Annotated in this window: 55 protein-coding genes, 13 tRNA genes and 1 pseudogene (1 of these 69 running past the window's edge); 55 read left to right on the top strand and 14 right to left on the bottom strand. The window is 37.7% G+C overall.

Annotated features, from left to right (window positions below; genetic code table 11):
• From FCS21_RS14785 to dmeF, 8 genes and pseudogenes are all read right to left on the bottom strand, one after another.
• Positions 1-60: pseudogene (locus FCS21_RS14785) on the bottom strand (group II intron maturase-specific domain-containing protein) (its annotated part extends 238 nt beyond the left edge of the window); the annotation flags it as partial.
• Between the two features lie 156 nt (positions 61-216).
• Positions 217-1,614 (bottom strand): IS4 family transposase, encoded by a 1,398-nt coding sequence (locus FCS21_RS14780; RefSeq protein ID WP_138624318.1) that lies wholly within the window; start codon positions 1,612-1,614, stop codon positions 217-219.
• A gap of 65 nt (positions 1,615-1,679) precedes the next feature.
• Positions 1,680-1,898, bottom strand: a complete 219-nt coding sequence (locus FCS21_RS14775) for a hypothetical protein (RefSeq protein ID WP_138624317.1) — start codon at positions 1,896-1,898, stop codon at positions 1,680-1,682.
• Positions 1,852-2,403, bottom strand: a complete 552-nt coding sequence (locus FCS21_RS14770; RefSeq protein WP_281279975.1) for a DOMON domain-containing protein — start codon at positions 2,401-2,403, stop codon at positions 1,852-1,854. Before FCS21_RS14770 ends, FCS21_RS14775 begins: the two co-directional genes overlap by 47 nt.
• A gap of 109 nt (positions 2,404-2,512) precedes the next feature.
• Positions 2,513-3,937 (bottom strand): sensor histidine kinase, encoded by a 1,425-nt coding sequence (locus FCS21_RS14765; protein WP_138624315.1) that lies wholly within the window; start codon positions 3,935-3,937, stop codon positions 2,513-2,515.
• Positions 3,937-4,611, bottom strand: coding sequence for a response regulator transcription factor (locus tag FCS21_RS14760; protein ID WP_138624314.1), 675 nt, complete (start codon positions 4,609-4,611; stop codon positions 3,937-3,939). The genes FCS21_RS14765 and FCS21_RS14760 overlap by 1 nt, the downstream gene beginning before the upstream one ends.
• Before the next feature lie 144 nt (positions 4,612-4,755).
• Complete coding sequence (locus tag FCS21_RS14755; protein ID WP_138624313.1) at positions 4,756-5,295, bottom strand: manganese efflux pump MntP; 540 nt, start codon at positions 5,293-5,295, stop codon at positions 4,756-4,758.
• A 34-nt stretch (positions 5,296-5,329) separates the two neighbouring features.
• Positions 5,330-6,253: a CDF family Co(II)/Ni(II) efflux transporter DmeF gene (gene dmeF / locus FCS21_RS14750; RefSeq protein WP_138624312.1), complete on the bottom strand. Its 924-nt coding sequence runs from the start codon at positions 6,251-6,253 to the stop codon at positions 5,330-5,332.
• Between the two features lie 128 nt (positions 6,254-6,381).
• Here dmeF and FCS21_RS14745 point away from each other — a divergent pair, with 128 nt between their 5' ends.
• From FCS21_RS14745 to fliE, 37 genes are all read left to right on the top strand, one after another.
• Positions 6,382-6,657 (top strand): metal/formaldehyde-sensitive transcriptional repressor, encoded by a 276-nt coding sequence (locus tag FCS21_RS14745; protein ID WP_138624311.1) that lies wholly within the window; start codon positions 6,382-6,384, stop codon positions 6,655-6,657.
• 89 nt (positions 6,658-6,746) lie between these two features.
• Entirely contained in the window at positions 6,747-7,136 is a 390-nt protein-coding gene (locus FCS21_RS14740) for a BlaI/MecI/CopY family transcriptional regulator (protein WP_138624310.1), read from the top strand.
• On the top strand, positions 7,133-8,101 hold the full coding sequence (locus tag FCS21_RS14735) for a M56 family metallopeptidase (RefSeq protein ID WP_138624309.1): 969 nt from the start codon (positions 7,133-7,135) through the stop codon (positions 8,099-8,101). Before FCS21_RS14740 ends, FCS21_RS14735 begins: the two co-directional genes overlap by 4 nt.
• A 45-nt stretch (positions 8,102-8,146) precedes the next feature.
• Positions 8,147-9,547, top strand: coding sequence for a TolC family protein (locus tag FCS21_RS14730; RefSeq protein ID WP_138624308.1), 1,401 nt, complete (start codon positions 8,147-8,149; stop codon positions 9,545-9,547).
• A gap of 2 nt (positions 9,548-9,549) precedes the next feature.
• Positions 9,550-10,785, top strand: a complete 1,236-nt coding sequence (locus FCS21_RS14725; RefSeq protein ID WP_138624307.1) for an efflux RND transporter periplasmic adaptor subunit — start codon at positions 9,550-9,552, stop codon at positions 10,783-10,785.
• Positions 10,786-10,885: 100 nt separating this feature from the next.
• The gene (locus FCS21_RS14720) at positions 10,886-14,029 is read left to right on the top strand and encodes an efflux RND transporter permease subunit (protein ID WP_138624306.1); all 3,144 of its coding nucleotides are present in this window, start codon (positions 10,886-10,888) and stop codon (positions 14,027-14,029) included.
• Positions 14,022-14,720 carry a HupE/UreJ family protein gene (locus tag FCS21_RS14715; RefSeq protein ID WP_138624305.1) on the top strand — a complete coding sequence of 233 codons (699 nt, stop codon included), beginning with the start codon at positions 14,022-14,024 and terminating at the stop codon, positions 14,718-14,720. Before FCS21_RS14720 ends, FCS21_RS14715 begins: the two co-directional genes overlap by 8 nt.
• 51 nt (positions 14,721-14,771) lie before the next feature.
• The gene (locus FCS21_RS14710; RefSeq protein ID WP_138624304.1) at positions 14,772-15,323 is read left to right on the top strand and encodes a hypothetical protein; all 552 of its coding nucleotides are present in this window, start codon (positions 14,772-14,774) and stop codon (positions 15,321-15,323) included.
• Between the two features lie 71 nt (positions 15,324-15,394).
• Positions 15,395-15,592, top strand: a complete 198-nt coding sequence (locus FCS21_RS17070) for a DUF6488 family protein (protein WP_246047284.1) — start codon at positions 15,395-15,397, stop codon at positions 15,590-15,592.
• The gene (locus FCS21_RS17065; protein ID WP_246047290.1) at positions 15,549-15,728 is read left to right on the top strand and encodes a DUF6488 family protein; all 180 of its coding nucleotides are present in this window, start codon (positions 15,549-15,551) and stop codon (positions 15,726-15,728) included. The genes FCS21_RS17070 and FCS21_RS17065 overlap by 44 nt, the downstream gene beginning before the upstream one ends.
• A gap of 75 nt (positions 15,729-15,803) precedes the next feature.
• Entirely contained in the window at positions 15,804-16,217 is a 414-nt protein-coding gene (locus FCS21_RS14700) for a hypothetical protein (RefSeq protein ID WP_138624303.1), read from the top strand.
• 182 nt (positions 16,218-16,399) lie between these two features.
• Positions 16,400-16,813, top strand: a complete 414-nt coding sequence (locus FCS21_RS14695) for a hypothetical protein (protein WP_246047283.1) — start codon at positions 16,400-16,402, stop codon at positions 16,811-16,813.
• A 152-nt stretch (positions 16,814-16,965) separates the two neighbouring features.
• Positions 16,966-17,490, top strand: coding sequence for a DUF411 domain-containing protein (locus tag FCS21_RS14690; RefSeq protein ID WP_138624302.1), 525 nt, complete (start codon positions 16,966-16,968; stop codon positions 17,488-17,490).
• On the top strand, positions 17,490-18,959 hold the full coding sequence (locus FCS21_RS14685) for a TolC family protein (RefSeq protein ID WP_138624301.1): 1,470 nt from the start codon (positions 17,490-17,492) through the stop codon (positions 18,957-18,959). Before FCS21_RS14690 ends, FCS21_RS14685 begins: the two co-directional genes overlap by 1 nt.
• A 2-nt stretch (positions 18,960-18,961) precedes the next feature.
• Positions 18,962-20,530 (top strand): efflux RND transporter periplasmic adaptor subunit, encoded by a 1,569-nt coding sequence (locus FCS21_RS14680; protein WP_138624300.1) that lies wholly within the window; start codon positions 18,962-18,964, stop codon positions 20,528-20,530.
• A 2-nt stretch (positions 20,531-20,532) separates the two neighbouring features.
• Entirely contained in the window at positions 20,533-23,670 is a 3,138-nt protein-coding gene (locus tag FCS21_RS14675) for an efflux RND transporter permease subunit (protein WP_138624320.1), read from the top strand.
• A gap of 4 nt (positions 23,671-23,674) precedes the next feature.
• Positions 23,675-24,427, top strand: coding sequence for a PepSY domain-containing protein (locus tag FCS21_RS14670; RefSeq protein WP_246047281.1), 753 nt, complete (start codon positions 23,675-23,677; stop codon positions 24,425-24,427).
• On the top strand, positions 24,414-26,264 hold the full coding sequence (locus tag FCS21_RS14665) for a 2Fe-2S iron-sulfur cluster-binding protein (RefSeq protein WP_138624299.1): 1,851 nt from the start codon (positions 24,414-24,416) through the stop codon (positions 26,262-26,264). The genes FCS21_RS14670 and FCS21_RS14665 overlap by 14 nt, the downstream gene beginning before the upstream one ends.
• Positions 26,265-26,294: 30 nt before the next feature.
• Positions 26,295-26,615: a hypothetical protein gene (locus FCS21_RS14660; protein ID WP_138624298.1), complete on the top strand. Its 321-nt coding sequence runs from the start codon at positions 26,295-26,297 to the stop codon at positions 26,613-26,615.
• A gap of 66 nt (positions 26,616-26,681) precedes the next feature.
• A complete protein-coding gene (locus FCS21_RS14655) occupies positions 26,682-27,215 on the top strand; it encodes a c-type cytochrome (protein ID WP_138624297.1) in 534 nt (177 codons plus the stop codon).
• A gap of 151 nt (positions 27,216-27,366) precedes the next feature.
• Positions 27,367-28,185 (top strand): formyltransferase family protein, encoded by an 819-nt coding sequence (locus FCS21_RS14650; RefSeq protein WP_138624296.1) that lies wholly within the window; start codon positions 27,367-27,369, stop codon positions 28,183-28,185.
• Between the two features lie 382 nt (positions 28,186-28,567).
• Entirely contained in the window at positions 28,568-28,993 is a 426-nt protein-coding gene (locus FCS21_RS14645) for a hypothetical protein (protein WP_138624295.1), read from the top strand.
• Positions 28,994-29,229: 236 nt separating this feature from the next.
• Positions 29,230-29,664, top strand: a complete 435-nt coding sequence (locus FCS21_RS14640) for a MerR family transcriptional regulator (RefSeq protein WP_138624294.1) — start codon at positions 29,230-29,232, stop codon at positions 29,662-29,664.
• Positions 29,657-31,921: a heavy metal translocating P-type ATPase gene (locus FCS21_RS14635; protein ID WP_138624293.1), complete on the top strand. Its 2,265-nt coding sequence runs from the start codon at positions 29,657-29,659 to the stop codon at positions 31,919-31,921. Before FCS21_RS14640 ends, FCS21_RS14635 begins: the two co-directional genes overlap by 8 nt.
• A gap of 24 nt (positions 31,922-31,945) precedes the next feature.
• The gene (locus FCS21_RS14630) at positions 31,946-32,302 is read left to right on the top strand and encodes a cupredoxin domain-containing protein (protein WP_138624292.1); all 357 of its coding nucleotides are present in this window, start codon (positions 31,946-31,948) and stop codon (positions 32,300-32,302) included.
• Positions 32,303-32,317: 15 nt separating this feature from the next.
• Positions 32,318-32,689 (top strand): P-II family nitrogen regulator, encoded by a 372-nt coding sequence (locus FCS21_RS14625; RefSeq protein WP_138624291.1) that lies wholly within the window; start codon positions 32,318-32,320, stop codon positions 32,687-32,689.
• Positions 32,690-32,792: 103 nt separating this feature from the next.
• Positions 32,793-33,164, top strand: a complete 372-nt coding sequence (locus tag FCS21_RS14620) for a cation transporter (RefSeq protein ID WP_138624290.1) — start codon at positions 32,793-32,795, stop codon at positions 33,162-33,164.
• Between the two features lie 34 nt (positions 33,165-33,198).
• A complete protein-coding gene (locus tag FCS21_RS14615) occupies positions 33,199-33,540 on the top strand; it encodes a hypothetical protein (RefSeq protein ID WP_138624289.1) in 342 nt (113 codons plus the stop codon).
• A 74-nt stretch (positions 33,541-33,614) separates the two neighbouring features.
• Positions 33,615-33,923, top strand: a complete 309-nt coding sequence (locus FCS21_RS14610; protein ID WP_138624288.1) for a YHS domain-containing protein — start codon at positions 33,615-33,617, stop codon at positions 33,921-33,923.
• Positions 33,913-34,185, top strand: coding sequence for a DUF5676 family membrane protein (locus FCS21_RS16935; protein ID WP_222927974.1), 273 nt, complete (start codon positions 33,913-33,915; stop codon positions 34,183-34,185). The genes FCS21_RS14610 and FCS21_RS16935 overlap by 11 nt, the downstream gene beginning before the upstream one ends.
• Before the next feature lie 24 nt (positions 34,186-34,209).
• Positions 34,210-34,575, top strand: coding sequence for a cation transporter (locus FCS21_RS14600; protein WP_138624287.1), 366 nt, complete (start codon positions 34,210-34,212; stop codon positions 34,573-34,575).
• Between the two features lie 20 nt (positions 34,576-34,595).
• A complete protein-coding gene (locus tag FCS21_RS14595; protein WP_246047278.1) occupies positions 34,596-35,243 on the top strand; it encodes a methyltransferase family protein in 648 nt (215 codons plus the stop codon).
• 53 nt (positions 35,244-35,296) lie between these two features.
• The gene (locus tag FCS21_RS14590) at positions 35,297-35,755 is read left to right on the top strand and encodes an ATPase (protein ID WP_138624285.1); all 459 of its coding nucleotides are present in this window, start codon (positions 35,297-35,299) and stop codon (positions 35,753-35,755) included.
• Positions 35,756-36,123: 368 nt separating this feature from the next.
• Complete coding sequence (locus FCS21_RS14585; RefSeq protein WP_138624284.1) at positions 36,124-37,446, top strand: APC family permease; 1,323 nt, start codon at positions 36,124-36,126, stop codon at positions 37,444-37,446.
• Between the two features lie 105 nt (positions 37,447-37,551).
• Positions 37,552-39,318, top strand: a complete 1,767-nt coding sequence (locus tag FCS21_RS14580; RefSeq protein WP_138624283.1) for a copper resistance system multicopper oxidase — start codon at positions 37,552-37,554, stop codon at positions 39,316-39,318.
• Positions 39,319-39,327: 9 nt separating this feature from the next.
• Positions 39,328-40,077, top strand: coding sequence for a copper resistance protein B (locus FCS21_RS14575; protein ID WP_138624282.1), 750 nt, complete (start codon positions 39,328-39,330; stop codon positions 40,075-40,077).
• 271 nt (positions 40,078-40,348) lie between these two features.
• The gene (gene fliE / locus FCS21_RS14570) at positions 40,349-40,672 is read left to right on the top strand and encodes a flagellar hook-basal body complex protein FliE (protein WP_138624281.1); all 324 of its coding nucleotides are present in this window, start codon (positions 40,349-40,351) and stop codon (positions 40,670-40,672) included.
• Between the two features lie 1,087 nt (positions 40,673-41,759).
• Here fliE and FCS21_RS14560 read toward each other — a convergent pair.
• The 5 genes from FCS21_RS14560 to FCS21_RS14540 all read right to left on the bottom strand — a co-directional run bounded on the left by FCS21_RS14560 (position 41,760) and on the right by FCS21_RS14540 (position 42,530).
• Positions 41,760-41,836 (bottom strand) — tRNA-Met (locus tag FCS21_RS14560).
• Positions 41,837-41,882: 46 nt separating this feature from the next.
• Positions 41,883-41,959 (bottom strand) — tRNA-Met (locus FCS21_RS14555).
• Between the two features lie 90 nt (positions 41,960-42,049).
• Positions 42,050-42,126, bottom strand: a tRNA-Met gene (locus FCS21_RS14550).
• 135 nt (positions 42,127-42,261) lie between these two features.
• Positions 42,262-42,338: transfer RNA gene (locus FCS21_RS14545), tRNA-Met, on the bottom strand.
• A 115-nt stretch (positions 42,339-42,453) separates the two neighbouring features.
• A tRNA-Met gene (locus FCS21_RS14540) sits at positions 42,454-42,530 on the bottom strand.
• A gap of 491 nt (positions 42,531-43,021) precedes the next feature.
• Between FCS21_RS14540 and rlmKL the strand changes: the two genes are divergently transcribed.
• From rlmKL to FCS21_RS14515, 5 genes are all read left to right on the top strand, one after another.
• Positions 43,022-45,169, top strand: coding sequence for a bifunctional 23S rRNA (guanine(2069)-N(7))-methyltransferase RlmK/23S rRNA (guanine(2445)-N(2))-methyltransferase RlmL (gene rlmKL, locus FCS21_RS14535; protein WP_138624279.1), 2,148 nt, complete (start codon positions 43,022-43,024; stop codon positions 45,167-45,169).
• Between the two features lie 22 nt (positions 45,170-45,191).
• Positions 45,192-45,470, top strand: coding sequence for a glutaredoxin family protein (locus FCS21_RS14530; protein WP_138624278.1), 279 nt, complete (start codon positions 45,192-45,194; stop codon positions 45,468-45,470).
• Positions 45,471-45,491: 21 nt separating this feature from the next.
• Positions 45,492-47,438, top strand: coding sequence for an ATP-binding cassette ATPase Uup (gene uup / locus FCS21_RS14525; RefSeq protein WP_138624277.1), 1,947 nt, complete (start codon positions 45,492-45,494; stop codon positions 47,436-47,438).
• A gap of 145 nt (positions 47,439-47,583) precedes the next feature.
• Positions 47,584-49,443 carry a DUF3466 family protein gene (locus FCS21_RS14520; RefSeq protein ID WP_138624276.1) on the top strand — a complete coding sequence of 620 codons (1,860 nt, stop codon included), beginning with the start codon at positions 47,584-47,586 and terminating at the stop codon, positions 49,441-49,443.
• A gap of 175 nt (positions 49,444-49,618) precedes the next feature.
• Positions 49,619-50,905, top strand: a complete 1,287-nt coding sequence (locus tag FCS21_RS14515) for a purine/pyrimidine permease (protein ID WP_138624275.1) — start codon at positions 49,619-49,621, stop codon at positions 50,903-50,905.
• A 143-nt stretch (positions 50,906-51,048) separates the two neighbouring features.
• Here the strand turns inward: FCS21_RS14515 and fabA are convergent, their stop codons facing one another.
• Complete coding sequence (gene fabA, locus FCS21_RS14510) at positions 51,049-51,564, bottom strand: bifunctional 3-hydroxydecanoyl-ACP dehydratase/trans-2-decenoyl-ACP isomerase (RefSeq protein WP_138624319.1); 516 nt, start codon at positions 51,562-51,564, stop codon at positions 51,049-51,051.
• A 189-nt stretch (positions 51,565-51,753) separates the two neighbouring features.
• Here fabA and FCS21_RS14505 point away from each other — a divergent pair, with 189 nt between their 5' ends.
• The 13 genes from FCS21_RS14505 to FCS21_RS14445 all read left to right on the top strand — a co-directional run bounded on the left by FCS21_RS14505 (position 51,754) and on the right by FCS21_RS14445 (position 57,581).
• The gene (locus FCS21_RS14505; RefSeq protein ID WP_138624274.1) at positions 51,754-52,047 is read left to right on the top strand and encodes a RepB family protein; all 294 of its coding nucleotides are present in this window, start codon (positions 51,754-51,756) and stop codon (positions 52,045-52,047) included.
• 99 nt (positions 52,048-52,146) lie between these two features.
• Positions 52,147-52,791: a UvrY/SirA/GacA family response regulator transcription factor gene (gene uvrY, locus FCS21_RS14500; protein ID WP_138624273.1), complete on the top strand. Its 645-nt coding sequence runs from the start codon at positions 52,147-52,149 to the stop codon at positions 52,789-52,791.
• Between the two features lie 36 nt (positions 52,792-52,827).
• On the top strand, positions 52,828-54,747 hold the full coding sequence (uvrC, locus tag FCS21_RS14495) for an excinuclease ABC subunit UvrC (protein WP_138624272.1): 1,920 nt from the start codon (positions 52,828-52,830) through the stop codon (positions 54,745-54,747).
• Between the two features lie 169 nt (positions 54,748-54,916).
• Positions 54,917-55,495, top strand: a complete 579-nt coding sequence (gene pgsA / locus FCS21_RS14490; protein ID WP_138624271.1) for a CDP-diacylglycerol--glycerol-3-phosphate 3-phosphatidyltransferase — start codon at positions 54,917-54,919, stop codon at positions 55,493-55,495.
• 262 nt (positions 55,496-55,757) lie between these two features.
• Positions 55,758-55,833 (top strand) — tRNA-Gly (locus FCS21_RS14485).
• Between the two features lie 60 nt (positions 55,834-55,893).
• Positions 55,894-55,967, top strand: a tRNA-Cys gene (locus FCS21_RS14480).
• Positions 55,968-55,971: 4 nt separating this feature from the next.
• Positions 55,972-56,057, top strand: a tRNA-Leu gene (locus FCS21_RS14475).
• A gap of 42 nt (positions 56,058-56,099) precedes the next feature.
• Positions 56,100-56,175: transfer RNA gene (locus FCS21_RS14470), tRNA-Gly, on the top strand.
• 68 nt (positions 56,176-56,243) lie between these two features.
• Positions 56,244-56,319 (top strand) — tRNA-Gly (locus FCS21_RS14465).
• 74 nt (positions 56,320-56,393) lie between these two features.
• A tRNA-Leu gene (locus FCS21_RS14460) sits at positions 56,394-56,479 on the top strand.
• 33 nt (positions 56,480-56,512) lie between these two features.
• Positions 56,513-56,588, top strand: a tRNA-Gly gene (locus tag FCS21_RS14455).
• A gap of 129 nt (positions 56,589-56,717) precedes the next feature.
• Positions 56,718-56,803 (top strand) — tRNA-Leu (locus tag FCS21_RS14450).
• A gap of 220 nt (positions 56,804-57,023) precedes the next feature.
• The gene (locus FCS21_RS14445; RefSeq protein WP_306461464.1) at positions 57,024-57,581 is read left to right on the top strand and encodes a transposase; all 558 of its coding nucleotides are present in this window, start codon (positions 57,024-57,026) and stop codon (positions 57,579-57,581) included.
• Positions 57,582-57,671 lie beyond the last annotated feature (90 nt).

Genomic DNA, 57,671 nt, shown 5'->3' with positions numbered 1-57,671 from the left:
ACGCAGCCAATGATCCAATTCAACACATGCTTGATAAGCATTCGCTATGCCATAGTAGTTGTAACCAGTTCAATAGCAGCGCCAATAACAGCAGGGAGTTTTTCGCTTTGAAAGTTGGTTTTTAACTCTGCTTCAATGGCAAAGGTTATATCTCTAATATGTTTAGAGTCAAAGCTGGGGATTTGGTATCCCCCTGTGTCAGGATCTGTCTCTTGATCACATTTTCTCTATCTGCTTTTGCATGAATTTTGCTCCTTCTAAAAATTGATTTAGTGTAAACCAACCATCCCATAGAGCTTCCCAGCCAACAATTCCTGTTCCTTTGCTGTCGTACCAGCGCCCAAGCTTTGCAAGTGCATAATATGCCCAATACATTGAAGGCGGTTTTTTAGGTATGCTGCTGAGTTCTGTCTTTGTCCACATCAACTTCCACTCAAGAGGATTGAAATAATGCTCACAGCTTACTGATTTTGATTCTTTTTTATCGCCAACCAACTCTCTCAGTTGAAGTAGCCTTACGGCTATAAATGCAGTGATAACAATGACCTTTTCTAAGTTTTTTCGTTTTTGCTGCCGAAATGATTCCACTTGAGTGCCGGCTGATTTCCATGCTTTATGGAACTCTTCTACTCTCCATCTTAATTCATAATAACGGACAATTTGTAAAGCATCTGTCGCACAATTTATTGCCTCGTTTGTATACAACTTCCACGATAATGGACTCACACCTTCAGGAGGCGAAATTTCGTTACAACTAATCACTACAAGTGTGGTGCTGCCGATTTTTTTCTGTTTTTTAGGCGGGGAGATAGTGACTAACGCATAACGTACTGCAACATTAGCAATACGTGCTTTTCTGCCGCCCTTTTGTTGTATTTTAACTTCATAAAACAAGGCGCTGGACTGACGCTCTATATAAGGCGTTAGTGTATCTCCTTGGGCGTTGACTATACGCTCATGCTTTGCCCTAACAACAAAACGTTGGTGCTGCGTCATTTTATATGAAATATACTCAAACATATCTGACTCGCGATCGCACACACTAATAATACTGTCCATAACACTGGCGTATCTACGGCTCATTGTCTCAGATGAACGCTGCCATTTATAACTCTCTTTTGTTTCGTATTTTCTCCGTTTTCTATCATTTGCAGTGCCAAAATCTTCATCTTTTCGACACCAACGATACTGCTCTGCTAATCCAATAGTTTGCTCGGTTTCAGCATCAATCATCAATACTGAATGAGCTAATATGCCTTTTGATGAACTCTGCTTGTATGCACCAGTATGGCCCAATTCTTTAGTCACATTATGTCGATAACATAGCGTTGAAGTGTCTTCTAAGGCTAGCATTTTTTTTGAACGTTTCAAATCTGGTAATAGCGATGTGAAAGCCGCATCAGCAATGTCTCCAGCTTCTATTTTATCATTACGAAGAAAGCGATAAGAGCCTTCGATTGAAGCTTGTGAACCTGACGCTTTAACAATTGAACTCCCTGTATTACTTGCCATGAGGTGACTAAGCTTTACAAGTCGTCTTGTACGTCTCTCATCACCTAAATCTGCATTTGCAAATAAGTTATTCGCCCATTCTTCAGTATCTTTTATTAGCATAAGGCATTCACTCAGTTGTTGAATATAATAAAAGATCTGATCAATCGATATAGATAAAGTTCAACTTAAAGAAAATTTATTTGTGTATAAGAGACAGGTGTCAGGATAGTTGTCGCACTTAATTTTTGTCCATCACTTGGTTGCCAAAAAAATTCAGCGCCAATAGAGGCGCTGTTATCATTTTTGGTAATATCTCGATTCAATGAAAAGTAGGGAAAAAAATCGAAACTGTTTTCACTAACAACGGTGGTTGAAAATTGTTGAAAATTTTTGAAAAAAGCCATTCATTTCTTTATTTACGGGCGCTGAAGCATAAGTAGCATTACTGCTCTCATCAAAACGGCTAATATATACGCCTAATTCATTTTTTGCTTCCACACTGAATGTCATTGTGTCCCAAGGAATAAATACTTCGGCAATCCAATTATCGTTATCGATTTTAACTTGATATTCCCATTGAGCACTCCAATCTAAGTCTATTTCTCTTCCTATGTTGTAGTTACCATCAAAATAGTTACCTTGATGGTTTATAACAAAAATATAGCTTTCTTGTTCGTCATTATTGACATCAAGCATGATTTGAAAATGGTCATTAGAAAACACTTTATCGTTTTCTTGAGTACGTATTCGTAATATATTTTCTGTTGTTGCTTTTAAGCCTAAAAAAATGCCTTTTTCTGTAGTAATAACACGATATGAAAAATTATTATGGTGTTTACTTAACGTTCGAGGAAACACCTGATAGTTTGTGGTGAACACTGGCGTTGCATTCCATGCATCATCATCCAGAATACCATCAATAACTATGTCGGTACTTGTGTTATTGCATACGCGTTAGCCATAATAATTAACGTAACAAATAAACAAATTAAGACGTTAATTAGGGAACCACATCTGCTCATAATATGATGGTAAAAGTAATTCTTTGTTCAGCCTCTATGGCTACTGTCAAAGAAGCGCCAATTTTGTCACAATAAGATTGAACAATTGCTAAGCCTAGCCCATACCTTTCTTCAGATGTTCTTGATGAATCTTTCTGCCATAAGGGTTCAAAGAAAAAGCCTAAGTCTTCCTCTGAATACTCAAACTTACTGATGTTAGAAATTTTCACGATAACTTGTTTCGTGTTTAGGTAAGGTGCAACGTCAATCGCTATGGCAGTTAAATCGAGACTATAGTAAAGGGCATTATTGATAAGGTTTGCAAGTACGGTAGTGGCCGCGAATTCATTAGTATAGATAGTTTTACATTGGTCATTAATGTTAACAGTCACGTCTCGGTTCGTTTTATTTTCCAAAGTGATTATTGTGTTTAGCAACGCATCAATATTTACAGCCTTTTTTTCTAACTCAGATGTACTTGTACTTTTTTGAAGTAAAAGTATGCCATTGACTATACTTCTTAAGCGCTCTGTAATCGCAAGTACATCATTTTTATAGTTTTCTGATAACTCCTTTTCATGAGGAAATTTAATTGCTACTTCCGTTAAGTTTAATAACTCTGCAATAGGGGTTTTTAACTCATGAGCAATATCAGAGGTAATTCTTTTCTCTCTTGAATAAAGAATTTTATTTTCAATTATAAAATGATTAATGCCTTCTGCCATAGCAATGAGTTCAACAGGTAGTTTACTTGTTGATATTTTACTTAGTTTTGAATTTAAATTAATCTGTTTTAATTCAGTATTTAGTTCATCTAGTGGTTTTAATCCACGTTCAACGACATTAAAAACAATTATTCTTACTGCGATAACTGCGGAAAGCGATGTAATAATAAAAATAATATCTACAAGCCAAAGAACTTGATTTAAACCTTCGTTGCTTGTCGCATAAGCCAACTCCATAGGATGTTGAGTTTTTGCAAATACTTCTTTAGTTAAACCAAACTCTTCTCTAACCTCGCGATCTATTTGAGGAATGAATTTTGTGAAATACATTCTCCCAGAACGCCCGTCTGGTAAGGTAATATTAGTTATTGATGATTTGTGCAAAGCCACATCTAACTTAGGTAATTCATTAATATCGAAAAGTTTGAGTGTTTCTGATTTTTCAAAAACTTTGTTATCACGCCATAACTGAAAATATTCAGGATCGTTAATACCCGAAAATTCAGGCATAAATTCATCCGCAAATTCAAAATCTACTTTTTCGGGATCTTCGCTAACTAATGTTTCTAGTAAACCAGATTTAGTGATCATAGCTCTATCAAATTCATTACTGATCCAGCTATCAACACTCACATCTGTTATAAAAAAGAGAGTTACCAACAGTAATGATATGGATAAGGATATATATCGACTTAATTTTTTCTTAATAGAGCTCATTAACAACTCTCAACAAAATATCCAAAACCACGCTTAGTTTTGATTGGTAAATCATGCCCTATATCTCTAACCTTTTTCCTAGCTGTTGATAAGTGAGCCTCAATTGAATTTTTTGCTATAGCATTGTATTGACCTGCCAAGTATTCACTCAATTTCTCTGGTGATATAACTTTACCTTGATTGGTGAATAAGCATTCAACTAATTTATATTCATTCGGTGTTAAATTTGCATCAACCCCATTGCACAATAATTGTTTTAAATGAAGATCTAATGAAAATAGTCCAATATTAATTTTACTCTCGTTAATATTTAAACTCCCTCTGCGCATTAGGCAAAGTAGGCGCACATGAAGTTCATCGAATGAAAAGGGTTTTGTTAAATAGTCATCAGCCCCGTTTAATAGACCTTCAATTTTATCTTCGGTGAGATCTCGTGCTGATAGTATCAACACTTTTATATCTTTCTTGGCTTGCCTGATTGCTTTTAATATTGCAGTACCATCAACGGATGGGAGCATCAAATCAAGGATGAGTAGCGAGTAATCCCCCGCTAATACCATGCTTAATCCTTCTGAGCCATCACCTGTATCATCAACAGTAAAACCTAAATTGGTTAGCCCTATTTTTAGGCTCCGTCTAAGGGAAGTAGAGTCTTCAATAATTAATATTTTCAATATTAATCTCAATAATTAAAAAAGTATTTCTTAAGATATCATGTGAAACTTAAGAAATACTGAGTTTTTACTTAAATTATGCTGTGTCTTTTACAATTTGTTTCAAAGTTATCCTTTATTTATCTAACTCCTAAATGACTAAAACTATGTAAACAACATTTTTAACCCGATTAGTATAAGGACTATACCACCTAATAGCTCAGCCTTACTTTCTAGCCAAGTACCACTTTTAGCGCCAATAAACACGCCTATCCAGCTAAAGAATAAAGTTGTAACGCCTATTATTCCACATGCAAAAATAGGATTTACCTCAAGTAGTGTTAAAGAAAACCCTGCTGCCATTGCGTCTATACTGGTTGCTATAGCAAGTACTAGCATTATTTTATGGGTGATCTTAGCGATATCTTCTTCTATTCCAACAGATATGGATTCATAAATCATTTTACTGCCAATTAAGAGTAGCAGCAAAAAAGCAATCCAAGGTGCGTAAGCCGCTACCCAACTAGATAACCCAATACCGCCCAAATAGCCAAATAAAGGCATCACACCTTGAAACAAACCAAAATATACTCCAGCCATAATAGCCAAAGAACCCGTTCGTTTAGTGCCCTTTGATCCTAAACCTATTGATACTGCAAAAGCATCCATACTTAATGCCAATGCGAGAATTATTATGTCGAACATTTTTAAAACCTATCGTCGTAGTGGTCAATTAATTTTAACCGCGATTTACTTCAATCGAAATATGGGAAAGTTGTGGTAACAATTCGCGTAATATATGTTTATATTCATCTGAACTCATGGGTTCAACAGCAGTCACTTTAATAATTGCTGCTTGGTGACTTGTTGCTATTTTCCATACATGTAGATCATTAATAATCGTATTTTTTTTGCGTAATACCTCTGTGATTTTATCGACAGTTGATTGCTTAACTGATTTATCTAACAATATTTCACTCGAATCTTTAATGAGTCCATAAGACCATTTTGAAATGACGAGCGCACCAACAATGCCCATTAAAGGGTCCATCCAGAGTAGGCCAATATATTTCCCTACCAGCAAGGCAACAATAGCTAATAAAGACGTTAAGGTATCAGCTAATACATGGAAATAAGCGGCTTTCATATTATGATCGTGGTGTTCGTGATGATGGTGGCTGTGATCATGGTCATGTTCTCCGTGATGATGATCTTCATGTAAAATAAATACCGAGGCAAAGTTAACAATCAAGCCGATGATGGCTACAATAATGGCTTCATTAAAATGAATTGATTGTGGCGTTAATAACCGTTGAACCGATTCTATTATCATCATTAAAGCAACAATTGCCAAAGCAATTGCACTGGCAAACCCACCTAACGAATTTACCTTGCCTGTGCCAAAACTAAAGTCTTTATTATTGGCATGCTTTTTAGCGTAAGAATAGGCGAATATAGCGATAAGAAATGCAGCTGAATGAGTGCCCATATGCCAACCATCAGCAAGCAGTGCCATAGATCCCGACCAAGTACCTGCTGCTATTTCAAGCACCATAATGACGGTTGTTAACCAAAAAACAATTTTCACTTTGCTTTGATGGTGTTTACTGTCAACCCCAAAATCATGTGAGTGTTCCCACTGAATGCCACTATCATTATTCATTTATTATCCTAAATTATCGTAAAATGCTATTTAGAAATAACACCTTTTAAAAGAGGTGGATATACTATACCCTAGTATTGTATTCTTCAAGTAAGATTTTTAAGTAAAGTTATCAAGTAAGGAAATTTATGTCACATACAATAGCGGGTAAAAAAAAGCTTTTGAGTCGCGTTAGGCGGATAAAAGGGCAATCAATTGCCCTTGAGACGGCACTTGAAGGTGAGCCAAACTGTATGGCTATTTTACAGCAGGTAGCCGCCATTAAAGGCGCTGTCAATGGACTGATGAAAGAGGTATTAGAAGATCATTTAAGAGAGCATTTAGGGGCAGAAAATTTATCAAACGAGCAACGTCTGACTGAAGTTGAAGATGTTATTTCTATTCTGAAAAGTTACTTAAAATAAAAGTTTTAGCCCTAATTAATTAAAAACCGATTGCCGCTCGGTTTTTTGTGTGACATTATCAGCACACTTAACAATAGTGATTGAAATTTATGTTACTCGGTGAATTAGAAAAACAAGTTTTAGAATATTTATGGAAAAACCAGCCTGCCGATGCCAAGCAGGTATATAGCTATTTCGAAAAAAATAGAGGGGGTTCTCTTAATACCATTCAAAGCACATTAGAACGTTTAGTTAAAAAAGATTTATTATCACGAGTAAAGAACGGCCACGCTTATAAATATTTCCCGAAAGTTGCACGCCAAGAACTGATAGGTCAATTAATTAAAAATGTGACTCATGATTTTGTTGCTGAAGATGAAAATAGCATTGTCGCGGCTTTTTCTTCCATTTCATCTGATCTCGATGAGGACCAGTTGGATAAGTTAGAAGCTATGATTGAGGAACAGCGTAATAAATTACAAACAAAGGCTGATAGATGATTTTCGGTGAGTGGGCATTAGCATTAAATATATTTACGATCACAGTGCTAGCTTTTATCATTGCTAATATTTTTGTTTCGATTATTTTTTGGTCTGTAAAAAGCAATATTCAAAATTATACGGTATCTACCCGTAAATCGTTACTTTGGCTATGTGTACTTTTACCTTGGATTACTGCTTTAACCGTAACCCTATTTTTTAGCCCTATTTTTCAATCAGGGGCAATGTTTGTCTGGTTAACAGAGTTAGCTCATTGGCATCATCATGAAGTTTTTTACTTTCTAAGCTGGCATAGTATTAGCTTGATTGTTTTTTTCGGTTTCAGTATTTATATCGCGACTCAAAGCTTAGTCTTAGCTTACAAAAACCACCATCAAATAGGCCTTTTACGTACTTTAGCGACAAAAAAAAGTGAGAACGTATTGGTTATCGATTCATCGATCCCAACAGCGTTCACTGGTGGCTTAATCAAGCCATCATGTTTTGTATCTACAGGATTGATCGAGCAGCTAAACTCAGATGATGTTGAAATAATTATTCAACATGAACTTGCTCATTTGCACTATGCAGATCCACTTAAAAAATGGCTTTTTTCATTTTTTTCTGCTTATTTCACGCCTAACATTAATAAAATGTTGAAATCGCTAATGGCAATTTCCATGGAACAAGCAGCTGACTCTTTCTTTGTAAAAAATCAGCAGCAGGCACAGAATGTTGCCAGTACCTTAGTGAGGTTTACTAAGTTAGCGGCTAAATACTCCGTCCATAAACAATATAAGAATGAATTATTAGTTCATTTTTGTCGTCAATCAATTGAGCAACGAGTTCTTCAATTGCTAAGTAATACTCAGTTTAAACCCTTTCCAATGAAAGTGATTTTACTTGGAATTATACTCTTATCCGTTATATCAACGACATCAGTCGATAGTCTCCACCATGCTATTGAAACGTTATTTAATCATTAATCCTTAATAAAATAATCAATTAAAAGCTCATCAAAGGTAATAATAATGAAGCTACCTGGAAAATCATCCACAAACAAAAAACCGACTACCAATCGGTTTTTATCAAAACGTTATTTAAAGTTTAGCTCCGTATTGTTGATAGCCACTTCAACCATATCAAGTTATGTATACTCAGAAGACAGCCCTCTGAAATCGGTTGACTTATCTACGGCAATATCTCAAACAATGAGTATGCACCCAGACTTGAAAGTTTTCGCCAATCAAGCTGAAATTTATAAGGGGTATGCACAACAAGCCGGTATTCAGGTTAGACCAGAAATTGGACTTACTATTGAGGATGCAATGGGTACGGGTGATCATAGTGGCTTTAAAAGTGCGCAATCCACACTATCAATCTCATGGATTTTAGATAACTCGCTAGTAAAAAATAGAGTCGCTAACGCTAAGATTCAGGGATCAACCGTTGCATTCGCGCGAGAAATTAAAGCACTAGATTTAGCCGCACAAACAGCAAAATATTTTATCCAAGTATTGGTCAATGAAGAGCGATTAAAACTGTCAAAAATGAGCTTAAAGCAAGCGGTTCAATCATTTGAAGCAGTGACTAAACGTGTTAATGCAGGAAAGTCTTCTTTAGTGGATAAACTAAAATCACAAGCGGAAGTCGCTAAACGAGAATTAGTTGTTGAAGATTTAACCCATGAAGTAGATGCCAGTAAATATCAGTTATTGGCCCAGTGGCAAGGACAGGGGCAAAGCGAGCAACATAAAGAAACTAACATCATTGGCTCATTATTATCGTTACCTCATTTACCTTTAAGTAATAGCAGCGATGTTGATTCATTATTTACTCATCTAAAACAACTGCCTTCGGTAAGTCTTTTCGCGACAAAACAGCGAATTGCTCAGTCTGAAATTGAACTTGCTCGTATTGAAACTAAACCCCTATGGAAATTTTCTACTGGATTAAGGCGTTACGAAACAACCGATGATTTTGGTTTAGTCGCTGGGATTTCAATTCCTTTTGGTGATAGCAATCAAAATCAAGGGAAAATAAATGCGTTACGTGCCTCTCAAAGCGAATTAGAAACAGCGTCACAAGCACTCGTTCATCAATTGAATACACAGTTGTATGTGCTTATTGAACAAATGAAACACAGCCAACATGTCATTGATGCTATGACTAAAAACCTGATACCTGTGCTTGAACAAGCTTTTGTTGAGGCTGAAAAAGCTTACAAGATTGGCCGATATAGCTATACCGAGTGGACTAACACTCAAAAAGAATTATTAGATGCGCAGTCAGACTTGATTGCTGCTTATCAAAATGCCCATTTAAACAATATTGAAATAGAGCGGTTAACGGGTACATCCCTATTTGCCATTAATAAAAACGCTAATGCACCTTTTAACGCTCATTCTATTGAAAAAAATAACGAGAAATAATCATGAAATCAACATTTAAAATATTAACACTAATAAGCACACTGTGCTTTGTTAGCTTAAGTACAAGTTTCTCTAGCTTTGCCGTTTCAGAGCAAAAGGTAGAAGAAGTCGAGCCAGAAAAAGGGCCGAATCGGGGACGCATGTTGAAAAAAGATAATTTTGCCATTGAACTATCCATTTTTGAAAGGGGAGTTCCTCCTGAGTTTCGTGTGTGGGCAACGATGGATGGAAAAGTTATCGACCCTGCGAAAGTAGAACTAAATGTAAAATTGACCCGATTGGGTGATGGTGTCGATGATATTAATTTTTTTCAAGAAGGCCAGTATCTTCGTGGTGATATGGTTATCTACGAACCTCACTCATTTATTGTCTCTTTAACTGCTAAATATCAGGGAAAAAATTACAGTTGGCAATATGACAATTTTGAAGGACGAACAAGTATTGATGAAAAAATTGCAGAGGCAATGGAAATTACTACTGACGTTGTCGGGCCATCAACATTCCATCAAAGCATTGAAGTGTTTGGCAAGTTAACCTTACCAGCCGATGCTACCAGTAATGTTTATGCGCGATTTGATGGCTTGGTTAAAAAAGTTCACGTTAAGCTAGGTGATGCAATTAAGAAAGGGCAATTGTTACTCACGCTGGAAAGTAATGAAAGTTTACAATCTTATCAAGTGACATCAGCTAAAAACGGCATTGTCAGTGCGGTTAATGTGACTTCTGGTGAGCAATCTAAAGGCCGAATATTACTTGCGGTGACTAATGATGAAACCTTAGTTGCTGAGCTAGCTGTTTTTCCTTTGGATTTAGCCAAAGTTAATATTGGCGCAAAAACAACACTTAACATTAATGGTGTTGAAGAGCAGTACACAAGTAAAATTGATAGCCGAGTATTAAAAGTTAGGAATGATCAGGCGAAGCTATTTCGTGTCTTAGTAAACAATAGTGATTCCTTATTATCTGAAGGCTCTTTTGTGAGTGCAAAAATTGAAATTGGCTCATTTGATGTAGACATGGCGGTAAAGCGCAATGCATTGCAGAGCTTTCGTGATTTCACCGTGGTTTATGCCAAGGTTGGCAATGAATATGAAGTAAGGATGCTTGAATTAGGCCGCATAGTGGGTGATGAAATTGAAGTGTTAGGTGGTATATCCGTAGGCACTGAATATGTCACTGAGAATAGTTATATCCTCAAAGCAGATGTTGAAAAATCTGGCGCATCACACGATCACTAAGGGGTTCCCTTTTAATTAGCATGCTTAGCAAAAGGTTTACGGCTTAAAGACTTACTTTTAAAGCCTTACTCCTTAAAGACTTATCTTTAAAGGAAATATAATGCTCGAATATTTACTCAGATTTTCTATTCGTAGAAACTCAATTATTATGTTGGCGGTACTCGCCTTCGCTGGATTGGGCCTTTGGAACTTTACCAAGTTACCTATTGATGCTGTCCCTGATATCACCAACATTCAGGTGATGATCAACACCGAAGCCCCAGGATACACACCGCTTGAAGTAGAACAACGGGTTACTTACCCATTAGAAACTGCATTGGCAGGACTACCAGATTTAGTCAGTACACGCTCTGTTTCACGTTATGGTTTATCGCAAGTCACTGCCATTTTTAGTGATGATACGGATATTTACTTTGCCAGACAATTAGTGAATGAACGCTTAGTCTCAACAAAGTCAGATTTACCTTTTGGATTAGAGCCAGAGCTTGGACCCATAGCAACAGGGTTAGGTGAAATATTCATGTTTACCGTGGATGCTGAGCCTAATGCACGTAATGCTGAAGGGAAGTTAATAACCCCGACAGATTTAAGAACGGTTCATGACTGGATTATTCGTCCTCAGTTAATGCAAGTGGAGGGTGTGGTTGAAGTTAATCCTATTGGTGGTTTCAAACGTGAAATTCTTGTAGCCTTTGAGCCTAAAAAACTACTGGAATTTGGCCTTAATCAACAAGATATTATTCAAGCCATCGAAAATAATAATGACAATAAAGGTGCTGGGTTTATAGAAAAAAATGGCGCTCAATGGTTATTACGTATTCCCGGACAAGTAGAAAGTTTAGAGGCTATCGCTAATATTCCTGTTAGGACGACTGAAGGTAGTGTAATTCGAATTTCTGATGTCGCTAAAGTACAAGAAGGAAAAGAATTAAGAACAGGTGCAGCAACTCAAAATGGTAGAGAAGTTGTGATGAGCACGGTCTTTATGCTCATCGGGGAAAACAGTCGAAATGTTGCAAAAGCCGTTGGCTTAAGGCTAGAAGAAGTTAAAGCGAGTTTACCCATCGGTATTACCGTTACCGCTGTGTATGACCGTACTACCTTAGTTGAAAAGACACTCGATACCGTAAAGATGAACCTCTTTGAAGGTGCGCTATTAGTTATTGTCGTGTTGTTTTTATTACTAGGCAATATGAGAGCGGCATTGCTGACTGCTGCGGTTATCCCATTTGCGATGTTAATGACCGTAACGGGCATGGTACAAGTAGGTGTTAGTGCCAATTTGATGAGTTTAGGGGCGTTAGATTTTGGATTACTGGTTGATGGTGCAATTATCATCGTTGAAAACTGCTTGAGAAAGCTTAGCTCAGCTTCTGCGAATGGTCGCACCATGCCAGTTAATGAACGATTAGCACTGGTATATGAAGCGACCAAAGAAGTCATCCGTCCGGCATTATTTGGCGTATTTATTATAACTGCCGTATATTTACCTATTTTTTCGCTTACGGGTGTCGAAGGTAAAATGTTTCACCCAATGGCAATAACCGTTGTTATAGCCCTATGTTGTGCGATGTTTTTATCAGTAACTTTTGTGCCCGCAGCTATTGCTATTTTGTTCAAAGGGCCGGTTAAAGAAAAAGAAAATATCATTATAAAATCATCTTTAGCGCTTTATCGTCCTTCTTTAATGTTTGCGCTTAAAGTTCGCTGGTTTGTTGTCGTTTTCGCTGTTGGACTTGTCGGCTTAGCGGGATTTTCTGCCAATAAACTCGGTAGCGAATTTGTGCCAAACCTTGATGAAGGTGATATCGCCATGCATGCCTTGCGTATTCCTGGCACGTCATTGTCGCAAGCTGTCGCCTTACAAAAAACCTTAGAAGAAAAAATCACTCAAATGCCAGAGGTTGAACGTGTCTTTGCAAAAATTGGTACAGCCGATGTTGCAACAGATGCCGTACCACCAAGTGTTGCCGATAATTTTATTATTTTAAAACCTCGTAGCGAATGGCCAAATCCTAATAAACCTAAAGCGCAATTTGTAGAAGAATTAGCAACCGTAGTAGAGCCTATACCGGGTAATCGATATGAATTCTTACAACCAATACAAATGCGCTTTAATGAGTTGTTATCAGGGGTTCGTGCAGAGTTGGCTATCAAAGTGTTTGGCGATGACTTTGAGACGTTAAGTGCGTTAGGGAAGAGCATAAACACAGCTATTATTAATGTTGAGGGAATTGCTGATATTCAAGTAGAAAGAACGACTGGTTTACCTCTAATGACGATTAATCCAAAACTTGCCCAGCTAGCAAAATATGGAATAAGCGTGAAGCAACTACAAGATCAACTTTCAACTGCGCTAGGCGGTACGATTGCTGGCAAGTTTTATCAAGGTGATCAACGGGCAGACATTGTAGTGCGTCTTCCAGAGGAGCTAAGAACGGATGTTGATGCCTTGGCTTACTTACCCATACAGATGTTCGATAATAGTTATGTTCCATTGCAAGAAGTTGCTGAATTGGTATTGGTTGAAGGTGCAAACCAAGTTAATAGAGAAAATGGCAAACGTAGAATGGTTGTTACCGCTAACGTTCGAGGCAGAGACTTAGGCTCATTTGTTCAGGATATTCAAGCATCCATTGATAAGTCTGTTGAAATACCTGCGGGTTACTGGATTGAATATGGCGGCACCTACCAAAAGTTACAATCAGCAGCAGAGCGCCTAGCTATCGTGGTTCCTATTACGTTAGTGATGATTATTGGTCTGCTGTTCTTAGCTTTAGGCTCATTTAAAGATTCTATGATCATCTTTACTGGCGTGCCATTAGCCTTAACAGGGGGCATTTTTGCTTTACTGTTAAGAGATATACCTTTTTCAATATCAGCCGCTGTTGGCTTTATCGCTTTATCAGGCATCGCTATTTTAAATGGTTTGGTCATGGTCTCGTTTATACGTGATCTTCGACGTGACGGAGGTTCTTTAGATACGGCAATTATTGAAGGTGCATTGACAAGGTTTCGCCCCGTACTTACCACAGCGTTCGTTGCTTCATTAGGTTTTGTACCTATGGCATTGAATACGGGCATTGGCTCTGAGGTTCAACGCCCATTAGCAACAGTGGTGATCGGTGGGGTAATTTCCTCAACACTATTGACGCTATTCGTGCTACCTGCTTTATATCGTTTGCTACATCGCGAAGAAACCTCTACTGAAACAACTCATCCAAAGGAAACAGTTAATGTCTAATATCTTGCAACGTTATGGCTTGTTGAGTGTTATCGCTTTACTTGCCATATGGTTACCGATTGAAGCCTTTGCTCATGGTGTCGATGAAAGCACACGAGCATTTTTACTACAAAATATTGGCGTACAAATCATCCCATTTTTGTATATCGGTGCTAAGCATATGGTGACGGGGTACGATCATTTATTGTTCTTAGTGGGTGTGCTGTTCTTTTTATATAGAAGTCGTGATGTTTTATTGTATGTCAGCATGTTTACCTTAGGACACAGCTTAACCTTATTGTTTGGCGTGATCAGTGACATACAAGTTAATGCTTATTTAATTGATGCCATTATTGGACTATCGGTGGTTTATAAGGGCTTTGATAATTTAGGTGGTTTTAAACGACTCTTTGGAAAATCACCCAATGCTAAACTGGCTGTATTGATATTTGGACTGTTTCATGGCTTTGGTTTAGCAACCAAGTTACAAGAATTTCAACTACCAGATGATGGATTAATCGCCAATCTAATCGCTTTTAATATAGGGGTTGAATTAGGACAGTTTACTGCCTTGGCCTTTATTCTTTTAGTCATTAATTTTTGGCGTAAACACAGCAGCTTTAATCGCTTTGCGACCAATACAAATTGTTTATTGATGAGTGCCGGATTTATGTTAGTTGGCTTTCAACTAACGGGCTATTTCATTAATTAATTTATTAACTCCCTTTTTATTTTAAAAGCTAAAACTTTAAGAGCTAAAACTATGCAACAAGAAAAAGAAACATCACCACAAGCTATTACGTTAACGAATACAGCGCTGATCAAATATACGCTATTTAGTTTAGTCTTCGCAGCCGTAACGTTGTTCACCATTATATTACCTGCTGAATACAACATCGATCCATCAGGCATTGGAAATAAACTTGGCCTAACCGTTTTTCATGACGTAAAAGCAGAAACGCCTGTTTTGCAGGAAACATCAAAAAATTCAAAAAGTACAGTAGAAACAATTGAAATAATTGTGCCTGCTGGACGCGGAGTTGAATACAAATTTGTCATGGCGCAATACCAAAAGCTTGAATACGAATGGATAACGGACAGTTCAGCATTGTATTTTGATTTACATGGTGAACCCGAAGGCGACACTACGGGCTATTTTGAAAGTTATGCCATAGCAACATTAGGTGAAATGAAAGGCAGTTTTACGGCACCATTTGCTGGTTCTCATGGTTGGTATTGGAAAAACACCTCTGACTCCCCAGTCACTGTTCAACTTATTGTAAAAGGTGAATACACCAAGCATGGCCTTAAATAATTGCCATAAAAATCAGTGAATAAAGTAAAAGTACATTTGAAATTAAATTTATATAATACTTGGAGTTTATAATGAAAAAATTAATCGTAAGCTTATTTATTACACTAATGTTTAGCACTAGCTCAGCACTTGCACATGGCGAACATGGTAAAATCAGTCCTAAGGCCGCTATTCAAATTGCAATGAAAGCGACTCAACAGTTAACTTTTAAAGATTTAGGTTTTACTGTGGGGAAAGTTAAATGCAAATTGGAAAGAGCTAACCGTTGATGATTACAAATTATTTGCAGTCGAAGCTAATCGTTATGTTATCAGCGCAACTAATAAGACCAGTGCAGAAACAATTTATTTGTTAATGTCTATGTCAGGTGAAGTACTCAAGGTCAATTCGGAAGCTAAATTCTAAGCTAAATAGGGGGAACGGTATGCTCCCATATACCTATCTATCGGACCAATTCGTTATTATAGCGAGAATATAATCATGAAATGTTTTTTACCCTTTATAATAGGAGCTTCCATTGTAATATCTGGCTGCGCAGGGATTCCAATTGATATTAAAATTGTAAATCAAAATAGTTATAGGTGGCAAATTTCTGATGTGACGGCATTTAATAAAAATGGCGTTGTTAAGGTTAGTGGTCATATGAAACCATCAAAAAGTTTCGCAGCTCGAAAAGGATATATTGATATTTCAGTATTCAATTTTGAGGGTGAAGTCATTATGACGACTACTGCAACTCTGGGTCGTCGAGTAATGCGTCGAGGCGGTAATTATTTCACAGTTGATCTGCCAGAAGAACTGCCGAAAGATGCTTTAATTAAAGTGTCATTTCATAACCAATATGATGAAAAGATAACACATACCTCGTTTAAACTTGAGAAACATCCAAGCTAATGAGTATTATCATTGCACGGTAATCATCTTACATTGAGGATTGTTTAATTGACGTTATAGGCGTGGCCTAATATTTTTTGTATAAATGGCTTTGTCGTATTTCAATTATAATTTTTATTTATTGAATAAAAAAATTAATTATGTAATTATTTGAAGTAAGTATAATATTTTGTAGGTTACTCGTGGCTTTTAACTTGTCTAAAGCATTCTCTAAAGCATTAATAGTATTGCTAATATGTGTGGCCTTCATTGGTCAGACAGTGGCGTCTACTATTATGCCTTATCATATGATGAGTATGATGGAAATGAATGGTCAAGAGCAATCACAAAATATGTCAATGATGGCTCACCACAATCATAATATGGCTCCTGAGGTTTTTGCTGATTCATATAGCTCAGAAAAATCAATGGAAGATTGTTGTTCTAAAACATGTAATAGCTGCTTTACTGGTGGTTGCTCAAATATTGCTGTGTTCATGAAGGACGCCGTTGGTAGCGAACCCATCGCAGATTTATCATCTAAAATACTTTCCTGTTCTAGTTTGGCCTTAAGCCAACAACCTACCTCTTTATACCGACCTCCAATACTAAGCTAAATACAGAATAAATGTGTCCAAAATTTGGTTCATTTATATAACTATTTTCTGTATTAGGCTTTTTTGATCTCGTTTTTAAAAAATACTTTCTAACCTCATCAAAAATGACCTAATTAATTATAAAATTAATTGATATCCCTATTGGGGGGGTTATGTTTTCAAATAAACTTACTTTAAAAGTTCTATTTACTGTTGTTTTAGTACTCACACTTGCTAGTTGCTCTGACGACGAAGCAATTTCTAATGCTACTCAATCAAAAAATACTACATTGCAATCTATTGTCCTCGATGTCTATAAAAGTCCTACCTGTGGTTGTTGTAAAAAGTGGATCAGCCACATCAATGATAATGGGTTTGAATCAAAAATACATAGTTATCAAAGTTTTGCTGCTATTAAAGATAAAAAGGGCATAGCGCCTAGATATCGCTCATGCCATACCGCAATATCAAAAGATGGTTATGCTTTTGAAGGTCATGTGCCGGCAAAATTTATCCAAAAATTTATGAAAGAGAAACACGCTGAAGATGTTATCGGTTTGTCCGTACCAGCTATGCCAGTAGGTACGCCGGGGATGGAAGTTGGTGACAAGTTTCAACCATACAAAGTTCTACTTTTAAAGTCAGATGGCACGTATGAAATCTATGCCAATGTTGATTCTTATGAGGAACAGTTCTAATGAATAAGCTAAATAATAATAGCAAATTTCGCATGAAATTCGGCGCAGGAATTCTAGCTTTTACTATTTTTTCTGTTGGTGCTTCTCAGCCTCCAGCGATAAATGCCAACACTGCTTTATCTTTTGCAGAGGCGGTCAAGACAGCTCAAAAAAATGATCCTTGGTTAACGGGTAATGTTAATAAACAAAGAGCGATTGAATCAATGAGTTCTGCGGTAAATACATTACCAGATCCGAAAATGTCTATTGGTATTGCAAGTTTACCGACGAATGGTTTTGATTTTGCTCAGGAAGGGATGACACAGGCTAAGATAGGTATTTCACAAATGTTTCCTCGCGGAGATACCTTAAGTATTAAAAGCCAACAGCTCAAAATTCAAAGTGAAGCGTACCCTTATCAAAGAAGAGATAGGGAATCACAAGTAGCTGTTACTGTAGGAAGTCTGTGGTTGGATGCCTATAGAGTACAGCAAAGTATTGCATTAATTGAAAGTAATAGGTCTCTGTTTGAGCAGTTAGCGGATGTAGCTGAAGCAAGCTATTCATCAGCTTTAGGTAAAACACGTCAACAAGATATTGTTCGAGCACAACTAGAGTTGACACGTTTAGAAGATCGGTTAGATCAATTGGAACAGCAGAGAAATCGTTTTGAAGGAATGCTTTCCCAATGGTTAACAAAATTTTCTACAGGCCAATTTTCTAAGGGAAGTAGCTCTGTAGTTGAAGCGTCATTAGTTACTGACTTTTCTTTACACAATATAGTGCTTAGCCAAGAACTACCTGAAATAGACTTACTTAATCGTGATTTAGTCTCCAAAGAAAATTGGCTTCAGCCAGGAGCATTAATTGAATACTTTGCAAATCACCCCTCTGTTATCGCTGTAGAAAAAAAAGTAAATGCGATTAAAACAGGGATCAGGCTGGCGGAGCAAAAGTACAAACCTGAGTGGGGTATAAACGCAAGTTATGGCTATCGTGGGGATGATCCTATGGGCAGAAGTCGAGCGGATTTACTCTCTATTGGTGTCACGTTCGATTTACCACTTTTTACGGCAAATAGACAAGATAAAGAGGTTCAATCAGCGGTATATGAAACAGAAGCGATTAAAACAGAAAAATTATTATTACTTAGACAATTGTTAGGCTCTTACTCTAGCGCAAAAGGAAGGTTGCTTCGTTTAAAAGACAGACAAAATTTGTACAAATCAAGGTTGTTACCACAAATACATGATCAAGCTGAAGCCTCTTTAACCGCTTATACCAATGATGATGGCGATTTTTCTGAAGTAGTACGTTCTCGAATTGCGGTATTAAATGCCGAAATAGATGATCTGACTTTAAACGTAGAAGAGCAGAAAATATTGCTAGAACTTAATTACCTTTTTATCGGCAGTCTTAATTCTGCAGTCTCACATAACCAACAATATTTAGAAAATAGCAAGCAACATACTGCTATTTTGGGAGAATAATAATGAGCAAAAACCCCCTAGGAAAGCAGATTAAACCAATAGTAATAGCCATGATTATCGGCGGTATTATCACTTTTGGTGCAACTAATTTAATCGCTCCCTCCGGTAGTGATCAAGTAAATAGTATTGCATCTGATGAGAAAAAACCACTTTATTGGGTAGCGCCAATGGATGCAAACTATAAGAGAGACAAGCCGGGTAAATCGCCGATGGGGATGGATTTAGTGCCTGTTTATGATGATGGTGGCAAAGGGCCTGATGAAGGACCAGGTACAATCCGCATCTCACCCGATGTTGTCAATAACTTAGGAGTACGTACAACTATAGCAAGTTACAAGCCATTACATACCGAAATAAACACAGTGGGTTATGTTACTTACAATGAAGATAAGCTTATTCATATTCACCCGCGAGTTCAAGGGTGGATTGAGAAGCTATATGTTAAGGCTGTTGGAGATCCAGTTAAAAAGAACCAACCTTTATACGATATCTATTCTCCTGAGTTAGTCAATGCGCAAGAAGAGTTGTTGTTGGCATTAGATCGAAATAATAGTCGATTAATCACTGCCGCGGAAAATAGATTGTCAGCTCTACAGTTACCTAAATCTGCCATTGTAACACTTAAAAAAACGAGAAAAGTTGAACAGAGAATAACATTCTATTCACCACAGAATGGTGTTGTTGAAAACCTTAACATACGTGAAGGTTTTTTCGTTAAACCTGGCTCTACGTTGATGTCAATTGGAGACTTATCAGAAGTGTGGGTTGAAGCTGAGGTTTTTGAAAGGCAAGCAAACCAAGTAAAAACAGATACACAAGTCACGATGACACTTGATTATTTACCCGGTAAAACTTGGCAAGGTAAAGTGGATTATATCTATCCAACACTTGATGCTAAAACACGTACGGTGAAAGTACGTTTGCGCTTCAATAATGAAGACGGTGATTTTAAGCCTAATATGTTTGCACAAATTGCTATTCATACAACGGGGGATGAACAAGCGCTACTTATTCCAAAAGAAGCACTGATCAGAACAGGCAATCAAGACAGGGTTGTGCTTGCTCTTGGTGAAGGTAGCTTCAAATCTGTTGAGGTTGCTGTGGGTCGTTATGACAGTGAAAGTGTCGAAATACTTAAAGGGCTTAGCACTGGGGAGAAAGTTGTCAGTTCGGCACAATTTTTACTTGATTCTGAATCAAGTAAATCATCTGATTTTAAGCGTATGAATCATGGGGTTGCTCAAGAAGAAGAGTCAATGGATATGAGTAATAATACAAGCGTTTCTTCTGACACAATTTCCTCGGCCACAGTGAACGGGACAGTTGTTTCGGCAATGGTGGATCATAGAATGGTCACCATTGATCGTGAAGCCATTATAGAATGGGGACGTGCAGCTGATAGAGTTGATTTTATTGTTGATAATAATGTTGATATGACTTTATTTTATAATGATGCTTATGTGATGTTCACTTTTGAAATTCGAGATAATAATTTTATTATTGTCAGTGCGATGGCAATGACTTCACCTGATTCAGCAATGAAAAATGCTGCTAGCGATGAAGGAGAATAATGATGATAACGTCTATCATTCGTTGGTCTGTCACCAATCGGTTTTTTGTCTTACTGGCAACATTTTTACTTGTCGCTGCTGGGCTTTATTCAGTCAGTAAAACACCTATTGATGCCTTGCCTGATCTCTCCGATGTGCAAGTGATAATAAAAACCAGCTATCCAGGTCAAGCACCACAAGTGGTTGAAGATCAGGTGACTTATCCAATGACCACTGCAATGCTGTCTGTACCAGGTGCTGTTACGGTGCGAGGTTATTCATTTTTTGGCGACTCTTATGTTTATGTCATTTTTGATGAAGATACTGACCTTTATTGGGCACGTTCAAGGGTACTTGAGTATTTAAGTCAAGTTGCTCCTAATTTACCTAGCGATGCTAGACCTCAATTGGGTCCCGATGCAACAGGCGTTGGTTGGATATATTTGTACGCCCTTACCGATAAAACAGGTCAACATGATTTAAGCCAATTACGTAGTTTACAAGATTGGTTCTTAAAGTTTGAGTTACAAACAGTACCCGGCGTATCAGAAGTTTCTGCGCTTGGCGGTATGGTTAAGCAATATCAAGTGAGGGTTGATCCTGATAAGTTACGAGCCTTTGGTATTCCACTTTCACTTATTCAAACCGCTATTAAACAGGGTAATCAGGAAATAGGTGCCTCAGTGGTTGAAATGGCCGAAGCTGAATACATGGTGAGGGCTACTGGATACATCAAAAGTGTAGAGGACTTAGAAAATATTCCATTAGGGGTTAACCAGAATGGCACACCATTACTACTAAAGGATGTTGCCGATATTGGTACTGGGCCACAAATGCGTCGTGGTATTGCTGAGCTTAACGGTGAAGGTGAAACCGTTGGCGGCATCGTTGTGATGCGTTTTGGTGAAAACGCTCAAGAAGTCATAAAAAATGTAAAAGAAAAACTTGAACAGCTTAAAAAAGGACTGCCAGAAGGCGTTGAAATAGTACCTGTTTATGATCGTTCTGCATTGATAGAAAGAGCAGTTGATAACTTGGCGTATAAGCTTTTAGAAGAGTTTGGTGTGGTCGCGTTAGTTTGTATTATCTTCCTCTTTCATGTCCGTTCTTCTTTAGTGGCGATTGTCAGTTTACCGGTAGGCATTTTGACCGCTTTTATTATTATGCATATGCAAGGGCTTAACGCTAATATCATGTCATTAGGCGGTATTGCAATAGCCATTGGCGCGATGATTGATGGTGCTATCGTCATGATTGAAAACATGCATAAGCATATGGAAAAAACACCTCTAACCAATGAAAATCGTTGGCAAATTGTTACTGAGTCGGCTTCGGAAGTTGGGCCGGCATTATTCTTTAGTTTATTAATTATTACGGTTAGTTTTATTCCTGTATTTACGCTAGAAGCGCAAGAAGGAAAAATGTTTGCGCCGCTAGCATTTACCAAAACCTATGCCATGGCTGCTTCTGCTGCATTGGCAATTACCTTAGTACCTGTACTGATGGGCTACTTTATTCGAGGTAAAGTATTACCTGAGCATAAAAACCCGGTAAATAGATTCTTGACCTTTATCTACGTACCAGCTTTAAAAACGGTTTTACGTTTTCCAAAAATGACCTTAGTAGCGGCATTAGCTGTGCTTGCTATTGGGATATATCCTCTGGATAAAATTGGTAGTGAGTTCATTCCTCCGCTTGATGAAGGTGATTTGATGTATATGCCTACTACCTATCCGGGTATTTCTATTGGTCAAGCACGTCAACTTTTACAGCAAACAGACAAACTGATCAAAACGGTTCCAGAAGTAAAAACCGTGTTTGGTAAAGTAGGTCGAGCTGAAACCGCGACAGACCCTGCGCCGCTTACTATGATTGAAACGTTCATCCAACTTAAACCGCACGACCAGTGGCGAGAAGGGGTAACTACAGAAAGTTTGAAAAAAGAACTAGATGCCTTAGTGAAACTACCAGGTGTTACTAACGCTTGGGTTATGCCAATTAAGACACGTATTGATATGTTAGCAACAGGAATTAAAACACCAGTAGGAATAAAAATTGCGGGACCTAAACTAGATGTTATCCAAGACATAGGTAAGCAAATAGAGGTCCTTTTAGCCGATGTACCTGGCACCGCATCGGTTTATTCAGAACGTGTTGCTGGAGGTCGATATATAAAGGTTGATATTCAGCGAGCCAAAGCCGCTCGTTATGGGTTAAATATTGCTGAAATACAGCAAGTGGTCGCTACTGCTATTGGTGGGATGAATGTTACTCAAACGGTTGAAGGTTTAGAGCGTTACCCAGTGAGTCTGCGCTATCCTCAAGATTATCGTGACTCACCTGAACAGTTATCTTTACTACCAATAGTTACCCCTAATGGACAACGAATTTCATTAGGAGATGTTGCTAATATTGTTGTAGAAGATGGCCCACCAGGTATTAAATCTGAAAATGCACGTTTAAATGGCTGGGCTTTTGTTGATATTGAAGGCGTTGATGTCGGGACTTATGTTGAAGCTGCCCAGCAAGTGGTAACTGATAAATTAGTGCTACCTGCTGGTTACTCAATATCTTGGGCTGGACAATATGAATATATGCAACGAGCTAAAGCTAAGCTGACTTACGTAATTCCATTAACCTTATTTATTATCGTTATTTTACTTTATCTTAACTTTCGAAATGTAATTGAAGTCGCGATGATTATGGGTACTTTACCGTTAGCAATGGTTGGTAGTATATGGTTAATGTATTTAGAAGGGTATAACTTCTCTGTGGCGGTTGGTGTTGGTTTTATCGCGTTAGCGGGGGTTGCTGTAGAGATAGGCGTTATTATGCTGGTTTACTTAAATCAAGCTTACCAAAAAATGCTCAGTGAGCACCACTTAAAAAATATTGCCACGACAAAAGAAGATGTTTTACAGGCAGTTCTACATGGTGCTGGTATGCGCGTTCGCCCCGTTATGATGACAGCCGCCGCTATCATTGTGGGTTTGCTACCTATTTTATACGGTACAGGTACAGGCTCAGAAGTGATGAGCCGCATTGCGGCACCAATGGTTGGCGGTATGTTAAGTGCGGTTATTTTGACGTTACTTGTGTTACCTGTATTATTTTATTTATGGCGTTCATCATCAATAAAAAGTATAGAGTCAAAGGCATAATTCTATGAATTTATTGAAAACTAGCCGAAAATTTCACAAATGGTTAATGTTATTTTTAGGTATACAGTTTTTGATTTGGTCGATATCAGGTGCTTATATGGTGATTCTTGATATTGACTATATTCATGGAGATAGCTTGGTGATTAATCACCAAGCTAAAATTAATGCTAATAAAATTACTTATCCTTTATCAGCATTACGGAAACGGTTTCCTCATTTAGAAAATATAGAAGTAGGACTTTTCGTTGGTCAAGAAGTTTACCGTTTTACTCTGCTTGATGAGAAATATGTCATTAATGCCAGTAACGGTCATGAAATATCACCAATAAATTCTAATGATGCTATTAAAGCTGCAAAGTACTATTACAGTGGGAATGGTGATGTTACGGATGCTTATTTGCTCACTGAGAACCCGCCAATAGAATTAAGTCGTAGGGCTTTACCTGCTTGGCGAATTAACTTCAATGACTTTGGTAATCCATCGATTTATGTTTCTGCTCAAACAGGAACATTAGTCAGTAAACGTCATGAGTTTTGGCGCATTTTTGATTTGATGTTTAGCTTACATGTTATGGATTACGAAGAAGAGGACCCAAGTAATAAACTCTTATTTTTGTTTACTATATTTTCAATTATGGCATCAATATTTGGTGCTATCTTAAGTTATTTTGTGATTTTTAAAAAAACTAAAGTAACTAAATTCAAACCTTTAAATGCTAGCAGTAATGAGGAAGGAATTAATCATGTTTCTCCTTAAAAAAATACATAAGTGGCTTTCAATTTTGGTTGGTTTACAACTTTTAATTTGGCTAAGCACTGGTTTGTTTTTTAATTTGATGGATCACCAAAAGACTTCTGGAGAGAAATTTAGCCAACGTCCTGCTATTGCTGAAGTAAATGAAAATAACCTCGTTGAGCCACAAAGTGTTTTACTTAAATCAAAACCCACGGTGTCACTTACACAGATATCGTTATTGGAACATCCATACTATTTACTGACGCATGATAGAAGTTTGTATAGTCATTTTAATAATAACTATTCCTTAGTCGATGCATATTCGGGTAGGGAAGTGATTATTGATGAAGTAATGGCAAGCGAGCTTGCTCAGGCTTCTTATAAAGGAAAAGCAGGAATTAGTAGTGTCATTAAAATGTCTCCACCTTATGACGATATTCCTCGTGAACAAAATAATGTTTGGCAAATTAATTATGCTGATGAGGTGAATACCAGTGTTTATATTGATGCAGGATCAGGTCGAGTAGTTAAGCATAGCAATGATGATAAACGGTTTGCGGACATATTTTTTATGTTGCACTTTATGGATTATGGCGTAGAAGGAAGCTTTAACAATATTCAAATTATTATCTTTGCTATTTTTACATTCTTCTTTGCCCTAACAGGTTTTATTTGGACGATTGAACTAGGCATTAATGGTCAATATAAAGTTAATTTTGGAATAAAAAAACGTAAATTACTACTTTTTGATATGAATCAGCAACCGATGGGCGAGTTTGAAGTAACTACAAAATCAAGTTTACTTGATGAGCTCATTGAGCATGATATTGCTTTATCTTCAACATGTGGCGGAGGTGGTTCTTGTGGGCAGTGCAAAATACGGTGTGATAAAAAGACTAAAATCACCTCAACAGAGCATGTTCATTTTACGGATGAACAATTACAACAAGGTTACCGCTTAGCTTGTCAACATGATGCAACTGAAATTGAAAAACTAACGTTAGTTGATGTAACTCAAGCAAAAAAACATACACTGGAATTAACAAATAGTGAGTTTATTAGTCCGTATATTAAAGAGCTTAGATTCAAAATTATTGGTGGCTATAACTTAACCTTTAAAGCGGGGGCGCATATACGCTTCTATATTCCACCAGCGAAAGGAGTTTCTATTCCCATGCGTCTTCCTGACGCATTCAAACGTCATTGGCATGATACAGAACATTTGGAATATGAGCATAAAGCTTGTAGCCGAAGCTACTCTTTGGCAAATGGTAATGGCCAAATTGAAGGTGGAGCGAATGAATTAATATTTACAATAAAAATTCAGAATTCCCCCAATAAGAGTGTACTTCCGGGGGTCGGCTCTAATTACCTATGCAACTTAGGATTAGGGCAAACAATAGAAGCAGTAGGACCATTTGAACGCTTTTACGCAAAACCACCGAGTAACAAAACTATGATGTTAATTGGTGCGGGTTCAGGTATAGCTCCTTTAAGATCTTTGATAGAAGAACAACTTAATCAGACGGATAAAGGTAGGCATACCAATAGAGATATTTATTTTTTTTATGGTGCTAGGTCAGAGACTGATTTGTTATATAAAGATGAGTTTTTCAAGTTATCAAAACGCCATCCGCACTTCCATTACTACCCTGTATTATCCAGACCACCTAATGGCTGGTCTGGAGCTAAAGGGTATGTTCAAGACTTACTGAAATTACATATCAACAGTATTTACCAAATTGAAAATGTAGAATTTTACCTATGTGGGCCTAATAACATGATGTCTGCAACCATTAATTTGTTAAAAACAAATAATGTTAATGCAAAGAACATTGCATTTGATGAATTTACCTAAAAACCTTAATGACTAACGTAGGAGTAAACCATGAAAACAGCATTACTTAAAAAAGCCAGTAAAGTCGCATTGGTATTAATACCAACCATTACTTTATCAATGGCAGCTACAGCACATGACCCCAGTATGCATGTGAAAAAGGCTGAAAAAGCTGATTGTAGCAAAATGGATCATAGCAAGATGGATATGACAGATCCTGTTGCTATCGCCATGATGAAAAAATGTATGAAACAAGCTGAAAAATCAAACGACAAGATGGACCATAGTAAGATGAGCAAAGAAATGGACCACAGCAAAATGAAAAAAATGACGGATAAAAATGAGAAAAAAGATGACCACGACGAACATTAATAAATGTTGAGAAAACACTTAGCGCAAATTATGCGCTAAGTGACTTATAACGACTAAGGAAAAGCGATGAAAATGCTTAAATTATTACTGCTATTTGTTATTTTAGGGTTAGGAGTCGTGACAACAGTCATGTATTCAGGAATTGTCGATGTAGCTGCTGATGAACCACACAGTGATTTTGTTTATTGGATTTTAGAAGAAACCAGAGAAAATTCGATAAAAAAGGCCGCTGAAAATATTGAAGTACCTGATTTAGACGTTCCTGACTTGTTATTAACAGGTGGTTCTGACTATGAATTTATGTGCTCAAGTTGTCATTTAGCTCCAGGACAAACAGAAAGTGATATGAGCTTAGGTTTATATCCAGCACCACCTAATTTAACTATTGCTGCTGAGAGTCATAAAGGTCACGAGCATGGCGATGGGGCACAAAATGATCGTAAAAATTTTTGGGTGATTAAACATGGTATTAAAGCGTCTGGAATGCCTGCTTGGGGTAAAACTCACGATGATCAACGTATTTGGGCAATGGTCGCATTTATAAAAAGATTACCAACATTAACACCTGAACAATATCAGGTGCTTACGGCAGTAGATTAATATTTTTTTATATAAAAGCTAGCCCAATTTAAAGGGAGTTGTAACCAAGTAAAAAATGAAGACGATGACTGGAGTGATATCGAATAAAGGCGAGGCACTAGGCTTTACTGCTTTTTTCTTTGAAAATATAAAAAAACAATAAGAGTAGTGTATGAAAATTGTTTACTTAGGAAATAATTTATTTTCCTCGTGCTTAAAATATTTACTGGCAGAAGGTCATCAAATACTAAGGGTATATAAAAATAACTCACCACATGACTCATCTATTATAGATAGGTTGTGTGAGAATAATTGTATTCCTTTGCATAATCATAAGCCTAATCTGAGTGAATTAAATCAATTAATTTCACTAGGAGCAGAGATGTTTATTATTGCTGAGTATTCTTATTTAGTTCCTGTTACAAAGGTCAAGTATGCAATCAATATACATCCAACATTATTACCTGAGGGAAGAGGACCTACTCCTTTACCTTATTTAATCAAATTACCAGAGTTTTCTGGTGTAACGATACACAAAATACGTGATAGTTTTGACTCTGGAGATATTGTCTTACAGTCCAAAATACCACAATCAATAGATGAAAGTTTAACTACATTAATGATAAAGGTACACCTTGAATCTGTAAAATTATTGAAGGTTTTTTTTCAAGATATTGATTATTATTATCAATTAGCTTATCCACAAAAAGGTCATAGTTACTGGGCAAAAATCAATGGCTCGGAGAGAGTTTTAGATTGGAATTCACCGATAAAGGATATTCAAAAACAAATGAGATGCTTTGGTCATATAGGTTTAATTGTAAAGTTAGAACAAGAGTTATGGGCAACATCTCATCTAGAGATAATAGATTATAAACATAGCTTAAAGCCTGGGCATGTCGTGTTTGAAGATGACAGTTTACTGGCTATTAATGCTCTCGATGGAATTGTTTGTGTGCATAAAAATTCTATGTCGCTGGTGACCATGTGATGCCTATAACCTTAGGCTAGATGAGATTATAGTAATATTACGGAAAAGCAGGTCAAGTAACGGTATTCATAGTATCTTGTCTGATACGTTACTGATGATAATCCGAAAGTTCCGGCTAAAAACGTCTTATTCTTTGTTGAGTAGTATTTGTCTAGAATGACTAGGCTACATACTACTCGTCGCGACTAAAACGCTTAACAAAACAGAACGTTATTAGATAGGTTTTAGCGACAATATGCGTAGTGTTATGTATGCTTTCGCTATTTATCTATCTGATATTTATATTGAATATTACTTATTAAAATTAAACTTAGGTTTGACACGTTTCTTTGATCTAAAGCATGACAAATAATAAGAAATAAACTATTATTAAGCGTGTAAAATGGTTACTTTATGGGTAAGTATGTTATCTCATTTTAAATGTTCTATCGTGATTATTATTACTTTGTTGTTTACACAACAAAGTTTTGCTGCGTATGCACCAATGAAATGCGATAACATGGACAGCGAAACTGCTGTCACGTCAGATAAAGATTCTCACTTAACCTCAAGATTGAACATGCATAAACATGGCTCAATTTCAAAAAATAAAATTTCTTCCCATAAAAAATGTGATGATTGCAGCTCTGGTGATTGTTTATGTGGTGACATGGGAAGTTGCTTCAGCTCTACTGCCTCTATTTCGGCACAAACTACAGAACAGAAATATATGCTATTCACTAATCAAGGGAATAGATTTTCAATTCAAAAAAAATACCCAAATTCAGGTGTTCACCTGAACTTATTTAGACCTCCTATACATATTTAGTCCTAGGATCAGTGCGTCTTTAGCACGCACATCGATCTAACCCTTTTAAGCTGTTAAGTCTAACTATGGTAGTTAATTCCCCCATTTTTGGCTATTAATCCGTGGGCTTAACAGTTTTTTTCAAAAAAATAAATTTACTAATGGTCACTTGACCCATGCCTTAGGCACAGGTGTAAGCTAATCATAGGTTATTAAATGAACACTTATTTTGTATGTTATGACAAAGGATTCTTGTGATGAGAGTAACTGAATTAGCGAACGCTATGGATACAACACCAGATACGGTGAGGTATTACACCAGAATTGGACTTATTGTGCCGATTAAAAGTCCTAATAATGGTTATAAAACCTATGGTAAAAAAACTCAACAAAGACTTAAATTTATTCTCAGTGCTAGACAATTAGATTTTTCAGTAGAAGAAATCAAAGGTATTTTATCTGAATCGGATAAGGGAAATACTGCTTGCCCATTGGTTAGAGAAATTGTGGAGCATCGCCTTGCAGAAACGGAAAAACAGTTTCAAGCAACATTGATATTAAGAAAGAGATTAAAAAAAGCCATGGATGATTGGCAGAGCAAACCCAATAAAGCCCCCACAGGGGACATGATTTGTCACCTCATTGAAGGTGAGAGTGAAGGTGATGCGCATCAAAGAGGTAATAATGGATAAATTAACGGGCAATACAAGTAGTAAAAATACTCAAGAATTGATTATTGAGGGAGCTGGATGTGCCAGTTGCGTCGGTAAGATTGAAATGGCTTTAAACCAGATTAATGGCGTAGATAGCGCAGAAATGAATTTTGCACTACGAACAGTAACTATAAGTGGAGACGTTGAATCTACAGTTCTTATTAAGGCTATTGAAACGATAGGTTACAACGCTAGCAGTGCTAATGATATTAGCGATGATGATTTATTGGATGAAAAAGAACTTGCCGACGAAAAATACTACACAAGCTTAATGAGGCAGGTGTGGATTGCTCTTGGACTAGGTGTACCACTGATGATTTATAGCGTTTTTGGTGGCCCTATGACCGTTGAAACATCGCTAGAGCGAGGTGTGTGGTTATTTATAGGTATCTTATGCGCAGCTATTATGTATTTTGCCGGTAAACATTTTTATATTGGTGCTTGGAAGTCATTTATAAATCACAACGCTAACATGGATACCTTAATAGCGATAGGTACGGGCACTGCATGGGTCTATTCCATGGTTGTTGTGCTCTTTCCTATGGCATTACCAGAGATGGCCCGACATGTTTACTTTGAAGCGACAGCCATGATCATTGGGTTAATCAACTTAGGATTAGCACTTGAAGTAAAAGCAAGAGGAAGAACAAGTGAAGCAATAAAGCGCTTAATTGGTTTGCAAGCAAAAACTGCCCGTGTAGTACGTGATGAGAAAGAAATTGATATCGCTATCGAACAGGTCTTACTCAATGACATTGTGCGAGTAAGACCGGGAGAAAAAATTCCAGTCGATGGTGTTGTAACACAGGGACGTACCTCAATCGATGAGTCGATGTTAACTGGGGAGCCCATGCCTGTTGAAAAAGTTGAAGAGGATGAAATCGTTGCAGGTACGTTAAATAAAACAGGATCCATTCTATTTAAAGCAACCAGGGTTGGTAAAGATACGGCATTAGCGCAAATTATTAATATGGTTAAAAGGGCGCAGAACTCAAAACCACCTATTGGTCGTCTAGCTGATATCATTTCGGCTTATTTTGTCCCTGTTGTGATGATTATTGCCATTGTTAGCGCATTAGTATGGCTTAACTTTGGTCCTGAGCCGACCTTAGCTTTTGCTGTAATCTCAGCAACAACGGTTTTGATTATCGCTTGTCCTTGTGCGCTTGGCTTAGCAACCCCTATGTCAGTAATGGTTGGCGTTGGTAAAGCTGCGGAAGCAGGGGTGTTGATCCGTAATGGTGAAGCATTGCAAACAGCGTCAAAAATTACCGCTATGATTTTAGATAAAACAGGAACAATTACCGAAGGCGCTCCTAAAGTAACTGATTTTATTATCTCAGACGAACAATATACAGAAGCATATATTTTGACCGTTGCCGCCAGTATAGAAAGTGGCTCTGAGCACCCTCTAGCACAAGCAATAGTCGATTCTGCTATTGAAAAAGGTATTGAGCCTAAGAGTGTTAACGAATTTCAAGCAATTACTGGGCATGGTGTTGAAGCGCAATTAAATGGTCAAAAAATACTTTTTGGTAATCAAAAGTTAATGTTAAAAAATGATGTTGTGTTAAATGACTTTGTTAATAAAGCACAAAAGCTTGCCGATGAAGCTAAAACGCCAATGTATTTGGCCATAGATAATAAACTCGCTGCAATAATTGCAGTATCTGATCCCATTAAGAAAGACTCAACCGATGCTATAAAAAGACTTCAAGCGAATGGAATTCGCGTCATTATGCTGACAGGAGATAATAGCGCGACCGCCAATGCAGTGGCCAAAAAAGTCGGTATTACAGAAGTTTTTGCTGAGGTATTACCCGAAGAAAAATCAAATAAAGTTGCTGAGTTGCAAGCGCAAGGCGAAATAGTAGGTATGACCGGAGATGGAATTAATGATGCCCCTGCATTGGCCTTAGCTAATGTTGGCTTTGCTATTGGTACAGGAACTGATGTCGCTATTGAGAGTGCAGATATTACTTTAATGCGCGGTTCGTTACATGGTCTTGCTGACGCAATAGCGGTAAGTAAAGCAACGTTGCGCAATATTAAGCAAAATCTTTTTGGTGCATTTATTTATAACATTGCAGGCGTTCCCTTTGCCGCTGGATTACTCTATCCATTTTTTGGTCTTATGCTAAATCCCGTTATTGCAGGCGCTGCAATGGCATTCTCTTCTTTGACCGTAGTAAGTAATGCTAATCGCTTGAGATTTTTTAAGCCTAAAGAACACTAACATGATGAACAAGGAGTAAATAAAATGATGATAATTAATTTATTAGGGTTAGTGCTTATAGGGCTAATTATTTGGTGGTTTTGGTTATATAAACCAGCAAAGGCCGTTGACTCAAGGTCAGAAAACATAACGATAATTGTGAATAACGGCGTTTATCAACCATCAAGAATAAAAGTTGCAGCGGGAAAGAAAACATCACTACAGTTTCTCCGTAAAGATGGCAGTCCTTGTGCAGCAACAGTGTTATTTCCTGAATTTGAAATAAGTGAAGAATTGCCGTTGGATGTAAGTAGGAATATTGATTTGCCCTCGATGTCGCCGGGCGAGTATTTATTTCATTGCCCAATGAAAATGTATACCGGCACTTTAGTCGTTGAATAGGTAAAGGTGAAAGAGATGAAGCTTAAAAAAATAACAGCGATTATAAATGAAATCCAGTTAGACAATGTGGCAAAAGCCCTCAATGCGCACGGGGTAAAAGGCTTTACTATCCATCCGGTGAGCGGTAGAGGAAATTATTGTAATACATACTCTAAAGATGGCCTAGTGACACATAAACAAATAGAAGTTTATACCGTTGACATACATGCACAGAAGGTTGCGGGTTTAATCATGGAAATAGCTGATGTTGGCTTAGATAGTGAAGGACTTGTCGCTATTACCAGTGTCGACGAATTGTTATGGGTTTATGAAAAAACACCTGCTCAAAGTAGTGATTTTAACTTCATTGATCCTTTGAGTGATAGTCCCTTAGGAAAAAATGAGTAACAAGCAACCCTCATTTAGGTCAATACCAAAAGACTAGGCAGTATTAGATTTTAAACGTAATGAGCAACAAAAATAGAATATAGAAACATTAAAGGAGAAATTTATGACTGATTTAGAGCATAGAGTTGGCGTTAGAGAAAATAACTTAGTTATTAGAAACCTCAGGCTATCAAAGGCAACCGAGCAGAATATAGATCCATTAATTGAAGAAATAGACAAGATGTTTGGTTTAGACGAGGTTTCATTTAATCGAAAGGACGAATCTATTCATTTAGCTTACGATGCCGTTAATTTGAATCTTGATGGTATTGAAGATGTTATCAGAAAACATGGTGTAGATATCCATGATGACTGGTGGACTCACACCAAAGAAGGTTATTACAAGTTTTGTGATCAAAATATAAAAGATAATTCCGAACATGAACCCTGGAGCTGTCATAGAACACCCCCAAGTTCGATTAAAAGAAAACGTTAAATTCAATCAAACACTTTAATAATAGGAATTAATTATGCTAGCTAAAATAATAGCTCTTGTCGTTTTTGCGGTAGTACTCACAGGTTGTGCAAACAGCGACTTTTCACATAACTATTTAATGCGTGGTCAAGTCGTTTCAGACTTACCTAATAATATTGTCGTATGTGTTGGTTTAGATGATGGAGCAAAAGTTGGTCAAATTCTTAATACATATCGGTTTATTATGAATAACAACTATGGAAGAGGCACGAGAACTTTTACAAAAGTGGAAAAAGGACAAGTTATAATTGAAGAAATTATAGATCAACACTTTGCTAAAGTGTCAGTTTTAAAAGGGACTGTTAATAAAAGTGATATGGTGCAATTAAATAAATAAAGGGTTCTCTCTTGCGTGGTAGGGATTAGGTATCACGCTTTTTTCACCTAACATAATCTAATAGGAGATCAATTATGGAAGGTTTATTGTCATTATTGTTTTACGCCATATTTTTTTATTTTCTGATGCGCTTTGGCTGCGGCTCACATATGGTACATGGCCATCATAGTGAAGCAGATAAAAAATCAAATGATGCAGTTTTTATGGACCCCGTTTGCGGAAAAGTTGTAGCAGACAACGAAGGTTATGGCGAATTAGTTGATGGTAAATTGTTTCGCTTTTGTTCTAAATCTTGTTTAGATGAGTTTGATCATAATATTGAACAGTTAAGCCAAAAACCTAATAAATTTGCCGTTAAAAAGGAACATAAAAATGAAGCATAAAATGTCCCTTTTTGCCTTTGGCAATGCCACTAGTTTGTTTTTGCTAATGAGTTTTACAATCTGTGTGATATTCGATCTCACTCTGCCAGAACACGCGATGTACACCGTGTGGTTAAAATTGTTACCAGGTTTTACGTGGATATCATGGCAAAGCTTTTTCTTAGGTGCTGCTGAGAGCTATGCCTACGGGTGGTACATCGCGTTAATTTGGGTGCCATTATATAACTATTTTGGCCATAAAGTTAAATGTTCAAAAGAGTAAACAACATAAAACGGAGATTTTACTATGACTAACATAAAACACCGCGTTGGCGTTAATGAGCTGAACTTAGTGAGTAGGCATCTAAAGCTTGATCATATTACTGATGATAATAAATCAGCATTGTTAGCTGAAATTGATCTTATTCACGGTATAGATACCGTTTCGTATAATGATAAAGAGCAAGTATTTAGTGTTGCTTATGACGCAACGCATACTAACTTGGAAGAAATAGAGCAAATTATCACCCGTTATGGTGCTTATATTGCTGATGGTTGGTGGAATCACTTTAAAGAAAATTATTATAAATTTGTCGACCAAAATATAAAAGATAATGCTGAGCACGTATCGAGTTGTTGTCATAAACCACCTACTGGTTTACATAAAAAATAACGAATAATTAAGGATTGATTATGGAATTTTCACATTCAGGAGTTTGGGCCATGTCGGCTATCATGATAGTGATTGCTTCATGGGTTTTATACCGTTACTTAGCCCCTAAAAATTGGCGCGAGTGGGCTGGTGCAGGTGTTGTACAAGCTTTTATCATTGCGTTATATGCAGAAATGTATGGTTTTCCTCTCACTATTTATTTACTCGCACGCTTTGGTGGACTAGATGGCACAGAGTTAAATTCCAACCTGTGGTCTTCTTTACTAGGTATGGGCGAAACAGGCATGTTTATAGCAATGATCTTAGGTTATTTTTTGTTGTTTTTTGGTATTGGTTTGTTTTTTCAAGGCTGGCGACAAGTCTACAAGGCGCGCGAGAAAAAAACATTAGTTACTACGGGACTTTATGCATTAGCTCGTCATCCACAGTACACCGGGCTTTTTATTGCACTGTTTGGTGAGGGAGTTATACATTGGCCTACTTTATTCTCAGTAGGTTTGTTTCCGGTTATTATATTTATTTATTATCGACTGGCACTGAGAGAAGAAAAAACAGTTATCGCCGAATTTGGTCAAGAATATACTGAATATAAAGCTAAAACGCCGATGTTCATACCAATGAAGACCCAATGGAGAGCATTTTGGCAACAATCACAAGTTAGTAAATGATTTTGAACTAATTCAGTAAATTAATCGTTATATAAAATATTAAGGAATTAATCATGAAAATAGAAACATTAAAAGACTTACTTGAGTGGACGAAAGCAACACACCGAAACTTATCTGAGTGTATGGTTCATTGTTCAGAGCATCATGAGAGTGAACGTGGAGTGATGTTGTTGAGTTACCTATCTGGACATGAAAATGTACTGGCCACAGTTATTCAAGGTTTTGTTGATACGTCTAGAGCAAGCGTATTAAATACTTGGTGTTTAGAATATTTAGACCGAAAACCCATTCAAATACATGATTATTGTGATGGATACTTTGTAGAGATGGATTTAAGTAAAATAATTGAAACCGTAGTGTCTCAGCATTATCAGATAATATCATTGTATAAGCATTTGTATGCAAAAGCTGATACTCCTCCTATGGAAGAGTTATTAAAGCAGTTAATAGAGTTTGAAGAAAGCCATGTTATGCAAATGGTTCAAGGTGCTAATCGTTTGGAAGACATATAAATTAATTGAAATAAAGAAAGTAGTTAGAGGGTTTATAAGTTATTGATATTAGATTATCTGAAATATCGTTGTTCCATTATAAGTCGCAGCAACGATGAAGTAATTTTTCTCAAGCGCTTCTTTGATGGGTTTAAAATCACTTTATACTGCGTTAGATAATCAAAACATAGAATGACTATGCTTACATTATTTTACTTGCCTAAAATGGTTTTAATTGCCACTGAAACCCTGCACTTTGATTGGTGATGGGTATATAGGTAGTTTAGTTGTCCATATCCGCTTGGTCACAGGCAATTCAAAGCCTTCATAGTTAGGTTAAGTCTGCGAATAGAAGTATGAATTATGAATAAGGATTATCGGAGAATTGTATGAATAAACATGATGATTATGAAAAAGGAAGTTTAAGTTTAACAGGGGCGGTTTCAATGGGAACCGGGGTGATGATTGGCGCAGGTATTTTTGCGCTGACCGGACAAATTGCCGACCTAGCAGGCACGTGGTTTCCCTTGGCATTTTTTGTGGCGGCCATCGTTGCAAGCTTCAGTGCCTACTCTTATGTAAAACTCGCTAACGCTTATCCTTCGGCTGGCGGCATTGCCATGTTCCTGAAGAAAGCTTATGGCCGTTCTTTGATGACAGGTGCACTCGCACTACTAATGTATTTTTCTATGATTATCAATCAGAGTCTAGTAGCCCGAACATTTGGTACCTACACCATGCAATTGTTTGATACAAAAAACATGCAGTGGATGATACCCGCACTTGGTGTTGGGCTGTTGATTTTTGCTTTTTTCATTAATGCATTGAGTAATAAGTTCATCCAATCGCTCTCTTTTGTGACCGCATTTATTAAGATTACAGGTCTAGCCATGCTAGCGATTGGTGGCCTTTGGGCGTCTGGACTAAGCTTCGAAAGCATTTCCTCTACACCTCAAGCAACTGGATTAAGTAGCTTTCTCGGCGCGGTCGCCTTAGGTATTCTAGGCTATAAGGGCTTTACCACAATCACCAACAGTGGTGGCGAGATAAAGGATCCTCATAAAAATGTTGGTCGAGCTATAATTATCTCGATCTTAATTTGCACAATGCTTTACGTGTTGATATCGCTTGCGGTAGGTGCCAATCTTTCGATCGACGAGATCGTCAAAGCAAAAGATTATTCTCTAGCCGAAGCATCACGTCCTGCCTTCGGCCAATATGGACTCTGGTTTACCGTTGGCTTTGCTATCGTCGCAACGGTGTCTGGAGTGATTGCCAGTGTATTCGCAGTTTCACGCATGTTAGCTATGTTAACTAAAATGCAACTAGTACCTCACCGTCACTTTAAGCTACCTGGTGAGATACAAATGCATACGCTGATCTACACTGTGGTGATTGCTATTTTGCTCACCATCTTTTTTGATCTGAGCCGCATCGCTTCACTCGGTGCTATTTTCTATATCATTATGGATATCGGTATTCACTGGGGAGTTCTTAAATATTTACGTAAAGATGTCGAAGCTAATGCGGTAATACTTATTACTGCTATCGTGCTTGATTTGATCGTGCTAGGTGCGTTTCTTTGGGTGAAAGTACAGTCTGACACGCTGGTGATCTGGGCTTCGTTAATTGGTCTCACCGCCATTTTTATAGGCGAAAAATTTTTTCTCAAACTGCATAAAAATGATGACGATGATCCGAATTATAATTAGACTTATTTCGGTAACTTATCGTTTTACATATAGCTAACCAAAACTGCTTATAGACGTATTTTTTGGTTGACCATCTATTTATTCAAAACATGATTGGGGTTCAATATGAACAACAAGAAGACAAATGAAAGACGTAGATTTATCAAAAAAATGACGTATTCTGGCAGTGCCTTAGCGTTTACAAACTCAATGTCTGCGAGTTGGGCTAATCCCATTGGGAGAACCAAGGCTACAGCCGATGCTGCGGATCTAACAACTAATTATGGTGATGGCGTGGTAAGTGGCAACACCATTGATTTAACGGTTGCTCAACAGTCAAAGAGAATTGCAGGTGGAATATCTAATCCCATAACAGTGAATGGTTTATCTCCAGGCCCACTTATTAGACTTAGAGAGGGGCAATCAGTTAACATAAATGTCACTAATCACCTTAAAGACAGTACGTCAATTCACTGGCATGGTTTTATTTTGCCCTTCAATATGGACGGTGTTCCTGGTATTGCGTTTCCTGGAATTGAGCCAAACGCTACCTTTAGTTACCAGTTTGACGTTAAACAAAATGGCACTTACTGGTATCACAGCCACTCAGGTCTCCAAGAGCAACTTGGGCATTTAGGGCCTATTATTATTGACCCCAGTGATGGGGACATAGGTGCTGATAGAGAGCATGTTATTTTACTAAGCGACTGGACATTTGAAGACCCTCATACCGTTTTCAGACATCTGAAAGTAGCTGAAGGCTATTATAATTACCAACAAAGGACGATTAAAGACACGGTCGCGGAGATCAAGAAGCAGGGACTTATGAATGCGCTAAAAGAACGAGCCATGTGGGCAGAAATGCGCATGAACCCCAGAGATATATTAGATGTTACAGGGTCAACCTATACCTATTTAATGAATGGACGTGACGCATCAACGAACTGGACTGCTCTGTATAAACCTAATGAAAGTGTAAGACTGAGGTTAATTAATGGCTCGGCTATGACTTATTTTGACTTTAGGATCCCAGGATTAGAGATGATGGTTGTCGCCGCTGATGGACAACCCATTAAACCTGTTACTGTTGATGAAATCAGGATAGCAGTTGCAGAAACTTATGATGTTATTGTTAAACCAAAAGGCGCAACGGCTTATACGCTTTATGCACAAAGTATGGATAGAAGTGGCTATGTGCGAGGTACATTATCGACAGAATTAGGCGCTCAAGTTAAGATTCCTGCGTTGCGAGCGATGCCTGAACGAGGAATGGCTGCTATGGGAATGGGAAGCATGTCGTCTATGGATGGCATGGCTCACTCTGCCACTATGGACATGAGCACAAATAAGAAAATAGTACCTGTTGAAAATATCGCCATAGAACATAATGACAATGGACACGGTGTTGGCGCATCTATGATAGCGAGCAACCCGACTAGTCGTCTCGATGAGCCTGGGATAGGGCTGGAAGATGTTGAGCATAGGGTTCTGTTATACAGCGATTTAGTTGGCGCGAACCCATGGCCAGATGAGCGTGAGCCTTCGCAAACCATTGAACTACATTTAACGGGTAATATGGAACGTTACATGTGGTCATTTGATGGATTGAAGTTCAGTGAAGTTAAAGGTCCAGTTAACTTTAAATACGGTGAAAGAATTCGACTTATATTAGTTAATGATTCCATGATGGATCATCCTATCCACTTACATGGAATGTGGATGGAATTAGAAAACGGCAACTATCCAGCACCGAGAAAGCACACGATTAGCCTAAAACCAAGTGAAAAAGTTTCGTTGTTAATTAGCGCAGACGCCCCAGGTAATTGGGCATTTCATTGTCACCTGCTTTACCATATGGAAGCCGGTATGTTTAGAATTGTGTCAGTGTCTTAGGAGATTATCATGAAAATAATAAATACAATTGCTGCCTGGTCTATTGTCGTCGTTTGCTCAACCGCTGTAGCGCAAGAAATACCCTCTGACTGGCCGCAACCTATTAAAGAGTCTTATACTGGTCGCGTATTGTTTGATCGAGTTGAATATACACGTACAGATGATGAAGAGAATGTTGGCGTATGGGATATGGTCGGCTGGTATGGCGGTGATACTTATCGCCTTTATTTTAAAAGTGAAGGTGAAAACAAACAAGATGATGGTGAGCCAACAGATATAGAGCGAGCAGAATTGTTAGTCAGTAAATTAATTATGCCGTTTTGGGAGTTACAAGCGGGTATTGGCGCAAGGGGAACGTTGTCGAGTGGCACCAATATGGAAAATTATGCAGTGATAAGTTTCTATGGTCTAGCACCTTATCAATTTGAAATGGATAACTCACTGATGATTAATGAAGATGGGGATATTAGCTTTGCAGTGGAAGCTGAATACGAAATTAGAGTAACGCAAACTTCCTACCTCCAGCCTAGATTAGCATTGAGTGGATCATTATCTAAATCTGAACGATTTGAACGTCCTTCTGGATTTAATTCAGTAAGGCTAGGATTGCGTTACAGAGTCGAGTTTTCTCGTAAATTTTCTCCATACGTTGGCATGTACTGGAGTCGAAATTTAGGTAATAGTGCTGATGCTGCTCGTTTGAATGAGGAATCTGTTAGTGAAACTGGCTTTGTATTTGGCGCACGATTTTGGTTTTAATTGATAAATTAAAGCGATATACGAAATGAAAGCATTGATACATTATTAACCATAACTCTCCAGTGTTGAGTTGTTGAGATTAAATGGTTTGCCCTTATAACAGTCTTTTGTTGCTGAATATCGATGGTTGGGCAGTGTAGTTGTTTTCTTTAAAGGTGGGTTTTACTCATACGTTAGTTGTTGTTATTTAAGGATAATATGTTTTTTTTGGCATTGTGTTTGCATATGTATAGTTAACTTATAACAGTTTATTGACGCAAGTGAAATTAATATGACTATCGTAAATAACTCTCTTTTTAATCAAATGCAAAGTATGACTGTTGAGGCTATGGGAAGCCCTAAAAGTAGCACAAATAACGTTAATCAATCCAGTAACTCCTTTGGTGATTTACTAGCGAATGCTTTGGAGTCTGTAACTGATTTACAGAAGGTAGCGGGTAAAAACACAAGCGACTTTATACGTGGTGAAAGCCAATTGACTCTTGCAGAAGTCATGATTTCACGTTCAAAAGCGGGTATTGCGTCTGAAGCGACATTACAAGTCCGCAATAAGGCACTTGAAGGGTATAAAGAGATTATGAGTATGCCTGTATGATCTCTTTTGACTGTTTACTAGATATATACCCGTTACCATTCAAGATGCAGGTTTGAGAGTGCTTGATCAATGTCAATTCAAGGCGCTGTGATAAAATAATGATTGTTCCATTATAAGTCGCAGCAATGATGAAGTGATTTTGCTCAAGTGCTTCTTTGATGGGTTTAAAATCACTTTATATTGCGTTAAATAATCAAACCATAGAATGATGGCTATGCTTAAATTATTTTCCTTGCCTAAAGTGGTTTTAATTCCCACTGAAATCCTGCACTTTGATTGGTATTCATCAAAATAGAATGTCTCATAAAAATAGAATGTCTCATAATTACTTTCATTAAATAACTTATCATTTAGTTCTTTCAGTTTTTTGAAATCATAATTTATCCTTAGGTTTTTTATTTGGGGGTGGTTACCAATATATAAGTTTAACAGATTAGGTTTTAGACAATAGCAAAAATTAGTGAGAAGAATAATGGCGATTTTTGACAACTTTAGTTAACTAAATACAAATATCAATTGAACTTTTAGTGTTGTATCTATGGGCAGGATAAAACATTTGAGAATACATAATGAGAAACCTGGCAACGCGTATCTTCTCATTAATAACGAATAGATTTGTCACAACTTTATTTTAATTGCTTTTTAATAAATCAAAATACCCGAACATTTAAGTTGATGAATTTAAAGTTGAAAAATATTTTTTTGTCGATGTGTTTAATGTGTTTTTATGTCAGTTAAGATCAGTTTTGGTCACAAGTCGTTGTGACGAGACAATTTGATTTTAAGAATTGTGCGAAGGTCAAAAAATGAATATCCATGCGCTTTTACATAAAATTATGCAAAGGCGCCAAAGAGCAAAAGAAGATGAAATGTCTCACTGATGTCACAAATAAATTTCTAGCTGTTGGCGTAGTAAACTTGAATATAAGAAAAATTGAATAGAAAGGTAAAGTAGGGGGTAAATAATTTAAGATATCGATAATTATTACGTGACTAAAATATATGTCTCATAAAATTATATTTAGATATTTATTCAGATAGATTTGATTTTTTCTGTGTAAGGGGTTGGTTTTTATATTAAATCAAGTGGTTGAGGGAGCAGGATTTGAACCTACGACCTTCGGGTTATGAGCCCGACGAGCTACCAAGCTGCTCCATCCCGCGACAGGATATCTTGTACTTTTGGTATAAGAAATATTTACTTGAAAGTTGGTTGCGGGAGCCAGATTTGAACTGACGACCTTCGGGTTATGAGCCCGACGAGCTACCAGGCTGCTCCATCCCGCGTCCGAATGACTTGATAGTGAATATCAAGAAAGCCTATAACTGTTTGATTCTGTTATAAAAGAATTACTGATTTATACTTTGGTAAGAAGTTGGTTGCGGGAGCCAGATTTGAACTGACGACCTTCGGGTTATGAGCCCGACGAGCTACCAGGCTGCTCCATCCCGCGTCCGAATGACCTACTAAAAGTAGGAAAGCCAAGTTGTTTTAATTCAAACTTAAGAATTGGTTTTCGGAGCCCTTATCTAAGGAAGAGGGAACTGACGACCTAATTTTTATACTTATTTATTTATAATAAACAAGTTGGTTGCGGGAGCCAGATTTGAACTGACGACCTTCGGGTTATGAGCCCGACGAGCTACCAGGCTGCTCCATCCCGCGTCCGAATGACTTACTTTAATTAAAAAGTAAGAAGCCAATAATCATTTTAATTCAGATTATTAAAGAATTATTAAAACACATTTATTTATAAATAAATACTTATATTTCAATAAGTTGGTTGCGGGAGCCAGATTTGAACTGACGACCTTCGGGTTATGAGCCCGACGAGCTACCAGGCTGCTCCATCCCGCGTCCGAATGACCTACTAAAAGTAGGAAAGCCAAGTTGTTTTAATTCTAACTTAAGAATTGGTTGCGGAAGCCAGATTTGAGAACAAATATGACGACCTTCGGCTATCTATAAAAAGCAGCCCGACGAGGTTGAACTTTTAGGCTGCTCCATCCCGCGTCCGAATGACCTAATAAATTAGGAAAGCCAAGTTGTTTTGATTCAAACTTAAGAATAATCTTTTACTAACGTTAGTAACACTGATTTAAGTGGCTAGCAGAAAGGTTAGTCCCTGAGAGCGAGGCGTATAGTAAGGATAGCGCTTCGATAAAGCAAGCGTTTTTGTAAAAAAAAAACCGTTAGCCCAAATGTTATTCGTTATGGCTGAAAATCAGCCAGTAATAAGGTGCTTTAGTTCAGTTAACGCTAACTTTTGTTTATGTACCTGGCGTTTGTGTATATAATCGCGCCATAGTTTACTCTGCTGCTTTTGCCGCTTACTCCGGAAATTTCCCATGAAAGAATCCACACAACAATTTTTAGCCTTAACATCTCCAGGTATTGAAGTTTTACTGTTTGATGAAATAAAAAGCCTTGGCGCATTTAACGTTATACAAAAGCCAGAAGGTGTTTATTTTCAAGCGTCTTTAGCCTTAGGATATAAAATATCACTTTGGACCCGTCTTGCTACGCGCGTCATGCTTAAATTAGGTGAAGGTGAAGCGAAAGATAAAGATGAGTTATTTAAAACAGCTAATAGTATTAACTGGCCTGATGTTTTTAATGCGACAACTACTTTTGCTATTGACTTTGTTGGTTACAGTGAAGAGATTCGTAATAGTCAGTTTGGTGGCTTAACCATTAAAGATGCCATTGTTGACCAGTTTAGGGAACAAGGTTTTGAACGCCCTAATGTTGATAAAAAATCACCGCAAATTAGTTTTCAAGCTCGGCTATTAAGAGATACGGTAAGTATTTATCTTGATTTTTCTGGTCGAGGTTTATTCCAACGTGGCTATCGTGAACACAGTGGTGCAGCGCCTTTAAAAGAAAATTTAGCGGCAGCGCTTATTATTCGTTCGGGTTGGTTAAATGATACCAGTAAGCCACTTGTTGATCCTATGTGTGGCTCAGGTACTATTTTGATTGAAGCGGTGTCGATGGCGGCGAAGCAAGCGCCAAGTATTCATCGCCAGTCTTGGGGGTTTGAGTCTTGGTTATCGCACGATGATGCTGTTTGGCAACAACAATTAACGCAAGCAATAACAAACTCTGAAGAGAATATAGCTAACTTTAACGTTAAAGTGTTTGGTATTGATATTGATGAACGCGTGTTAAGAACGGCGCAGCAAAATGCGCGTAATGCTCAAGTACAGCAATATATTGAGTTCACCTGTAAAAACACCAATGACATGGATAATGTTTTTGGTCAGCCAGGTACTATTTTGTTCAACCCGCCTTATGGTGAGCGTATTGGTGAGTTACCCGAGTTAGTTGAAAACTTTGTTTTATTTGGTCAAAAACTTAAAGCACAGTTTAGCGATTGGCGTATTGCTATATTAACGGCAAATATTGACTTGCTCGCTATGTTAAAGTTATCAAGCTTTAAACGTTATAAATTTAAAAATGGTCCGTTAGATTGTCAATTAGCGCTATATAATGTTGATGAAAAACAAAGAGCAAAAGATGCCGTTAACCCGCAATCTGACTTTGCTGAAGAAGATAGTGCTTTTGCTAATCGCTTAAAGAAAAATCGTAAAAACTTAAAAGGCTGGTTAAAGTCTAATGAAATTGAAGCTTATCGTTTATATGATGGGGATATTCCAGAATATAACGTTGCTATTGATATTTACGGTGAGTATTTGGTGATACAAGAATACGCTGCGCCAAAAACCATTGAAGAAGATAAAGCTAAAAAACGTTTACAAGAAGTCATTTATTGGGCGCCTAAGGTGTTAAATGTCCCTACCGATAAAGTGATTTTGAAAACGCGAGAAAAGCAAAAGGGTACTAATCAATATCAACGTTTAGAAAAAACTAAACAGTCGCTTACTATTAATGAGCATGGTGCGCTATTTAAAATAAACTTGTGGGATTACCTTGATACAGGTTTATTTTTAGACCATCGTAAAACCCGCCAAATAGTGGCAAAAAAATCACAAGGTAAGTCATTACTTAACTTATTTGCTTATACGGGATCGGTTTCTGTACAAGCCGCTGTGCAAGGTGCTATTGCAATTACCACGGTTGATATGTCAAATACCTATTTAAATTGGGCAGAAGATAACTTTGCCTTAAATAAGTTGAACGGTCATAAATATCAATTTATTCAAGCAGACTGTTTAGACTGGTTGAAAAAGAATGTTAATAAGTTTGATATTATCTTTATTGATCCACCCACGTTTTCTAATTCAAAACGTATGGAAGATAGTTTTGATGTTCAGCGTGATCATGTTGAGTTAATTACCGATGCATTAAAGTCACTTAATAGAGGCGGTGAAATATTTTTCACTAATAATAAACGTAACTTTAAGATAGATTTTGAAGCGCTAGCTGCACTGGGCTTAACGGCAGAGGCTATGTCTGATGTTACCCGTGATAAAGATTTTGCTCGTAATAAACATATTCATAACAGTTGGTCTATCAAGCGCACTGCGACATAGTTAACGTTAGTTAGGCACAATTATGATTAAATACAATTTATATGGCAGCGAAGGTTGTCATTTATGTGAACAAGCCTTAGCAATTTGCTTAAACGTGTTGTCAACAGAGCAATTAGTGTACATTGACATTATTGAGCAAGAACGTGTTGAGCATGAAACACAAACATTATTTGAGTTATATGGTGTTCATATCCCAGTACTCGAAAAATTAGCACAAAATAGCAATGAAAATACTAAGCTATTTTGGCCATTTACCCAAGCGCAAGTAACGCAATTAGTTAACGATAATTTAATCAGTTAACAGACAAGTATAAGAAGAATTATGGAATTATTAAGAATAGCCAATGGTGAGCTTGCCTTTGGTGAAGATAAAATTTTAAATAAAGCAGATTTAAGCGTACAAACTGGTGAACGTATTTGTTTAGTGGGTCGTAACGGTGCCGGTAAGTCTACCTTAATGAAGATATTAATGGGCTTGCAAGGATTAGATGATGGTCAAATATTGAAATCTAGCACGATGCAAATGGCCATGTTAGAGCAAGATCCACCAGAATCGTCTGATACGACTGTGTTTGATTATGTTGCTGAAGGGGTAAAAGAAAACGCCGAGCTTATTCGTCGCTACCATGCGTTAATTCATTTGATTGGTGAAGACCCAAGTGAGAAAAACCTTAACAAGCTAGCCAACGTGCAAGAAGAACTTGAAAAAGCGAATGCGTGGTTAGATGAACAGCGCATTGAACAAGCGATGACCACGTTATCATTAGATGCTGATGCCAAAATTTGTGATTTGTCGGGTGGTTGGTTGCGTAAAGTGGCGTTAGCTAAAGCGTTAGTGACTAGCCCAGATATTTTATTACTTGATGAGCCAACCAACCATTTAGACATTGAAAGTGTGTTATGGCTAGAGCAGTTTTTAAAAGACTTTGCCGGCACCATTATTTTTATTAGCCATGACCGGGCGTTTATCCGTGGTTTATCTACCCGTATTTTAGATTTAGATCGCGGTAAGCTAAAAAGCTATCCTGGTGATTACGATTTGTATATCGAGCAAAAGCAACATGATCTACAAGTAGAAGAGCAACAAAATGCATTATTTGATAAAAAATTAGCGGAAGAAGAAGTCTGGATACGTCAAGGGGTTAAAGCCCGTCGTACTCGTAATGAAGGCCGTGTTCGTTCACTGGAAAAACTTCGTCTTGAGCGCACCGCTCGCCGTGAAGTGCGTAATCAAAGCACCATGAATATTACTCAAGGTGATCGCTCTGGCAAATTAGTATTTGAAGCAGAAGACGTTAGCGTCGCTTTTGGTGATAAAGTGGTTATTGAAAATCTTAATTTGCTTATTACCCGTAATGACCGGTTAGCCTTAATTGGTGCTAATGGTACGGGTAAGTCAACGTTGATTAAGCTAATTATGGAAAAGCAAGCCGCTACCAGTGGCAAAATGCGCTCAGGTGTTAACTTAGACATAGCTTACTTTGATCAGCATCGCGAAGCGCTTGATTTAAACCAAACCGTACAAGAAATTGTTGGTGAAGGTAAACAAGAAGTTGTCGTTAATGGTCGTCCTCGTCATGTGTTAGGTTATTTACAAGACTTCTTGTTTAGCCCTAAAAGAGCACGTACACCAGTAAGAGCTTTATCGGGTGGTGAAAAAAATAGGTTACTACTGGCGCGATTATTTTTACGCCCAAGTAACTTACTGATTCTCGATGAGCCAACCAATGATCTTGATATTGAAACCTTAGAGCTACTTGAAGAAGTGGTTGCAAATTATGCTGGAACCGTTATTTTAGTGAGTCATGATCGCGACTTTGTTAATAACTGTGTTAATACGTGTTTGTATTTTGATGGTACAGGACAGATAAATCAGATTGTTGGTGGTTACGATGATGTTGATGATTACTTAGCATTAAAAAAGCAACAACGCGATAGTATGGCTCAAAGTGCACAAAAAAGTGCTCAACAAAAAGATAGCCAAGAAAAACAAACTAAAAATAGCGCTAACAACGAACAAAAAAAGCCAGCGACTGACGTTGATAGCAAGAAAAAAAAGCTGACTTTTAAAGAAGCACGTGAGCTTGAAGCCTTACCTGAAAAAATTGACGAACTCGAAAAATTAATTGAGTCGCTGCAAACACAAGTGAATGATGCTAATTTTTTCAGTCAAGATGAAAAAATAACACAAAAAGTGTTGAACCAGTTAGCAGAAACTGAGTCAAACCTTGACGTTGTTTATGCCAGATGGCAAGAGCTCGATGAGTAATAATTACATCACTAAAAGTGAGATAAGTAATCCTTGTTATACTCATCAAGATTAGCATCTAGTTAACTCATTGTTGTGTTCATCTTAGCTTAACGCGCTAAGATGAACGAATTGAAAAGAATAACCTTAAAGAGTAGCAAGTAGTATGAAGCAATTGGTAAAAAAAATAGTAGTTTTAGCAGTAACGAGTGCTTTAAGCCTTAGTTTCTTTAATGTTAGCCACGCTGCTACGTATACAGTAGTGAATAAAAACGCGGCAGAAAATCTGGGTTATACCTACGGCGGTAAGCTTAATAATCAAGGTAATATGGCGGTAATAGGCGCGAATACTTATAATTTTCCGGTGCAATTTAGCCACTTAGACAGTGTGGATTTTAGCCGTATTATTAAGTTAGCACGTGATGATAAAGATTATTATTTTGGTCTTGGTCTGATTGAGGATAGCGCTAATTTTGAAGCACGCGCAAAAGCCGGTAATGCTACCGCTAATGATCTGGCTTGGTCTAAGTTATATCTGCAAAAAATAAATAAATCGAGTGCAAACCCTAATTTTGAATATCAAATCGTAGCGGATAGCGCCGCTTTGTATAACTTAGGTGAAAGTGCAGCTAGTATCTCTAAGGAAATATGTGTTTTTGATACTAATTTTACCGGTGACCTTACTTGTACTGACGATAAAACACGATCAACGGCTAATGCTATTGAAGGGTTTAATAATCAAGGTATTATGTTTGGTACGGCGACAGCACCTTACTTACCTATAGCCGGTCCAGCAGATAGTAATGGTGATAGTCAAACACATTGGGTACGTGAGCACGGCCAACGTGGCTTTTACTCACCTGATTTTGGTACAACCATTGTGCCGGTACCACCTAGTGAAACACGCTACGGTGGTGGTATTTCTGCTGTTTTAGATATCAATGATAGTGGTACAGCGGTTGGTTACAGTAGTTATGACGTTAGTTCAGCAAGAGAAGCGCTGGTGCTTAATACTAAGGACAATGGTTGTGCCGACCCAGATGTTTTAGCCGATATTCCCCAAGAAGTCTGTATTCAGAATTTACAAAGCGGTATGTATTATATTCAGGCATTTAAAGTATCGTTAACAGATCCTGCTGCTGAACCTGAGTTGTTAGGCTTGCTTGTCAATCCGCTTGCAGAGGATGAAAGAGCGTTTACCAGTCAAGCCGTAGCGATAAATAATAATGGTGTTGCCGTTGGTTATGCTCATGGTTGGAATAATAAGGATGTGACTACACCGACAGCAACTGAACGTATGACCGGCTCTTATGCGGTCATGTTTAAAGACGGTAACGTTTTCGACTTTAATCAGCCGCATTATGATTATAGGACCTCATCAGTCATTGAGTTCTCTCGTGCCAATGATATTAACGATGCGGGTTTAGCGGTGGGTTACCTTCTTAATACCAGTACTTTCGTGAAAAAGTTTTTTTATGTTGATACCACAGTTCCTTATAGCGACATGGCAATGATCACCCCAAAAGACTTTTTCAAATCCTCAGAAAGCATTGCTTATGCGGTTAACTCAAACGGTATTATTGTGGGTGAAGCTGAAATAGAAACGCATAATGAAAGTAGCGACAATCCGCGTCGTACCGTAGGCTTTATCTATGATACCTCTAGTGAGGTACCGACGATGACCAATATTAATAGCTTATTAAGTTGTGACTCTGCTTATAATATTATCAAAGCGAATGATATTAATGAGCAAGGTCAGATTTCAGCAACGGCTATAGTCAAATCAACAGCGTATGATGCGTTAGGAAACCCGGTCACGGATGATAGTGGTAACCCAGTAATGGTTGATGTTGTTCGAGCAGTCATGCTTGAGCCTATTCCTGCCAATGAAAACCCTGTTGTAGAAGACTGTGGTTTGACTGACGAAAAAGTAGAAAGACAAGGCGCTAGCTTAGGCTGGTTTGGATTGCTTTCTCTATTAACGCTTATTGGTTTACGCAGGCGCGCTACTACTACTTCTTATTAAGTCAATCGGTCTTGTCAATACGGCTAGTGCGCTCAACGCGCACTAGCCGTATTTTTTAGTTTTTTCTAAACTCCCTAATCATTTATATCATTGCCTATAAAGAAGTACTCACTTTTTATAGATCTTGGTACTAATTAATATCATGCTAATCGTTATAATCAGGAAATAAAATAAAATGAAGTTAAGTGTTGCTCAGCAGGGCGCAGGAACTCTGCAGTGGTTTATATATATTTTGGTGACCTCTATCGCTTTACCAATCACCTTGGGGGAAGTCTTTCAGTTATCCCTCGTTGAGGTAGCAGGGTTAATTCAGCGTACGTTATTTATTGTCGGTGTGAGTTCGTTATTGCATGCACTGTTAACGCGTTCAACGCCATTAGTTTATGGTCCAGCGGGATCTTGGGCGGGTATTTTTGTTATTTTAGCGGCGTTAAGTGTCCAGCAAGGGCAATCGCCACAAGACGCATTACCGGCACTAGCTGGTGGCATGGCACTCTCTGGTTTGTTGTTGATAATATTGGGGATTTTCGGTTGGATTGGCAAAATTGCACGTTTGTTTACCCCGTTAGTGACAGGTAGTTTTTTACTTATTTTATCATTTCAATTGAGTGCCGTGTTTTTAGCGGGCATGGTGACAGATCCCCAAACTGAACAATTTGACCTAGCCACCGCCGTTATCGCTTTTTCGGTATTTATTTTTGTGGTGTGTTGCAGCGTTAAAAAACAGGGCTTACTACGTAATTACGGGGTGTTAGTGGGGATTTTACTCGGTTGGTTGTTTTTCTCATTCTTTGTTACTACCCGCGGTGACGTTTTACCATCGCAAGCGTGGTTTGCTTTACCACAATTATTTAGTTGGGGCTTACCTGAGTTAAATATTGGCATGGTATTAGTCAGTAGTTTATTCACCTTTACTCTTGTCTCTAACATTATTGCTGCCAATAGAGCAGTATGTCAGGCACAAATGGACAGTGATGAATTACGTCCTGTGTTATTAAAACAAAGCAGTATTGCTGGGGGGATTAGTCATTTGTTAGCGTCAGTCTTTTCAGCTATTGGCGTAGTACCTTTGCCAATGACAGCAGGCTTTTTACAATTAACGGGGTTACGCCAAATGTTACCCTTTATTTTAGCGTGTATTGCCTTGAGTTTGTTTGCGTTAATACCTCCGATTATTGGTTTGTTAGCGCAAGTACCTGCCGCCGTTGCTAATGCGGTATTGATGGCGTCGTTTATTAAATTAGTAGGGCTTGCGTTACAAGCCATGAGTAGTCAGGGCTTAACGCAGCGTGATACTGGGATTTTAGGCATCACTTTACTTTTTTCTATGGCGATTATGATGCTGCCAACTCACTTGTTCGACACGCTACCAGTGTCAGCACGATATGTGTTTGGTAATCCTTTATTGATGGGGACGTTAATCTGTATGTTATTAGAGCGAGTGTGGCCTAAAGAAGCTTAAAAAAAAGCCCTGACATGATAAACATGAGCAGGGCTTTTTTATACGACTTTATTATTATGCGATTAATTTACTGGCGATAAATTAGTAATATTAAGGCAAGACTAAGAAAATGCTGAGATAAGTTAATCAATAAAGTTAATAGATTAAAATTTAGTGGTGTCAGTAAATAAACCTACTTTAAGATCTTTCGCGGTATAAATTTCACGACCATCAACACTAACGCTACCATCTGCAAGACCCATGTAAAGTTTACGCTTAATGACGCGTTTAAAATCTATCTTAAACGTTACTTTTTTCGCGGTAGGTAATATTTGACCAGTAAATTTAACTTCACCCACACCTAGAGCACGACCTCTACCAGGACCACCTGTCCACGCTAGGAAAAATCCTACCAGTTGCCACATAGCATCTAAACCTAAACAACCTGGCATTACGGGGTCACCTTTAAAGTGACAATCAAAAAACCATAAGTCTGGAGTAATGTCTAATTCGGCTAATATAAAGCCTTTACCATTTTCTCCACCTTCTTCAGAGATGGTAATAATACGATCCATCATCAACATGTTATCAGAAGGAAGTTGTGAATTACCTTCACCAAATAACTCCCCTGTACCTGCTTTTACTAAATCTTCTTTACTGTATGAGTTTTGTTGTGGCATAGCCATAATAAGCTGAAATCCGATAATAAATTTTAGGTGACTACCTTAGCGTACACTTGTACTCCAAACAACTGCGAACAGTTAAAAAATGTAAAATATTTTTAACTGTTCGCAGTTGTTTGAACGCTTGATTATGTCATCGTTATGCGTAATTATGGTTTCATGCTGGTATAAATAGATACGTTTTTTATGAAAAATGCCGAAAGTACAGATGAATTATCTAATAAAAAAACTAATAAAAAAACTGCCATGAGTAACGCAGAAAAACAAAAGCGTTATCGTGAACGACAAAAAGAGAAAGGCTTGCAAGAAATGCGCGGTTATATGTCACCTGAGGCTAAAAATTGTTATCAATTAATTAGCGAACAAACGAATTGGTCTGACAGTGTTATTATCAGTAATGCAGTACGATTAACTTATGCCGCTTATAAAAATGGTCAGATCGGTTTGTTAAATAGTTGGTTGAAAAACAATAAGCTATAAATTGCTTAACTATTCAGAGTATTCGCTACTATTCGATTGAATAATCAGTGTTTTCGCTATATTCTTGCTGTTTATTATAGTTATGTAAGGTTGCCTAGCGTGATAAATGTTTTATTGGTTGATGATCATCATCTTGTTCGTGTCGGTATTAATAGAATTTTAACAAGCGTTAAAGGGCTAAGCGTTGTCGGTGAATGTGAAACAGGTGAAGAGGCGATTAAGTTCTGTCGAAATAGTGAACCCGATGTGTTACTGATGGACATGGATATGCCAGGTATGGGCGGCCTTGAGGCAACTAAAAAAATAATACGCTTTGCTCCTGACGTTAAAATTATCGTATTGACAGCCCATTCAGAAGATCCTTTTCCTAGTAAAGTGATGCAAATGGGGGCCGCAGGTTATTTAACTAAAGATGCCGGACCTGATGAAATGATTAATGCTATCCGTGCGGTACATAGTGGTCAACGTTATCTTCCTTCTGATATTGCGCAAAAAATTGCCTTAAATCAATTTAAAGCGGTAGATGATAACCCCTTTAATAGCTTATCTGATCGAGAGCTACAAATTATGATCATGATAACCCGTGGTGATAAAGTCCCCTCTATATCAGAGCACCTCAGTTTGAGTACTAAAACGATTAATAGCTACCGTTATCGTATGTTTGAAAAGCTTGGAGTTGGTAATGATGTTGAGCTAACTCATTTAGCTATTCGTTTTGGCATGTTAAAAACAGAAAAACTTTAATTCTTCTAAATAACTCCCTTAAAAAGCTTAATGTCAATGCCATCAAAAACTGATGAAGATGTAAAAACAAAGCAACTGGCGCCAACCTCAACGTTCGATAGTGAGGCTTTTTTGCGTGTGGTTACCACGCAAGCGGGCGTTTATCGAATGTATGACAGTAAACAAGTCGTTATTTATGTCGGTAAAGCTAAACAGCTAAAAAATCGCTTAGCAAGTTATTTTCGCAAAGATGTCGGCTCTACTAAAACAAAAGCCTTAGTTAAACAAATTGCTGCCATTGAAGTGACTGTCACCCACACCGAAGGGGAGGCGTTAATTCTTGAAAATAATTATATTAAAAAGTACCAGCCTAAATACAATATTTTATTACGCGATGATAAATCCTACCCTTATTTACTGATCACTGCCCATAAGCACCCCAAACTCGGTTTGCATCGTGGCGGTAAAAAAGTAAAGGGTGATTATTTTGGTCCTTTTCCTACGGTTGGCGCTGTGTGGGAAAGTTTACGCTTAATGCAAAAAATATTTCCTATTCGTCAATGTGAAGATAGTTATTATCGTGCGCGGTCAAGACCATGTTTACAACATCAACTCGGGCGTTGCTCAGCGCCTTGTGTTGATAGGATCTCGGTGGATGATTACCAAGAGCAAGTGACGTTAGCCAAGCTCTTTTTACAAGGCAAGAGCTCAGTAGTGATTGAACAGTTAGTCAATAAGATGGAAACCGCGAGTAATGAGCTAGCGTTTGAATTAGCAGCCAAGTACCGAGACCAAATTGTGACGTTACGAAAAGTTCAGCAGCAACAATTTGTTAGTGGTCATGTGGCAGAGCTAGATGTTGTTGGCTTATATCGTCATAAAACGCAAGTGTGTATTCATCTTCTTTTTATTAGGCAACATAAAATATTGGGCAGTAAAAGCTACTTTCCAACCGTGCCTAGTGACAGCAGCGACAGTGATATATTACAAGCGTTTATTACTCAGCATTATGTCTCAGCAGATCTATTAAGTACTGGCAATGTACAAAGTAATATACCTAAAGAAATTGTTATTAAAGAACCGATAGAACAGCTAACAGAATTATCAGCGTTGTTAAGTGAACAAGCTGAGCACGATGTTAAAATATCGACTAATACTCGTAGTGAGCGAGCGCAGTATTTAAAGCTTGCTAGCACTAACGCGCACACAGCACTTGTTACCCGCAACAGTCATAAAGAGTCAATGCAAGCACGTTTTGCTGCCTTAAATGAAGTATTTGAGTTAGAAAACGGCATACATCGTATTGAGTGTTTTGATATTAGCCACACTATGGGGCAACAAACTGTCGCCTCTAATGTGGTGTTTAATCAAGAAGGACCGCTTAAAAGCGATTACCGTCGTTATAATGTCTTTGGTATTACCCCTGGTGACGATTATGCCGCCATGGCTTTTGCGTTAAGAAAACGCTATGGGAAGTTAACAGCGAACCCGGTTAAAGCAGAAGAACATAGTGCGTTAGAAAAACTACCTGACATTGTTTTTATTGATGGTGGTAAGGGGCAACTTGCTAAAGCTGAAGAGTTTTTTAGTGATCTTGCGTTAACCAAAACGCCCTTGTTAGTGGGTGTTGCTAAAGGTGAGTCACGTAAGCCTGGCTTAGAAACGTTAATTTTAGCGGGGAGTCATCAGTTGATTTCTTTACCGGGCACTTCTCCGGCATTACACTTAGTCCAGCATATTCGAGATGAGTCGCATCGTTTTGCCATCGCAGGGCATAGAGCCAAACGCCAAAAGGCCAGTAAAAAATCTCGTTTAGAGTCAATTGAGGGGATAGGCGCCAAAAAACGTCAAAGTTTATTAACGTTTTTAGGCGGCTTACAAGAAGTACTGCAAGCTGATATAAATACCTTAGCGAAAGTGCCGGGGATAAGCCATGTTCTTGCCGAAAAAATACATAATGCCTTACATGATACATAAGTTTATTTACGCACGTGTCGCTATCGATGTTGCTTATATCGCTAGCTAGTTAACTCGCCAAAAATATAAAGGGTTATTCAGTCGTTTATTCTACTTGTTTTATTCTTGGCGTAGCACTGCTATAACAACTTGTGTACACTAAAGAAAATATATTTGTAGTGAAAAATCAATGTGGACAATACCTAACCAAATAACCTTATTTCGGATCGCTCTGATCCCTATCTTCTTAATCATTTTCTATTTACCGCTTTCTTGGAGTAACTTTGGCGCATTTGCAGTCTTCTGGTTGGCGTCAATTAGTGACATATTAGATGGCTATCTTGCACGAAAGCTAAACCAATCGTCTGCATTTGGCGCATTTATAGACCCTGTTGCCGATAAATTGATGGTTGTAGTGGCATTAGTGATGATTGCCCAAGACTATAGCTCATGGTTAGTCTCTATCGCGGCTATTATCATGATAGCGCGAGAAGTGTTTATTAGCGCTTTACGTGAATTTATGTCTTCGATAGGAAAACGCGACATTATTGCCGTGTCTAATATGGGGAAATATAAAACAGCTGCGCAAATGCTCGGTATTATGGGACTGATTTGGCAACCGAGTTATGACATTCCTTTAATTTTATTTTATTTACCTCATGAAGTTATTAACTATCTTTCTTATGGATTTTATTCAATAGCGACGATATTAACCGTGACGACTTGGGTGAGTTACTTTAAAGCCGCTTGGCCAGAGTTAAAAGGCTAATAGAAAGGTAATGTACATTTGATGATAATTTAATCATTCAAATAACGTTTTAGCTAAAAATAGAACAAACGACTCGCTTTTTAAGCAGTTAGAATAAAAAGTTAATTTAATTGTTGACTGGAAGAAATTTAGATGTAGAATGCGTTTTCGTTGACAGGGAGTCAGCTAGTGAAACGAACTGAAGCAAGTTAGTGTTACATTAACTTACTATTATAGAGGTTGTAGTTTTACTAGAGTTATGTAAATGTAGAGTTTAAATTAAGCGGCTGTAGCTCAGCTGGTAGAGCATCACGTTGCCAACGTGAATGTCACGAGTTCGAGTCTCGTTAGCCGCTCCAATTTAATTCTTATTACATTATTCACTAATAGGATGTTACTGAAAACATCGTTGACAATATGGCGGGTTGGCAGAGTGGTTATGCAGCGGATTGCAAATCCGTGTACACCAGTTCGATTCTGGTATCCGCCTCCATGTTGCCCGGGTGGTGGAATTGGTAGACACAAGGGATTTAAAATCCCTCGCTCATAGAGTGTGACGGTTCAAGTCCGTCTCCGGGTACCAATCCTCAACGATTTTGGGATGTAAAAAGATAATATCTACGAAGCGGCTGTAGCTCAGCTGGTAGAGCATCACGTTGCCAACGTGAATGTCACGAGTTCGAGTCTCGTTAGCCGCTCCAACTTTAGTTGTTACACTAGAGTAAGATTTATTTGTAAAAGTAGTAAGTGAAAAGTAATACTCTACGAAGCGGCTGTAGCTCAGCTGGTAGAGCATCACGTTGCCAACGTGAATGTCACGAGTTCGAGTCTCGTTAGCCGCTCCAAAATATCACTAAAATGAATAAGTAGGTTACCAATACCTACTATAAAAAACTCCCTTTATCTTTTAGATAACAATGCCCGGGTGGTGGAATTGGTAGACACAAGGGATTTAAAATCCCTCGCTCATAGAGTGTGACGGTTCAAGTCCGTCTCCGGGTACCACTATTTAATTGTAAAGTATAAAGCTCTAATGAAGCGGCTGTAGCTCAGCTGGTAGAGCATCACGTTGCCAACGTGAATGTCACGAGTTCGAGTCTCGTTAGCCGCTCCAATTTTTTATATATTTATGAGAAGTTTCAGTCTTTCTTATCAACAGAAAAGATAAATAAATATATAAAGAGTAGGTACCAACCTACTATAAAAATACTCCCTTATCTTTTTTAAACTTAAAAGATACAATGCCCGGGTGGTGGAATTGGTAGACACAAGGGATTTAAAATCCCTCGCTCATAGAGTGTGACGGTTCAAGTCCGTCTCCGGGTACCACCTTTATTTATAAATTTCTTAGAAACATCTAATCTACATACTCCAAAATAATAATGGGGTCAGATACACTTTAAATCTAAACAATTTATTAGATACTTATTATATTGGCAAAAAAGTAATAATAGGGCCAGATACGTATTAAAGTGGTTAAACTATACTATTCTTATTAATAATAAGGATGTTATATATGGCCAGGTTACCTAGAGTAAATTGACCTAATATTCCCCAACATATTATCCAACGAGGTAATAATCGTTGTGCCTGTTTTACTTCATCAAAAGACTTTTCTGCCTATATTCATTGGTTAAAAGAGTATGCTGAAAAATGTCTGGTGGATGTTCATGCATGGGTGTTAATGACTAATCATGTACACTTGCTCTGCACGCCTCGACAACCTAAATCGATAAGTCTACTGATGCAAAATTTAGGCAGAAGGTATGTTCAATATTATAACTATCACCATAATCGAACAGGAACTCTGTGGGAAGGCCGTTATAAATCTTGCCTAATTCAAGAAGAATTGTATTTATTACAAGTGTATAAATATATTGAATTAAACCCTATTAGAGCTGGTATGGTTACTGAACCGTCAGAATATCATTGGTCAAGTTATCACATTAATGCTTTAGGTAAGCACTCTAGTTTATGCACCCCTCATACTGAATACCTAAATTTAGGTGCTACTGATTTACAAAGACAACATAATTATCGAGCGATATTTAAAACCAATATTAATGAGAAATTAACTGCAGAGATAAGGTTGTCATTATGTAGATAATTGGACTCCCCTACACCCGAAAACGTAGGCTAATATATCATTACCACGTAATTTGATTATAAAGAGTTCTTAAAATGCATAAAACTATAG

It is taken from the genome of Colwellia ponticola, from assembly GCF_005885605.1.
GTDB classification, from domain to species: domain Bacteria; phylum Pseudomonadota; class Gammaproteobacteria; order Enterobacterales; family Alteromonadaceae; genus Colwellia; species Colwellia ponticola.
Note: the sequence above shows the minus strand (reverse complement) of the source record. Positions and strands in the feature narration are given on the sequence as shown.

Bases quoted from the DNA above. Each gene is read 5' to 3' on its own strand.
- FCS21_RS14780 (WP_138624318.1), bottom strand. From the start codon at position 1,614: ATGCTAATAAAAGATACTGAAGAATGGGCGAATAACTTATTTGCAAAT.
- FCS21_RS14775 (WP_138624317.1), bottom strand. From the start codon at position 1,898: ATGGCTTTTTTCAAAAATTTTCAACAATTTTCAACCACCGTTGTTAGT.
- FCS21_RS14765 (WP_138624315.1), bottom strand. From the start codon at position 3,937: ATGAGCTCTATTAAGAAAAAATTAAGTCGATATATATCCTTATCCATA.
- FCS21_RS14755 (WP_138624313.1), bottom strand. From the start codon at position 5,295: ATGTTCGACATAATAATTCTCGCATTGGCATTAAGTATGGATGCTTTT.
- dmeF (WP_138624312.1), bottom strand. From the start codon at position 6,253: ATGAATAATGATAGTGGCATTCAGTGGGAACACTCACATGATTTTGGG.
- FCS21_RS14745 (WP_138624311.1), top strand. From the start codon at position 6,382: ATGTCACATACAATAGCGGGTAAAAAAAAGCTTTTGAGTCGCGTTAGG.
- FCS21_RS14740 (WP_138624310.1), top strand. From the start codon at position 6,747: ATGTTACTCGGTGAATTAGAAAAACAAGTTTTAGAATATTTATGGAAA.
- FCS21_RS14735 (WP_138624309.1), top strand. From the start codon at position 7,133: ATGATTTTCGGTGAGTGGGCATTAGCATTAAATATATTTACGATCACA.
- FCS21_RS14730 (WP_138624308.1), top strand. From the start codon at position 8,147: ATGAAGCTACCTGGAAAATCATCCACAAACAAAAAACCGACTACCAAT.
- FCS21_RS14725 (WP_138624307.1), top strand. From the start codon at position 9,550: ATGAAATCAACATTTAAAATATTAACACTAATAAGCACACTGTGCTTT.
- FCS21_RS14720 (WP_138624306.1), top strand. From the start codon at position 10,886: ATGCTCGAATATTTACTCAGATTTTCTATTCGTAGAAACTCAATTATT.
- FCS21_RS14715 (WP_138624305.1), top strand. From the start codon at position 14,022: ATGTCTAATATCTTGCAACGTTATGGCTTGTTGAGTGTTATCGCTTTA.
- FCS21_RS14710 (WP_138624304.1), top strand. From the start codon at position 14,772: ATGCAACAAGAAAAAGAAACATCACCACAAGCTATTACGTTAACGAAT.
- FCS21_RS17070 (WP_246047284.1), top strand. From the start codon at position 15,395: ATGAAAAAATTAATCGTAAGCTTATTTATTACACTAATGTTTAGCACT.
- FCS21_RS14700 (WP_138624303.1), top strand. From the start codon at position 15,804: ATGAAATGTTTTTTACCCTTTATAATAGGAGCTTCCATTGTAATATCT.
- FCS21_RS14690 (WP_138624302.1), top strand. From the start codon at position 16,966: ATGTTTTCAAATAAACTTACTTTAAAAGTTCTATTTACTGTTGTTTTA.
- FCS21_RS14685 (WP_138624301.1), top strand. From the start codon at position 17,490: ATGAATAAGCTAAATAATAATAGCAAATTTCGCATGAAATTCGGCGCA.
- FCS21_RS14680 (WP_138624300.1), top strand. From the start codon at position 18,962: ATGAGCAAAAACCCCCTAGGAAAGCAGATTAAACCAATAGTAATAGCC.
- FCS21_RS14675 (WP_138624320.1), top strand. From the start codon at position 20,533: ATGATAACGTCTATCATTCGTTGGTCTGTCACCAATCGGTTTTTTGTC.
- FCS21_RS14670 (WP_246047281.1), top strand. From the start codon at position 23,675: ATGAATTTATTGAAAACTAGCCGAAAATTTCACAAATGGTTAATGTTA.
- FCS21_RS14665 (WP_138624299.1), top strand. From the start codon at position 24,414: ATGTTTCTCCTTAAAAAAATACATAAGTGGCTTTCAATTTTGGTTGGT.
- FCS21_RS14660 (WP_138624298.1), top strand. From the start codon at position 26,295: ATGAAAACAGCATTACTTAAAAAAGCCAGTAAAGTCGCATTGGTATTA.
- FCS21_RS14655 (WP_138624297.1), top strand. From the start codon at position 26,682: ATGAAAATGCTTAAATTATTACTGCTATTTGTTATTTTAGGGTTAGGA.
- FCS21_RS14650 (WP_138624296.1), top strand. From the start codon at position 27,367: ATGAAAATTGTTTACTTAGGAAATAATTTATTTTCCTCGTGCTTAAAA.
- FCS21_RS14645 (WP_138624295.1), top strand. From the start codon at position 28,568: ATGGTTACTTTATGGGTAAGTATGTTATCTCATTTTAAATGTTCTATC.
- FCS21_RS14640 (WP_138624294.1), top strand. From the start codon at position 29,230: ATGAGAGTAACTGAATTAGCGAACGCTATGGATACAACACCAGATACG.
- FCS21_RS14635 (WP_138624293.1), top strand. From the start codon at position 29,657: ATGGATAAATTAACGGGCAATACAAGTAGTAAAAATACTCAAGAATTG.
- FCS21_RS14630 (WP_138624292.1), top strand. From the start codon at position 31,946: ATGATGATAATTAATTTATTAGGGTTAGTGCTTATAGGGCTAATTATT.
- FCS21_RS14625 (WP_138624291.1), top strand. From the start codon at position 32,318: ATGAAGCTTAAAAAAATAACAGCGATTATAAATGAAATCCAGTTAGAC.
- FCS21_RS14620 (WP_138624290.1), top strand. From the start codon at position 32,793: ATGACTGATTTAGAGCATAGAGTTGGCGTTAGAGAAAATAACTTAGTT.
- FCS21_RS14615 (WP_138624289.1), top strand. From the start codon at position 33,199: ATGCTAGCTAAAATAATAGCTCTTGTCGTTTTTGCGGTAGTACTCACA.
- FCS21_RS14610 (WP_138624288.1), top strand. From the start codon at position 33,615: ATGGAAGGTTTATTGTCATTATTGTTTTACGCCATATTTTTTTATTTT.
- FCS21_RS16935 (WP_222927974.1), top strand. From the start codon at position 33,913: ATGAAGCATAAAATGTCCCTTTTTGCCTTTGGCAATGCCACTAGTTTG.
- FCS21_RS14600 (WP_138624287.1), top strand. From the start codon at position 34,210: ATGACTAACATAAAACACCGCGTTGGCGTTAATGAGCTGAACTTAGTG.
- FCS21_RS14595 (WP_246047278.1), top strand. From the start codon at position 34,596: ATGGAATTTTCACATTCAGGAGTTTGGGCCATGTCGGCTATCATGATA.
- FCS21_RS14590 (WP_138624285.1), top strand. From the start codon at position 35,297: ATGAAAATAGAAACATTAAAAGACTTACTTGAGTGGACGAAAGCAACA.
- FCS21_RS14585 (WP_138624284.1), top strand. From the start codon at position 36,124: ATGAATAAACATGATGATTATGAAAAAGGAAGTTTAAGTTTAACAGGG.
- FCS21_RS14580 (WP_138624283.1), top strand. From the start codon at position 37,552: ATGAACAACAAGAAGACAAATGAAAGACGTAGATTTATCAAAAAAATG.
- FCS21_RS14575 (WP_138624282.1), top strand. From the start codon at position 39,328: ATGAAAATAATAAATACAATTGCTGCCTGGTCTATTGTCGTCGTTTGC.
- fliE (WP_138624281.1), top strand. From the start codon at position 40,349: ATGACTATCGTAAATAACTCTCTTTTTAATCAAATGCAAAGTATGACT.
- rlmKL (WP_138624279.1), top strand. From the start codon at position 43,022: ATGAAAGAATCCACACAACAATTTTTAGCCTTAACATCTCCAGGTATT.
- FCS21_RS14530 (WP_138624278.1), top strand. From the start codon at position 45,192: ATGATTAAATACAATTTATATGGCAGCGAAGGTTGTCATTTATGTGAA.
- uup (WP_138624277.1), top strand. From the start codon at position 45,492: ATGGAATTATTAAGAATAGCCAATGGTGAGCTTGCCTTTGGTGAAGAT.
- FCS21_RS14520 (WP_138624276.1), top strand. From the start codon at position 47,584: ATGAAGCAATTGGTAAAAAAAATAGTAGTTTTAGCAGTAACGAGTGCT.
- FCS21_RS14515 (WP_138624275.1), top strand. From the start codon at position 49,619: ATGAAGTTAAGTGTTGCTCAGCAGGGCGCAGGAACTCTGCAGTGGTTT.
- fabA (WP_138624319.1), bottom strand. From the start codon at position 51,564: ATGCCACAACAAAACTCATACAGTAAAGAAGATTTAGTAAAAGCAGGT.
- FCS21_RS14505 (WP_138624274.1), top strand. From the start codon at position 51,754: ATGAAAAATGCCGAAAGTACAGATGAATTATCTAATAAAAAAACTAAT.
- uvrC (WP_138624272.1), top strand. From the start codon at position 52,828: ATGCCATCAAAAACTGATGAAGATGTAAAAACAAAGCAACTGGCGCCA.
- pgsA (WP_138624271.1), top strand. From the start codon at position 54,917: ATGTGGACAATACCTAACCAAATAACCTTATTTCGGATCGCTCTGATC.